This window comes from Thalassobium sp. R2A62 (assembly GCF_000161835.1).
Lineage (GTDB): Bacteria > Pseudomonadota > Alphaproteobacteria > Rhodobacterales > Rhodobacteraceae > Thalassobium.
Genome location: NZ_GG697169.2, coordinates 2,797,334 through 2,855,004, shown reverse-complemented (window position 1 = coordinate 2,855,004; position 57,671 = coordinate 2,797,334). Strand labels below are relative to the sequence as shown.

Here is a 57,671-nt window from a genome sequence, read left to right as displayed (position 1 = left end):
AAAAGACCAACGAGGGCGTGATCGTCCACCGTTGGATGATGGATCATGAACCTGCGCCGTTCTACAAAAAGGTCGTCGAGTTCGAAGGCAACTGTGACCGCTTGCAGCACTACGAGGTGCGCTATCCGTCTCATGCGTTCGTCAAAGCGGTGTTCACCCCCGCAGGCACCGGTGGCGACGATGGCCCGTTGCACGAAAACACCTTCATCATGGACAGCTACAACTTTATGACCCCCACAACCGAGAGCCAGACACGCTATTACTGGTTCCAGTTGCGCAACATCCGTCCGGATGACAAAGCCTTGTCCAAAATGATGACCGAAGACGTCCAGCGCGCTTTTGAAGAAGACCGCGACGTCCTCAACGAAGTCCAGATTGGTATGACCAACAAAACATCCCCGCACATTGATTTGCCAATTGATGGCGGACAGCTGCGGTTCCGTCGCCAACTACAGGCGATGATCAATGAAGAACGTCAGGTCGACAGCCAAATGGCTGAATGACCCTGCGCTGAACGATAGCCCCCCCCGAAAGGCCGCCTACCATGACACACCCTCTTTTGACCCAAGATCACATTGACGCCTACGCCCGTGATGGTGTGGTACTGGTCAAAGGTCTGTTCAAGGATCAGGTTGATCAGCTTCGTGACGGAGTGGCGCGCAATATGGCCGAACCCGGCCCTTACGCCGCTGAGAACCTGAACGAGGGCGAAGGCGGCCGCTTCTTTGACGACTATTGCAACTGGACACGGATTTCCGAATTCCAAGAGGCGATCAAAGCGTCGCCGGCCGCGGCCGTGGCAGCCGAGCTGATGGGCTCAAAGACCGTTCAGATGTTTCACGATCACGTCTTGGTCAAAGAACCCGGCACGTCCAAACCGACCCCATGGCACCAAGACAGCCCCTACTACTTTGTAGAAGGCGACCAGACCGTGAGTTTTTGGTCCCCCCTTGATCCCGTTCGTTCCGCATCTTTGCGCTGTGTTGCTGGCTCACATCTGTGGGAAAAACCAGTACTCCCAACCCGCTGGTTGGCCGAGACTAGCTTCTATCCAAACGACGAAGACTACATGCAGGTCCCTGATCCTGATGCCGAAGGGATGGACATTCGAGAGTACGACATGGAACCGGGTGATGCCGTGGCGTTCAACTACAAGACACTGCATGGCGCGCGCGGCAACGATGCTGGCACCCGTCGTCGTGCGTTTTCACTGCGGTTGCTGGGCGACGATGCGCGCTATGTCGAACGCCCCGGCCCGACGTCCCCGCCCTTCCCCGGACATGACATGAAACCCGGACAACGGTTTCGCGAGGACTGGTTCCCGATGCTGTTGGAGCCCACAGATCAAGAGCGATGACGTGAGCACCAGCAAAGGCACGGACCCAAATCGACCGGACCTCGTCCCTGCGGGTGCGTTCAGCTATCCGGTCAAAGACCCAAAAGACACCCGCTGGTTTGGGTTTCTGTTGTTGCCTCAGTTTACATTGCTCGCCTTTAGCGCCGCGCTAGACCCACTGCGGATCGCCAACCAACTTGCACAAAAACCGCTCTACGGGTGGCTGGCAGTCTCCCCAGACAGCCGCGCTGTTTCATCGTCTTCTGGCATTGATATTGATGTGCATTTGGGTCTCGATGATCTCAAGCCTGACACATATCTTTTCGTCTGCTCTGGCAACAACGGTACCAACGCCGCGACAGATACCGTTCTTGGCCGCGTCAGACGTCACGTCCGGTTTGGCGGAAAGGTCGGTGGCGTTTGCACCGGCGCGGCCACCCTCGCCCGGGCCGGTCTACTGGAAGGTAAAACATTCACGCTGCATTGGGAAAACCAGCCCGGGTTTATTGAGGCATTTCCAGATCTAACGCCATCCCCCCAGAGGTTTGAAAAAGACGGCGATCTCATGACCAGTGGTGGCGGAGTTGCAGCGACCGAAATGATGATTTCTGTCATTGCCAAGGACTACGGCGAAGATTTTGCGATCGCCGTGTCTGACATGTGTCTGAACGGGCCAGATGTGACCACACGGACAGAACAGCGATCTTCTATTGCCAAGGCGATCAGTTCTCGAAATCCACGTGTTTTGTCCGTGCTGCGCGCGATGTACGACAATGTCGAAACTCCGCTTACTCTGTCCGAACTCGCAGCAAGTGCTGGAATTTCCCGTCGACAAATCGAACGCCAGTTCCGTCAACTCTTGGACGAAGCACCGGCCCAAACCTACCGCAACATCAGACTGGACCGCGCGCGCACTTTGCTGATGGAGACGAACCTCAGCGTGATAGAAATTGCGATGGCAACAGGGTTCAATTCAAACGCGGTGTTTTCTCGTCACTACAAAGAACGCTATGGTGAAACACCCCGCGGGCATCGCAGGCCGAAGTAGATCTCGCCAACATTTCCCGACAAAAAAGGCCGCCCCGGTTGGGGGCGGCCTTCTTTAAGAGTTCGCTTTGCCAGTGGCAAATTAGGCGAGGATTTTGGAAACCACGCCAGCGCCGACTGTGCGGCCGCCTTCGCGGATCGCAAAGCGCAGACCTTCTTCCATCGCAATCGGTGCGATCAGTTCAACTTCGAACTTCAGGTTGTCGCCAGGCATAACCATCTCAGTACCCGAAGGCAGCTCAACTGTGCCAGTCACGTCAGTTGTACGGAAGTAGAACTGTGGACGGTAGTTCGCGAAGAACGGCGTGTGACGGCCGCCCTCGTCTTTGGTGAGGATATAGGCCTCAGCTTCGAACTTGGTGTGTGGTGTCACGGATCCTGGCTTGACCAGAACCTGACCACGCTCAACGCCTTCACGGTCAACACCGCGAAGAAGTGCGCCGATGTTGTCGCCAGCTTCACCGGAATCCAGCAGCTTGCGGAACATTTCAACACCAGTACATGTGGTCTTGGATGTGTCACGGATACCAACGATTTCGATTTCTTCGCCGACGTTGATCACGCCACGCTCGATGCGGCCTGTTACAACTGTACCACGGCCAGAGATCGAGAATACGTCCTCGATTGGCATCAGGAACGGCTGGTCAACAGCACGCTCTGGTGTCGGGATGTACTCGTCAACAGCAGCCATCAGCTTCTTGATCGACTCTTCACCAATCTCTGGTGTGTTGCCTTCCATCGCAGCCAAAGCCGAACCTGGGATCACAGGAATGTCGTCGCCTGGGTAGTCATACGAAGACAGCAGCTCGCGGATTTCCATCTCAACGAGTTCCAGCAGCTCTTCGTCGTCAACCTGGTCAACTTTGTTCATGTAAACGACCATCTTCGGGATACCAACCTGGCGGCCCAACAGGATGTGCTCGCGCGTCTGTGGCATCGGGCCATCAGCAGCGTTCACAACCAAGATCGCGCCGTCCATCTGAGCAGCACCAGTGATCATGTTCTTGACGTAGTCAGCGTGGCCCGGGCAGTCGACGTGCGCGTAGTGACGGGACTCTGTCTCGTACTCAACGTGTGCAGTCGAAATCGTGATACCACGTGCTTTTTCTTCTGGCGCGCCGTCAATCTGGTCATACGCCTGGAAGTCACCAAAATACTTGGTGATCGCAGCTGTCAAAGTCGTTTTGCCGTGGTCAACGTGGCCAATCGTGCCGATGTTGACGTGCGGCTTATTACGTTCAAACTTTTCCTTACCCATGACGGGACGCCTCGCTATTTGGGGGGCGCTGTCATCGCGATCAGGGCCCGAATTGATACGCGGGCGAAATAGTCGGATCGAACAAGAAAATCAAGAGATCAGTTTTCGGCACCGTCTGCTGTCGGTCCGGCGGCTTGCATCAGAGCATCACCATCAATGATCGTAGCGTCGTCTTCCAAGACTTCGGCTTGGGTTCCGAACCACTGACCGTTGGTGCGCATATAACGCTCAATCGCACGCGCGGCGTTCTGGCTCAGGTTCTCGATCTGCTCTTCTTTGGTTTTCGTGTAGCCGGTACCAATCAACGTGTCGGCGCCGAACGTTTCCAAAACCGTCACCTGATGCGGCTCTTCGTTCAGTTTGGTTTGGGTAGAATCGTCCCATACCGTGACATTCAAAATCAGCGCTGATTTCGGCGACAACACGACGGGAATACCTGGAGGCGCGAGGATGTAGGCCTCAACCGAGACGCCCAAGTGATAGAACTTGGTGCCTTCGTAGCGATCAAACCGTTCATTCAGCGCCGCCTCAACAGCACCAGTCCATTCGTCCGCTGTTGCGTCGCGCGACACCGGCCCCTTTTGCAGATTGGGTGCGACCACGGCGACAAAGCCTTTGCGGTAATCGCCCAAAGGCTCGACCGGTCCAGCGAGGTCTTCGACACCACCCTGACAGGCTGCGACCAAAAATGCGGCGGCCAATGTGCCAAATGCTTGAAGTCTCATCGCAGCAATCCTTTGTTTGTTGACACAAGCGTTAACCTAGGCCCGCCCAAGGTGCAAATCATGACCCAAACGTCAGCGGGCAAATGCCCTGCAAGGCGCGCCATTCTTCAACCGTCAAAAGCGGCTTGGCAGCAAACGCATTGGGTGTTGCCGCCCGTGCTGCCGCAATCCGGTCGCCCATTTCGGGGTGAGAAATGAAATGCTGAATAATGCTGTCGTCCGCATCTGCGCCGTCCACGACCATCCGTTCAAAGAAATCCCCGATGGCGCTAGGGGGCACACCCGCGTCAGCCAAAACCGCATGCGCATAGGTGTCGGCCTTCGCCTCGGCCGCTTGAGTATAATCAGCTTGGATCAAGCGTTCTGCCAAAAAGAGAACCAAGGCACCGCCAGCGAAATCGCCGAACAACAACCCCAGCACCCCGATAGATCCCGCGGACCGCATTGCAATGCGTGTCGGATCTCGCGCTTCGACGTGACCCATTTCATGGGCAAAGACCGCTGCGACCTCTTCGTGGGTTTCTGCCGCGTCGATCAACCCGCGAAAGAACACGACATACCCACCTGGCAAGGCGAACGCATTTACCATCGGGTGATCCAGCACATGCACAGTCAGCTCGACAGGCAAATCTGCCTCGGCTTCTAGCGCGACACGCATTTTGTCCAACGCCGCCAACCCGTCAGGATCTTCGCAAATCGCAAGTGGTTGAAAACCCGTCTCGTCCAACGCGCCACGGATTTGGGCAAAGGTAGTGTCACCCAACGCTTTTTCCCCTTCGGGCGGCAAAAACTCAGCCAACTGATCTGCCATGACGGGGACCAAAACGCCGATAATCAAAGCCACTGATGCCACCGCAGCCAGTGACCAAGTGACCAGTCGTTTCTTGTTCTCGACAGGGGGCCGTTTGTGCAGATGTTTAGCGCGTGACCGGATGATCGCCATGTCGGCTGCATCGGTCAAAATCAAACGCGGGGTGCCGTCGTTGCGCAGCCGCAGCACCATCAGATCATTAGATGCCTGATCACGCACACTGCGCATTTCGTCATAGGGCCAGCGGGTAATTTCATCGTCATCCACAGTCAGGATCAACTGTCGCTTGGTATCATCGACAGCCAGCGTGACGTCTTGGGGATGTGCCATGTCGCCATCAAAAAACTGGCCTGTTCCAGAAAACACCGACGCCTCGGCGCCGACACGGATCACTGTGCGTTCGGTCATAGTGCGGCTCCTACGTCTAATGCTTCTGCGAACCCTTCAGCCTCGGCAAACTCATCGCGCGCCCGTTGGCTGATGTCATACAATTTGTCCGCGTCTGTCACGGCCAAGGTTTGTGCATAGTGACGCAAAATCGGCATCGTCAGAAATACTTGGGTCAACACGTTCCAGAACAAGAAGACCGAGAAATACAACAATACCCCAACAATCGTCAGCAAAGTCCGCGGCAGCGTCCCGAGCCAGACAAAGAAAGGATTGTCGCCCCTCAACCCCACTTCTTGGGCTTCAAGCAGAACAATCAGAACGCTCACCGGCACCAGGGGGATCATCAGCATAAAAAAGACAGCCACATAGCCAAAGCCATAAATCCGCGCGATGCGCCTTGGCCGCGCTTGCGACCACAAGCCGACGCCACCGGCCGTCTTTTCGTTCGCCAACAATCGCCGGCTTTCGACAGAGTAATGCACCAGACCATAGAGGAGCCAAGGCATCGACCCCACCAACATCCAAGCCATCGCAGGGTTCTGCATGATGGACAAAGCCGCACCCCCAGTAAACACAACACCGATCACAGCATGCGTGATCGCTGGCATCAGCATCTTCCAATCGCCACCTTGGTTCATCCGTGCCGACCCGTAGAATGTGCGGTCGGTCACGTATTTCTCTAACCAGAACGTCATGCGCGGCCACATCAGACCGGCGGTCAAGACTGTTAGGGTCCAATGGCCCAGCGCCCGAAATGCATAGCCCCATGCGCCCGGCTCTAATCCGAACCGCACCCCGCGCCACCGGGTTCGTGCCAGCACATAACGTCGCGCTCTGTAACGGGCATAAAACCACAGGGGGATGACCCCTATAAAGCTGACAGCATAGGCCGCAAAATTATTGGATAGCAGTGAAAAGCTGACAAACATCAGTATCAGGTTCACGATGCCAATGTAGAAGGCGAGGATCACAACCGCGATCAAAAAGCCTAACAGCTTTTCCCAAGGGTTCCCGACATATTCAAATGGATGACCCGCAGGCCGGATCGCTGACCAATACCAGCGGCGCATCCGCGTTTTCATCCAAAATCGGTACAGTCCCAGTGTCAGGATCGTCCACAAACCGGTCTTGAAGGCCAGCCAGAACAACCCCTTGCGGTTGCCTACAAATCGGATCGGCTCAGCCTTGTCAGGTGAATCGGTTATCGCGGGGGAATCCGCGAGGGGCCATACGCCCTGCGCTTGCGCGTTTTCCTGCCCATTCGGCAAGCTCAGTTTCTGTGCGGGTTCGTCCTGCGGGGTCCTGCCACGAGAGCCCCCCGGCCATGGTGAAGGTCGCGACATCACTTAGGCCCCCGTCTTTGTACTTTTGCAGTCTGACACCTTTGCCGCGCCCCATCTCTGGCAGTTCCTCAATCGGGAACACCAGAACCTTACGGTTTTCGCCAACACACGCAACATGATCGCCAGTTACAGTGATGCAAACCTTGGCCATGACGCCGTCTTTGACGTTCAGAACCTGTTTTCCGGTGCGGGTTTGCGCAATGACATCCGCCTCTGGCACGATGAAACCATCACCTGCCGAGGACGCGACCAACAGCTTGCGCTCTGGCTGGTGAATAAAGAAATCTACGATGTCGGCTTCGTTTGGCAGATCGACCATCAGGCGCAATGGTTCACCCATCCCGCGCCCACCGGGCAGGTTCGACGCGCTGACGGTATAGAACCGTCCGTTCGTACCAAACACCAGCAAACGGTCGGTCGTTTCGGCGTGGAACATAAACCGCGCCTCGTCACCGTCCTTGAATTTCAGCTCACGGGCCAAATCGACATGGCCCGACAACGCCCGGACCCAACCCATTTTCGAACAAACAATAGTGATCGGTTCGCGCTCGATCATGGCCTCGATTGGCACATCTTCAACTTCAGCGGCTTCGGCAAACAACGTGCGTCGCGCCCCACCTTTGTAGTTCTTGCCAAACTGTTTGCGGGTCTCGCGCAGCTGCTCGGAAATCCGCGACCACTGCAAATCATCGCTATCCAGCAGGTCTTCCAATTCGGCCCGCTCTTCCATCAACGCGCTTTGCTCGCGCAACAGCTCGAGCTCTTCGAGACGACGCAACGACCGTAGACGCATGTTCAAAATGGCCTCGGCCTGAACCTCGGACAGGCCTTCTTCATCCCGCAATGCTGGCGACAAATAGTCAGTCTCGTCCATCGCGCGTTTATGCGTCAGGGACCAATCCTCACGGATCAGTGCCGCCTTGGGATCGTCGTCATAGCGAATGATGTCGATCACACGATCGAGGTTCAAAAACGCGACAATGAAACCTTCGAGCACCTCGAGGCGGTGATCGATCTTGGCCATCCGGTGCTGTGACCGGCGGATCAGAACTTCGCGGCGGTGATCCAAGAACGCGCGCAACACTTCTTTGAGCGAGCAGACCTTGGGCGTCAGCCCGTCGATCAGCACGTTCATGTTCATCGAGAACCGCACTTCGAGGTCCGAATTGCGGTAAAGCATGTTCATCAACACCTCTGGGTCCACATTCTTGGACTTAGGTTCGATCACCATGCGCACGTCATCGGCGCTCTCATCCCGCACATCGGCAAGGATTGGAATTTTCTTGAGCTGGATCACCTCAGCGATCTTTTCGATCAGCTTGGATTTTTGCACCTGATAGGGGATCTCGGTCACGACAATTTGCCACTGACCACGGTCCAGTTTTTCGATCTCCCACTTGCACCGTAGGCGGAACGATCCGCGCCCCGTCGCATACGCGTTCAGGATGTTTTCCTTCGGCTCAACGATCACGCCGCCGGTCGGAAAATCAGGTCCGGGGACCATCTCGATCAATGTTTCGTCACGTGCATTGGGCGCCTTGATCAAATGCAAACAGGCGTCGACCAGCTCGGGGATATTATGAGGTGGGATATTGGTCGCCATCCCCACCGCGATCCCGCTTGATCCATTGGCCAACAGGTTGGGAAAGGTTGCGGGCAACACAACCGGTTCGGTCAGCGTGCCATCATAGTTTTCGCGGTAATCTACCGCGTTTTCGTTCAGGCCTTCCAACAACGCCTCGGCGGCGGCCGTCATCCGCGCCTCTGTGTATCGGCTTGCCGCAGGGTTATCGCCGTCGATGTTGCCAAAGTTACCCTGACCATCGACCAACGGGTAACGCACCGCAAAGTCCTGCGCCAAACGGGCCATAGCGTCATAGATCGCAGCATCACCGTGCGGGTGGTAGTTGCCCATCACGTCACCGGAAATTTTGGCCGACTTACGAAAGCCTCCGGTCGCAGACAACCTCAACTCGCGCATCGCATATAGAATGCGGCGATGGACCGGTTTTAGACCATCACGAGCGTCTGGCAACGCGCGGTGCATGATCGTCGACAACGCGTAGGTTAGATACCGTTCGCCAATGGCGCGGCGTAAGGGTTCTAAAACCTCACCTGTCTCAGGGGGGTCCATATTGTTGTCGTCAGTCAAATCGCTCATAGATCGTGTGTAGCCCCGCCCCCCTGTGGGGTAAAGACAGCTTAGGGGGAAGAAATCGGAATCTTTTACCTCTCAGAATCGTTAGCGGTCTGATAGCTCTACCCTACTAAATGTTCAGAGTTGGTCGGGGGACGACGCGATGTTGCGTTACGTATTTTTGTGCTTTTTGTTTATGGGCTGGGGCTTTTACGAACTCAGCGGCGGGTCAGATTTCAAACCCATGTCGGAAATGAACACTGAAGAGCTCGCTGCTTTGGGCCGTTCTCATTTTCCGCCACGCGTGGAGGTCACAGATCTTGAACCCGTACGCGTTGCAGAAACGATTGTTCAAGAACCTGTTGAAGAAACCGAAACGGTTGTCGCCACACGTGCCGTTCAGACGCCTGCGACTGTGACACTCGCCACTGCATCCTCTGATGACGTCGCAATTGTTGAAACGGTCGCTCTGTCTCAGGTCGAAGAGATCGAAGAAGTTGTCAAAGACATCCGTTCCGTCGACGCCAACCGCGTCAATATGCGTGCCGGACCTGGCACAAATTTTGGCGTGCTTGCAAAACTGACACGCGGTACCGAGGCCGAGATCCTAGAAGAAAACGACGACGGTTGGGTGCGCCTGCGCGTGACTGATTCTGGTCAAGTCGGCTGGATGGCCGCACGTCTGCTCAGCGAAAAAATAAGCTGACCAGTTGCTCAAACCGCGCTGAAGCGCCATATGAGACCCCTGATATCTTCGGGGGTCTTTTCGTATGTCAAACCGCTCTGTTCTTATCACCGGATCGTCGTCTGGCATTGGCTATGACGCGGCTCATGGCCTGCGCGACGCGGGGTGGCGTGTCTTCGCGTCTTGCCGGCAGCAGGCCGATTGTGACCGCCTGATCGCCGAAGGGTTCGAAAGCCCGTTGATCGACTACTCAAATGCGGACACCCTGACATCCGGTCTGGCCGAAGTCCTCGAGGCGACAGGCGGCACGCTGGATGCGCTCTATAACAATGGCGCTTACGCCTGCCCCGGCTTGGTCGAGGATCTGCCCGTCGGCGCCCTTCGCGACATTTTCGAGACGAACTTCTTTGGCCTCCACGACCTGACCCGACGCGTCATCCCCGTCATGCGCGCCCAAGGGCACGGGCGCATCCTGAACTGCTCATCCGTCTTGGGCTTTGCAGTGCTGCCCTATCGCGGCGCGTATAACTCGACGAAATTTGCGATGGAGGGGCTGACCGACACCCTGCGCATCGAAATGCGCGGCACCGGCATCCATGTGGTGCTGATCGAACCTGGACCGATCACATCCGACATCCGCAAAAACGCGATCCCGCATTTTGAGAAATGGATTGATTGGGAAAACTCTGCGCGTGCCAAAGAATATCGTCGGGGCCTGTCTAAACGTCTCTACGAGGACAATGGTCCAGACACATTCGAGCTGCCAGCATCCGCCGTGACCAAGAAAATTCTGCATGCGTTGACATCCAAGCAGCCGAAACCACGTTACTATGTGACCTTCCCGACCTATCTAATGGGGACGCTGAAACGAATTCTGCCAACGCGCGCAATGGATTGGATTCAATCCAAGGCTTAGGTCTTCCCTTTGCCCCCGCCCATTCTATGTCCCTAAGGACACGATCAAAGGACACCCTATGCTACGCGACCCACTCTTTTTGTTGATTATCCTCGCGGTGATCATTGTCGGCGGAATTCTCGCCACCGGCGTTGGCGGTTTTGCCAAGGGCGGCGATTTCAATCGCAAACACGCAAACCGCCTGATGCGGTGGCGCATCATCGCACAGTTCGTTGCGGTCTGCCTGATCCTTCTCTTTGTCTATCTGCGCCGCATTGGAGCCAGCTGAACATGGTTGTTCTAAACAAAATCTACACGAAAACCGGCGACGCCGGCGAAACCGCACTGGGCAACGGCGCACGCGTCGCCAAACACTCAATGCGCGTCACCGCCTACGGCACCGTTGACGAGGCAAACGCGACCTTTGGTCTAGCGCGCCTGTATGCCGAGGGTGACCTCGACACAAAACTGGCAATGATCCAAAACGATCTCTTTGATCTGGGCGCGGACCTGTGCCGCCCCGATATGGAAAAAGACGCCGACGCAGAATACCCGCCCCTGCGGATGTCAGATGCCCAAGTCTCGCGGCTCGAAACCGAAATCGACGCGATGACAGATGTGCTTGAACCTCTGCGGTCGTTTATCCTGCCCGGTGGCTCTGCCTTGGCAGCGCACCTGCATTTGTGCCGCACGGTTTCGCGTCGCGCAGAACGCCTGACTGTTGAACTTGCTACAATGGAATCTGTGAACCCTTCGGCGGTCAGATATCTCAATCGCTTGTCAGATTGGTGCTTTGCTGCGTCGCGGATGGCTAATGACGCAGGCCACGATGACGTGCTATGGGTGCCTGGCGCCAATCGCTAAATCGATCAGCGGCGACCCAAAACCATCGGTCGCCGCTCGTGACGAATCAAATACATTGGCGCTATTAGCGCCCAACACACGAAACCCGTGCATTCTTTCGTGAAAAAAATTTGCAAAATTTCATTTGGTTTTGTTGAACAAAATTAGAAACGCGGCGTCCACGGCCCGTTCCGCGTCGATTTTACACTATTTTCCTGCCGCGCGAGAGGCTAACAAATCCCTGAGTATTTCTTGGGGGGCGATCCGTCCCCTGCAATTTTCAGGAGACTGCGCCAATGAAGGTCCTCGTACCCGTCAAACGCGTCATCGACTATAACGTAAAAGTTCGCGTCAAAGCGGACGGCAGCGGTGTCGATCTCGCCAACGTCAAAATGTCCATGAACCCGTTCGACGAAATTGCTGTCGAACAGGCGATCCGCCTCAAAGAGGCCGGTCAGGCCGACGAGGTCATCGCAGTATCTATCGGCGTCAAGCAGAGCCAGGAAACCTTGCGCACAGCCTTGGCTATGGGCGCTGATCGCGCGATCCTAATCAATGCAGCCGATGACGTGCACACAGACATCGAGCCGCTCGCTGTTGCTAAGTTGCTAAAAGCTGTCGTCGACGAAGAGCAGCCCAGCATCGTACTGTGTGGCAAGCAGGCCATCGACAACGACATGAACGCGACAGGTCAAATGCTGTCGGCGCTCTTGGGTTGGTCACAGGCCACATTTGCATCCGAAGTTGCGATCGACGGCGACAGCGCCACAGTCACTCGCGAAGTCGACGGCGGCCTACAGACCATCAAGGTCAAAATGCCGACGATCGTTACCGTTGACCTGCGTCTGAACGAGCCTCGCTATGCGTCGCTGCCAAACATCATGAAGGCCAAGAAAAAGCCTTTGGACGAGAAAACACCCGCCGACTACGGCGTGGACGTCGCACCTCGTCTCGCGATTGTTGGAACCACTGAACCAGAGACACGCAAAGCGGGTGAAATGGTCGGATCAGTCGATGAGCTGGTCGAGAAACTTAAAGAAGCGGGGACTGTATAATGGCTGTTCTTCTCATTGCAGAAGTCGCGGGCGGCGAATTGAACGCTGACGCAACTGGCAAAGCGCTGACTGCGGTTAAATCGCTCGGCGACGTAACAATCCTATGTGCAGGCGCTGGTTGTTCGGGTGCGGCTGACACCGCAGCCAAGCTCGACGGTGCTGCCAAAGTCCTGTGTGCTGACGATGCCGCCTATGGCAACGATCTCGCCGAACCGATGGCGGACCTCTTGGTCTCGCTGGCCGGTGACTACGATCACATCGCAGCACCTTCGACCGCCGCATCCAAAAACATCCTGCCCCGTGCGGCAGCGATGCTCGACGCGATGATCATTTCCGAAGTCACAGCAGTGGTCGACGCCGATACATTCGAGCGTCCGATCTATGCGGGCAACGCGATCCAGACCGTTAAATCTGGTGACGCGAAAAAGGTCATGACCATCCGGACTGCGAACTTTGACGCCGCTGGCGAAGGTGGCTCTGCTTCGGTAGAAAACGTCACTTCTGCTGGTAACTCGGGCTTGTCCGAGTGGGTCGAAGATAAAGTCGCCGAAAGCGATCGCCCAGAACTGACATCTGCAGGCATCGTTGTCTCTGGTGGTCGTGGCGTCGGATCAGAAGACGACTTCAACTTGATCGAAGGTCTTGCTGACAAACTCAACGCAGCTGTTGGCGCCTCGCGCGCTGCGGTCGATTCCGGCTATGCGCCGAACGACTGGCAGGTTGGTCAGACAGGCAAGGTGGTTGCTCCGGATCTCTACATCGCTGTGGGTATCTCGGGAGCAATTCAGCACCTCGCCGGTATGAAAGATTCGAAAATCATCGTCGCGATCAACAAAGACGAAGAAGCTCCGATCTTCCAAGTCGCCGACTATGGTTTGGTCGCTGACCTCTTTGATGCTGTGCCAGAGCTGACATCCAAGCTCTGATCACCGTGACATAGTACGACCAAGAGGCCCGCCAGTTTGGTGGGCCTCTTGCGTTAGAGCATGCCTTGCAATCTGTGCGCGGTCAGCTCGGCCACTTCGGTATGAGATGCGACATTCAGGTTCAGGCGTGCAGCCGCTTCTTCGTGCCGCTCAAAAACCATATCAGTCAATCCTGTCGCGCGGGCATGTGCCGAGAGCGGCACCTCGATCACGTCCTCAACATGGGGCCGTATTTTTTCGATCATATCGCGCGTCACGAACAGTGGCTCGCGGGCCAGCTCGTTGGCGAGCTCACTGCTATTCGTCCCGGGGGCCTCGGCACCGACCCACAGCAAAACGACCCGTGACCCCAGCCCACGCACCAAGAGGCGCATGCGGGCCACCCACGCTTCTTGCAGTTCGTCCCTCAAGACGCGGAACCGTTCCGGCGCGCGTTGTTGGACCGAGGTCAACATGTGTCGGGTAAAATTGAAATCTGTAAAGTCTATGCCATTAAAGATCGCCTGCATCAGCACGCTCGCTTTGACAAAGCGGTCATTGCGGCGCGGATGGACGGAATAAAATCGATTGGACATGTTCTGTGCGCCCATCACCTGAACCACGGTCATCTTGGCCCGCTGACAGACCGCCCCAAGGTCCTCATCATGCAGGAACACATCGATACCCGCATTCACACAGCCAAGATTGACACAGGTTGTCCCAATCCGGTCTTCAATCCGCTCTACATACGGGCGTTCGACAAACTTACCGTAGGTTTCGCTACTGCCTAGAAACGCAACATACTCGCCCACCAACGGCTTTTTCGGGCCACGAAAGAAGGTGCGCGATCCTTCATAGCGACAAGGCAAATAGTCAAGCGCGGGAGGCGCGAGGGTTTCGTATTTCATGTTGGTGCACCAATTGGTTTCGACACCAGATTCGCCGATTTCTCTTACCAAGAAGCTAAAGCGCGCATTTGCCTCAGGTTTTAACGATTTATCGCCGCTTGCTCGCCCATCCCTGCCCGCGCTATGCTGCACCGCAACATCATTCAGAGGATGCACATCATGGCGATCGAAACTGTTGGAATCGTGGGCGCAGGGCAGATGGGCAATGGCATTGCTCACGTGTTTGCATTGGCCGGCTATGATGTGCTCTTGAACGATGTGCAGCAGGACAATTTGACTGCCGCTCGCAGCATTATCGAGGGCAACCTCGACCGTCAGGTCAGCCGCGACAAAATCACCACCCAAGAAAAGGCTGACGCCATGGCGCGGATCAGCACAACGCTCACGCTACCTGATCTGGGGCAAACTGATCTGATTATTGAGGCCGCGACCGAACGCGAAACTGTCAAGCAGGCGATCTTTGAAGACCTCGTGCCGCACCTCAAACCCAACACAATCCTTACGTCGAATACGTCGTCGATCTCGATCACCCGCCTTGCATCTCGCACGGACCGGCCCGAAAAATTCATGGGCTTTCACTTTATGAACCCAGTGCCAATCATGCAGCTGGTCGAGCTGATCCGCGGGATCGCCACGGACAAAGAAACCTTTGATGCCTGCCTCGCCGTTGTCGAACGCTTGGGGAAAACCGCAGCGACAGCCGAAGATTTCCCAGCCTTTATCGTGAACCGCATTCTGATGCCGATGATCAACGAAGCGATCTATACCCTGTACGAAGGTGTCGGGTCCGTTCGTTCAATCGACACCTCTCTCAAGCTGGGCGCGAACCACCCTATGGGGCCGCTTGAGCTGGCCGACTTTATTGGGCTTGATACCTGTTTGGCGATTATGAACGTGCTGCACGACGGATTGGCCGACACCAAATATCGCCCCTGTCCGCTGCTCACAAAATATGTCGAAGCTGGCTGGCTTGGGCGTAAAACAGGTCGCGGATTTTATGACTATCGTGGCGACGGTGACCCCGTCCCAACCCGCTAAGGATCAGTCTCGCAGGCTCAGCGTATGCTCGCGTAGCCATGCCATGAACGCACGTGGGTCGGTCTCTTTTTCCGCCACGACGTCCGCTGAAATCGGATGGCCAACAACGGGCGCTTGTGGGCGGTTACATGCCTTGACGATTTCATGCAGCAACAACCCCTGCCGCAACAGCGCCGACACACGGTTTGCCATTTGATAGAGCCGAGAATTCGATCCAGGGAAAAAGATCGGTACAACCGTAGCCCCTGACCGCCGGATCATTTTGGCCGTAAACACATTCCATTCACGTTCGATTGCAGGGCCCATCAGCGTGTCTGATGATGCGACAACGCCCGATGGAAACAGCGCCACAACGCCACCATCCTTGAGTTCGGCCATAGCCGCCGCGCGCATCTCCATCATCTTGGCCTGCGCGTCATCCTCGTGCGGAAACGGCACAGGGATCAGGTAGCTGCTCGCAACCTCGTCGATGCCCGTCAGAACCGACCGCGTCAGCACTTTATAATCAGGACGAACGCGCCCGATCAGATCGGCAAAGATCATTCCATCAATCAGCCCGTGAGGGTGGTTCGCGACAATCACGACTGGCCCGGTCTTTGGGATACGGTCCATTTGCGATTGCGGCGTTGCCAGTTCGATCCCCATCGCATCAAGTGCCGCGCGCCAAAATGCCTGACCCTGCGGATTGTCCTGCTTCTCGAACTTGCGGATCATCCCGAGGATGCTCAGCTTGCCCGTCATCCACTCCATCGTGCTGATGAACCGGCGGCTCCAAAAATTGTCAAACGTGTTGGCGTAGGTCAGCGTGCGCCGATCATAGGTCTGCGGCCCAGTGCTCCCGTTCTGATTGTTAGAACCATTATCGACCACGTCGGTGTTTTCCTGTCCGCGCTTGGCGTTCAGCCCCCCTCGCCGAACTTGTCAGCAATCAAAGCCCCGAGCGCATCCGCCAGTGTTTCAGCGTCATTTCCGCTGGTTTCAACTTCAATAAAGGTTCCCTTAGAAGCTGCCAACATCAAAAGCCCCATGATGCTATCACCCGAGGTGCTCATCCCGTCGTGGCTGATTTCGGCGCGTGCGTCATGGGCCTCGACGACTTCTACCAGCTTGGCAGAGGCGCGGGCGTGTAAACCTTTGACGTTTACGATCTCATGGGTGCGCGTCTTACTCATGACGGTGTAGCCTCTGGTTTAACAATTTGGCTGTCGATGTATTTGCGGCCCGCCTCTAGCGAACAGCTCACGGCGTCGCTCACTGACTTTTCACGCGACTTCGCAAGCTTGATGAGCATTGGCAGGTTGGCCCCATAGACCATACGGCGATTGTCACACTGACAGGCCATCAGCGACAAATTCGACGGCGAGCCGCCAAACATATCCGTCACCACGACAACTCCGTTGCCGGTATCGACGCTATCTGCGGCAGCACAAATCTCGGATTGTTTGTCAGTGCGGTTATGTTCGGCCTGAATAGAGATCGCACGAATCCCGTCTTGGCTGCCGACAACATGTTCGACCGCGGCCAAATATTCTTTGGCCAATCCACCATGTGCAACGATCACGATTCCGATCACGCTGATCCACCTTGTTTTTCGGGCGTCGATTGATTTCGTCGCTCCAGTTCCCGATGTCGCTTAGACACCTGCCAGCCCACATCTGCAAGGGTCGCAGCCAGCATTTCCGTCATCGCAACCGATCTGTGTTGCCCGCCAGTACACCCAAATCCAATGGATAGATGTGATTTTCCTTCGGCTTGGTAGGCTGGCAGCAACAGCACTGCCAACCCGCTGAGCCGCTCCATCACCTCTTCAAACCTTGGATCCCCGCGGATATAGTCGGCAACAGCAGCATTTCGGCCATCCAATCTGCGCAGCTCTGCCTCCCAGTGAGGATTGCGCAAAAACCGACAATCAAACGCCAGATCCAAACCGCGCGGCAAACCGCGTTTATAGGAAAACGATTGCACGGTAACAGACAATGACGTGCTGTCCTGTGCCCCCATCAGACGTTCAATATCTGCTCTTAGATCATGCGGGCTCATCTCGGTGGTATCGATCAGGATATCTGCCGTTCCGCGGATCGGGATCAGCAACTGGCGTTCGATCTCAATTCCGTCTCGAGGGGTCGCACTGGGGGCCAGTGGATGCCGTCTGCGCGTTTCAGAAAATCTGCGCAACAACACATCGTCGCTGCAATCCAGAAACAAGACGTCCAATGCCACGAGCGGGTTGCTGCGCAGCCGTTCGATCATCGCCATCAACCCATCGGTGCTAAAATCACGGTTGCGCGCATCGATGCCCAGCGCCAGCGGTTTTGCAGGTGGGTCGCCCTCCAGCAATCGCGGCAGCAAATGCATCGGCAAATTATCGATCACCTCATAACCGCTATCTTCGAGCGCGTTGACCGCGGTTGAGCGGCCCGCGCCCGATGGCCCAGTGATCAAAACCACATGCGGTGAATCGTCAATCGTCGCCTCGTCAGTCATCCAGATCCCCTTGTTCTGCTTTTAGATATTGCAGAACACTCTCAACAAAATGCCCACTCTCGGGGTTGTGAAGCAAGGGGACCGGTACGTCATGGACGAAATATTCTTGACGCTGCGGCAATCGTTGGTCAGTTTTTTGGTCCAAATCCACGGCGACGGCGACCTGTGCTGGGCCCACTGGTTCAGCCGCTAAAATGCCTATGCCTCGCGCCTCGATCCGGCCACGGATCGTGTCAGGTGCATCCGCCCAGACCACTTGGTCTGCGACGCTCAGGTGAACACGGTCATCTGCAACCAATCCTGCGCCATAAGCCATCAATCGCAGCGCCATAGCAGATTTACCAGCGCCAGACGCCCCTAGGATCAGGACAGCGCGGCCGTTCAGTGCGACACAACTTGCATGAATTGGATTGGGGTTTGTGACGTCGCCCATCCGTCTGCCGTCCGCCTACAGCGGCAGGCCGACAACAAAGCGCGCACCCAGAGGCTCGGACGTGAGGTCGGCTTCTGTTGGGCGAATATTTTCAGCCCAAATCACACCACCATGCGCCTCGACGATTTGTTTGGAAATCGCGAGCCCGAGACCCGAATTGTTACCAAACTGCTGCTCAGGACGTTCGGAATAAAAGCGTTGAAAGATTTTGGTCAAAGCCCCGTCGGGGATGCCTGGACCGGTGTCCTCGACGACCACAAGGATACGATTTTTACGACGCCGCGCCCAAACGCGGATCGCGTCACCATCTTCGCAAAACGAAATCGCGTTGGTGATCAGATTGACAAAGACCTGCGCCAAACGCGCCTCAAGCCCCATAACCTCGACAGGGTGGTCCGGCAGATCCGCGATAAAGTCGATGCCGCGTTTGCCCGCGTCCTCACCAAGGAACTGCGTCAGGTTCGTCACCATCTTGATCAGGTCAAAGGCTTCTTCTTCTTCCTTGACCAATTCACTGTCGAGCCGTGACGCGCTCGAAATATCGCTGACCAGACGGTCCAACCGCATGGTGTCGTGCTCGATCAAATCCAGCAATTTCTGACGTTGGTCATCCCGCTTGGCAACACGCATTGTGCCAACCGCCGAACGCAACGACGCGAGCGGGTTCTTGATTTCATGTACGACGTCCGCGGCAAATTGTTCGTTGCCTTCGATCCGTTCGTAGAGGGCCGAGACCATTCCGCGCAAGGCACCAGACAACCGTCCTATCTCGTCAGGGCGGGCCGTCAGGTCAGGAATGCGAATTTTGTTCGGGCTCATCTTACGGGCGTTTTTATCACGTCCCAACTCGGCTGCCGCCGCCAGATCCGCAAGTGGATTCGCAATGGTCGAGGCCAAGAGCAAGCTCAGGCCAATTGATACCAAAATACCAATCACGAACATCTGCAGCACCTGCTCGCGCTCGTGGCGGACAAGCCGGTCCAGTTCACCCGCCGCACTCGTCAATGCGACCGCACCGACAGCTGTGCCGTTCTGTAGAATTGGCGTCACAACTGTAAATACAGTCTGCCCATTCGCCGTTGTGCCGCTATCAACTAGGGTCGCGCCGGCGACCGCGTCAGCGACCAGCATGTTGGCAAGCGCTTCGTGATCAGCAGCAGCTGTTTCAGGCTCTTTGGGCGAGAACAGCCCGGACATGCCGTCCCAAACTCGGTTCAAAAAGTCGGTGATGATCGTCCCGCTGATCTCGTCCTCGAGCCCAGTGATTGGCAACGCATTAACACGCGCCATGCCCTCAGACGAACTGACCAGATTGCCGGCTGTGTCATAGACGTACACCTCGACCCCGCCACGCAGATTGAGCCCCGCCAAAGTCTCGACCGGATCAATCCCGTCGCCCGTGACCAAATTCACAGGTGCACCGACAGGCAACTTGGCCTCAAAGACGTCAGCAATCAAAACCGCCTCGCTGACCAATCCGTTTGCGCGTTGAAACGCCAGATTGTCCCGCGACGAGTTCATATACAAAACACCCGCGACCAGAATAATCATGGCCAGCAGGTTGAAGGTGATGATTTTGCGTGCAAGCGGCGAGCGGTTAAGCCGCAACATGCCGCGCCTACTGCGCTGCGCCTGCAAATCTCGATCAGATGCCACCTCGGGCGAGATATAGTCTTCGCCCAAGGCAATATCCCCCGAATGCCGCGTGCCTACATCCTCGCCCCGTGCAACCGCAGCGCGGCGCACAGACTTTAGATCACGAACATCAACCTCGGGGGCCATTGTCATTAGTGTTTACTCTTCGTTGTAGCGGTAACCGATACCATAGAGCGTCTCGATCGCCGAGAACTCATCATCAGCCATGCGCATCTTCTTGCGCAGACGTTTGATGTGACTGTCGATGGTCCGATCGTCTACGTAAACCTGATCGTCGTACGCGACGTCCATCAGCTGATCGCGCGACTTCACGAAACCAGGACGCTGCGCCAAGGCCTGCAACAACAAGAATTCGGTCACTGTCAGAGACACATCGCGTCCCTTCCACTTCACCGCGTGACGCAGAGGGTCCATAACCAGATCACCGCGGTTCATCACCTTGGTGTCTTCGCATTCTTCAACAACTTCGCCGCTGATCGCATCCTGACGGCGCAACAGCGCACGAATACGTTCAACCAGCAAACGCTGCGAAAACGGCTTCTTTACATAGTCATCCGCACCCATCCGCAGACCGAGAACTTCGTCGATCTCGTCATCTTTGGACGTGAGTAAAATAACTGGCATCGTCGTCTTTTGACGCAACCGCTGTAGCAAATCCATGCCATCCATACGGGGCATCTTGATGTCCAGAACTGCCATATCAGGCATGTTCTTGTTAAAACTGTCCAATGCGGACTGACCGTCATTAAATGTCGATACTTCAAAACCCTCTGCCTCGAGGGTCATGGACACGGACGTCAAAATATTCCGATCGTCGTCCACCAACGCAATCTTATTCATGGGGTGTTTCCCTTTACTGCTCAATACGGCGTTTTGCCTGATTTTTTCTTTTGTTTTGCACGACAAAGGCCATGCGAATCAATGATAAAAAACGAATCAGGCATGTCTCATCGCCCAATTTGCGCCACAATTTGATAACCAATGGCTAAAATGCCTCACCTTTTGGCACTCGGGACCGTTGCTCAATCACTGGTGGCGTTAACATGGAAATGGTTGCGCTAACGTTCCGGCCCCCATCTATCGCGCCTGAGAAACCGCATGCTATGGGATTGAAACACGCCCTTTGGCGGGGCCGCAATCAGGAGCAAAACCATGGACCATGGACGGGTCAACCCAGCAATGAAACTCGACGATCAAGGGATCAAGGGGCTGGGTCAGGTCTATTATAACCTGATGGAACCTGCGCTGATCCAAGAGGCCCTGATGGCCGGCGAGGGCACATTGGGCAACGGTGGCGCATTTCTTGTGACGACTGGTAAATTCACTGGTCGCTCGCCGAAAGACAAACACATCGTGCGGACCGACAACGTCGCCGATCACATCTGGTGGGAAAACAACGCTGAAATGTCTGTCCAAGGGTTCGACGCTCTTTACGACGAAATGATCGCTCACATGTCTGGTGGCACCTACCATGTCCAAGACCTCTTTGGGGGCGCCGACCCAGAACACCGTTTGGACGTCCGCGTTGTCACCGAACTTGCGTGGCATGGCCTGTTTATCCGCACGATGCTGCGCCGCCCCGAGCGCGCCGAACTCGACACGTTTGCGCCCGAGTGGACGATCATCAACTGCCCGACATTCAAAGCTGACCCAGAGCGCCACAACTGCCGCTCTGAAACGGTCATCACAATGAACTTTGAGCGCAAGATGATCCTGATCGGCGGCACCGAATACGCGGGCGAGAACAAAAAATCAGTCTTTACCCTGCTGAATTACCTGCTCGTCGACAAAGGTATCATGCCGATGCACTGCTCGGCGAACCATGCCAACGGGAACCCTGTTGATACGGCCGTTTTCTTTGGCCTGTCAGGCACCGGTAAAACGACGCTGTCGGCGGACCCGAACCGCACCTTGATTGGCGACGATGAACACGGCTGGTCCGAACGCGGCACGTTCAACTTTGAGGGAGGCTGTTACGCCAAGACCATCAACCTGAGCGCCGAGGCCGAGCCAGAGATTTTCGCCACGACCGAGAAATTCGGCACTGTGATCGAAAACATGGTCTTTGACGCCGAGACCAAGGAATTGGATTTCGAAGACGACAGCCTGACCGCAAACATGCGCTGCGCCTACCCGCTGCACTACATCTCGAACGCCTCTGACAGCGCGCTTGGCGGCCACCCCAAGAACATCATCATGCTGACCTGCGATGCGTTTGGTGTGCTGCCCCCCATTGCGCGCCTGACACCGGCCCAAGCGATGTACCACTTCCTCTCGGGTTTCACCTCCAAGGTTGCAGGCACCGAGCGCGGCGTGACCGAACCCGAGCCCACATTCTCGACCTGCTTCGGTGCGCCCTTCATGCCCCGCCGCCCCGAAGAATACGGCAACCTGCTGCGCGGCAAGATTGCCAAGCATGGCGCGACCTGCTGGCTGGTCAACACCGGCTGGACCGGCGGCGCTTATGGCACGGGCAACCGGATGCCGATCAAAGCGACACGCGCACTGCTCACTGCGGCGCTCGACGGCTCGCTCTCGGAATCGACCTTCCGCAAGGATCCAAACTTTGGGTTCGACGTGCCAGTGACCGTTGCAAACGTCGACGCTGGTCTCTTGGATCCACGCAGCACATGGGACGACAAAGCCGCCTATGATGCCCAAGCGTCAAAACTGGTTGAAATGTTCGCAGGCAACTTTGCCCAATACGTCCCGCACATCGACGACGACGTCCGCGCCTGCGCCATCAGCTAAGCCGCGCAACTGATATCGCGACACACCGCCTCTTGTCTCGCAAGGGGCGTTTGTGTTTCTCAACGTGATTTGTTTAACGCAGACGGTTCACGTACAGAAAATTCGATCCACGCAACTGGGTCTCAAACCTCGACGACAGGGGTCAACCGAAACTCTGTGACATCAACAAGCCCAAGATCACTGATCCGCAATTCAGGAATGAGAACAAGCGCCAGCAGAGAATGCTGCATATAAGCATTGTTCATTGTGCAACCGCAGGCCGCCATGGCTTCGATCATCTTTTTTGCATGGCCTGCGACCTCGGCGGCGGGTTTGTCCGACATCAGTCCCGCAATCAGAAGTTCGATCTGTTCTCGCGCGGCCCTTAGCCCGATATGGACAAGATCCGCTGCTTCAGCCGCCAGGGTTTCTGCAGAAACACCACGCGGTCGACGTGAGAGGGCTAAAGATGTGGGGTAATATGCGGGGATTCCTGTTTCTTCTACAACGGTGGCAAAACGCTCTCCATTGCGACGCACATATCTTTTGACTCGAGAAAAATATCTCAAGGGGTCTGAAATTTGCTCTGACAAATACCAATCCTCTCCACAAGTGAGACACCGCCGAGGGGCCTTCATAAATGGACATTGGCTAAATTTTCAAATCAGGAAGATCAAAGTGGGAACTTTTTCCTAATCTGTGAAACTACCGGTTTCTTGTACAGAGAAGATAAGTTGTTTTGTTTTTTGCAAGAATAACGGGAAGGACCCTCTGCAAGTAGTTGAAATCATATACTTAAATAGATGCAATTACCGATTCTGGAGGTTTGTGTGACATAATCAATATTATGTTAATACTAGAACGAAGCCAAATGAGACATATGCGATTTGTTCCTGACCGGATTGCAGTGTTTATGCGTTGATCCGCTTGGACTTTGGATCATAGGGCGTGCGCAGATGTGCGGTTGCCTCATGATGTTCACCTGCCAGATCAATGACGAAACTGTGGCTGTCAATAAAGGCTTGGTCGATCTTGCTGCCAGCCTTCACATCACAAAGTGCAACCGCGGCCCCTAGGGTATGCCCGTAGGCCGCTGAGCGAACTTCGCCCACTTCAACACCGTTGCACAGAACGGCCTCACCACCCCAAATCTGCGCTTTTGCGTCCTTCAAAACCAGTTGGATGATCCGGCGGTCCAGGTGGTCGGGATCAGCCTTCGCCGCAAGCAATGCGTCTTTTCCGACAAACCCGCCCGGCTTGTTAAAATCCACCGCGAAGCCCAAACCAGCCTGCAGTGGCGTTATGTCGGGGGTCAATTCACGGCTCCAGGCGCGAAACCCTTTTTCGATCCGCAGACCGTCAAGCGCGTAGTAACCGGCATCACGGATGCCATGATCCGCACCGATCTGCATCAGATCGTCGTAGACCCCAGCGGTGAATTCAGTTGGAACAATAAGCTCCCAACCCAGTTCACCCACATAAGACATGCGGTTGGCCATCACGGTGGCATATCCAAGGTCGATGCTTTTGCAGGTGCCGAACGGGAAACCGTCGTTTGTCAGGTCCGTTTTGGTTAACGCCCCAAGCACGTTGCGGGATTTTGGCCCCATAATGGCCAAGAAAGACCACGCCGATGTGACATCGGTCATGTAGACATGGGCGTTCGGTGCGAAACTGCGCGAAATCCAGTTGGCATCGCGCACTGCTTGCGCCGATCCGGTGATGATGAAAAATCTGTCTTCGTTCAGGCGAATGACCGTCACGTCGCTTTCAAATCCGCCACGTTTGTTCAACATTCCTGTGTAGACAGTCTTGCCGATTGGCACGTCGATATTGGCGGCGCACATCCGGTTCAGCTCGGCGCAGGCATCGCGCCCCTGCACGAGCAGTTTGGCAAAAGATGTCTGATCAAACACGGCGACTCCATCGCGCACGGCCTTGTGTTCTGCGCCAACGGCATCATGCCAGTTCTGGCGGCCAAAGCTGTAAACCGTTTCGGCGGTAGTGCCATTGGATGCGAACCAATTGGCGCGTTCCCACCCCATTTTAGATCCGAATACAGCGTTTTTCGCGGCCAAGCGATCATAAAGCGGGGATCGACGGAACGGCCGAGCGGTGTCCAATTCCCGGTTCGGCCAAGGCATTGCATAATGAAGACCCAAGGTTTCTTTGACCCTGTCATGCAACCACGTCGGGTTGTTATTGAAGTCGGCAAAACGGCGGATATCAACGGCAAACAAGTCTGACGTTGCCTCGCCTTCGACGATCCATTCTGCCAACGCCCGCCCTGCCCCGCCAGCACTGGCGATGCCCATCGAGTTAAAGCCAGCACCCACAAAGAAATTCACAAGCTCTGGTGCTTCGCCCAGAAGATAGTTGTTGTCAGGTGTGAAACTTTCGGGGCCATTGTAAAATTTGCGCACACCCACCGTTTCCATATCCGGCACACGCATCAAGGCGTTTTGCAGAAGAATTTCAAACTGGTCCCAATCATCGGGCAGCAACGAGAATTCGAACTTGTCGGGGATACCATCCATGCCCCAGGGTTTCGCCTCTGGTTCAAATCCGCCCATGACAAGCCCGCCAGTTTCTTCCTTGAAGTAAATGTAGCCGTCCGGATCGCGCAGAACTGGCAAATCAGGGGTCACGCCGTTCATGGTTTCGGTTACGATATACATGTGTTCTGCGGAATGCAGCGGGACGTTCACACCGCACATTTTGCCAATTTCCCGCGCCCACTGACCTGCACAGTTTACGACCACCTGCGCGTCAATCGTGCCGTGATCCGTGACCACGCCGGTGACGGCACCGTCTTTCGTGGTGATGTCTGTGACCTTCACGCCCTCGATGATCCGTGCGCCGCCATTGCGGGCGCCTTTGGCCAGCGATTGTGTCAAGTCAGTCGGGTTCGCCTTGCCGTCGCCGGACATCCAGATCCCGCCCTTCAGATCATCGGTTTGCATCACGGGCCATTTGTCACCTGCCTCTTGCGGGGTCAGAACGTCGACCTCGACACCTTGGGCGCGGGCTGCGGCGGCGGTGCGCATCAACATCGTCATTCGATCATCGGTGCGCGCCACAGTGACTGAGCCACATTGCATCCACCCCGTTGCAAGTCCTGTTTCAGCCTCAAGATGGGCATAGAGCTGGGTCGAATAGCGGATCAAATTGGTCATCGCAGGCTGGCTGCGCAATTGCCCCACAAGCCCTGCCGCATGCCATGTCGTGCCGCAGCTCAGCTGCCCCTGCTCCAGCAGAACAACATCCGTGTGGCCCATCTTTGTCAGGTGATACGCCACCGAACAGCCGGCAATCCCGCCCCCGATGATGACGTACTGCGCATTTTTGGGAAAAGGCTTGGACATTGCAGGGCTCCACAAGAAACTGAGTTGTCAGATTCTTGCATTAATTTGCAAACCTTTGCAATGCTTGAGGTGTTAGCCCGCGATCTGGTAGGTCAGGTCGTTCTGGGTGATCGCGTTCAAAACCTCTGGATCCGGGCGTTGATCCATCACGATACAGGTGCCTTTGGGCGGCGTTGGCATGGCCACCTGCCCGACCACGCCAAACTTCGCATGATCTGCAATCACGAACCGCGTGGTGCCGTTCAATAGCATCTGCTGGCGAAAACTAACTGCCTCTTTGCTAAAGTCCGTCAACATCGTTCTAGCGGACAACCCGCCCGCGCTTATTACCGTGAAATCAACATGGTACTGGCTGATTTGTTCCGTTGTCTCGATCCCGATCGTTGCCATTTCCTGTGCGTCGACCTTACCGCCCAACATCACCAATTCACGGCAGCTGCGGGCGATCTTTTGGGCGACGGCAAAGTCATTGGTGTAGACGATCAGGTCACTGTGCTGATGCAATGCTTGCGCTACAGCGAATGTAGACGAGCCGTTATCGAGAAACAGCGATGATCCGTCCGGAATTTGCGCGGCCAAGGCACGTGCAATCCGGTTTTTCCCGTCCGCATTGATCTGGGCCCGGCTCTCCATCGGGATTTCTTGGGTTCTGATACGGGTCGCGCCACCACGAACCTGTTGGAGTTTGACCTGTTCCGCCAGATATTCGATGTCCTTTCGAACGGTTTCCCGTGACACGCCAAGGCGCGCTGTCAAAGACCGTGTCGAAACAGTGTTGTCGCGCTGGATTTGTTCCAGAATGATCGCGTGCCGTTCAGATGCCAGCATTATGTGTCCCCGGTCCTGTGTTCACCTACCTCTCGCACGGATCGCATGAACGCGCGGATCATTGGAACATCGCGGCGCATTTTCAGGATCACAAGGGTTTCGACCATCTCCAGTTCAAGTCCGGTAATCGTGATCGGCTGCAAGCGTTCATCGTGATTGTGTTCAGCCTTTGAAACAAACCCGATACCAGCGCCCGACGCCACGATTTCGCGCATCGCTTCGCGGCCATCCACCTCGATCACCGGCTTGATCAAGACATTAATTTTCTGCGCTGCGTCTTCAAGATTTGCACGGGTACGAGACCCTTTTTCCCGAAACACCAAGGGCCATTTGGGCAGGTCCTTGAATGATATCTCGGTGCGCCCGTTTGGCAGATAGTTCTTGGCAGAAATGGCGATGATCGGCGCGCGCCCGATATCAAGCCCAGCGACGTCGGATGCCGGCTGCATATTGCCAACGACACCGATTTCGGCGTCATAATTGCGCAATCTGCTTAGCACCTCTTTGGTATTGCCCGTCTTGATGGACACAAAAACCTTGGGGTTGTTCATGCGAAAGTGGCTGATTGCGTCAGTCACATGCAGCGCTGAGTCTGCAAAGATGCGCAGCAGCCCCTTCATGGCGGGGTTCGAATGATCAAGGTATTCGCCGATGCTGTCTTCAATTTCGAAGAATTGCTTGGTCATCCGAAACAGGCCTTCGCCCGCTTCTGTCAGATAGACATTGCGTTTTTCACGCCGGAACAGAAGCGTGTCATGGGCTTGTTCCAACCGTTTGACCTGATCAGACAGTGCGGGCTGCGTTTGGTTCAAACGATCCGCTGCACGCGAAAACCCACCGTGAAGGGCAACATTATGAAACGCGCGAAGTTGGGTGTATCTCATCTCAAGATGCCATCAGAAAAATCTATGGTGATCAGATAACTATAATTTCCAGCCGGAGTCTATTGTTCGACGTGCAAGAGGTCCACAAGCTGCGCGTGCAGCTGCGGCGTAGCTGCGCTGATGATCGGACCTTCGTATGTGAGGTCGGGCTTTTGTCCTGCCCATGTTGTCATGATCCCCCCTGCCCCTTCGACGACCGGACCAAGCGCCAGAAAATCATAAGGTTTCAGATCATAGTCGACCACAGCGTCCACATGCCCCGCCGCAAGCAGCGCGTGTGGATAGCAATCGTATGCAAATCGTCGCGTTTGTCCGCTTCGCATCAGTTTCGCAAAGACCGCTGGGTGGGCGTCGTAGATTTTTTCACCCTCATTCACGTAAAGGACGGCTTCCTCCAGATTGGTTTGGCTGGAGACATGAATTTCAGCGCCATTGCATGTGGCCGCAGCCCCCTTAACCCCGCAGTAGGTTTCGCCCAATGCTGGCATGCCAATAATGCCAAGTTGCGGATCGCGTGCCTCAAGATAGCTAAGAAGAAACCCGAAAAGCGGGTTGCCGGACAAAAAAGACCGCGTTCCGTCAATCGGGTCGATGACCCACAAGTGATCCTGCGTGGCCCCTTCCGTTCCGAATTCCTCACCCAGAATGCTGTGATCAGGGTGCTTTTCCAAGATGGCCGCCCGGATCTGTTTTTCGATGCTTTGATCTGCGAACGTCACGGGGCTTTGGTCTTGTTTGAACGAAATTTCGACAGGTTTGCGAAAGAACGTTCTGGCCAATTCTGCCGCTAGGCCCGCGAAATGGTGCCCGTCTTCAAGCAGTGTCGCAGAGTCCATGAGAGTCCCCTCTTTTCGGTCCACCCCTGACGAACCGCGTGTGTGTCTTCTTTTGTTTATATGTCTTTTTGTGGGATTCAAAGCCATGCAGTTGCTTTTGTGCCTTTATTGTCCGCAACGCGTACTTGTAGGGGGTACCAATTTTGCTCAGTGAGGGCTGAATGTCGGAGGGCGCTAAATTTATCAGAAAAACCTATCGAAAGATAAATATTGTGGATTTTACATATGACACGCGCTGGTTCAAATTTGGAGGTAATTGTCCGAAGCGGCGGAGCGCTCAGATGAAAAATTTTCTTATTCCGAAGCCAAAGCTAGGCGAGCCCTACCTTTTGACGCCAGGACCGCTGACTACATCTTATGAGGTGAAAGAGGCAATGCTGCGCGATTGGGGCAGCTGGGACGATGATTTTCGCGCCATGACGCGCGACATGCGCACCCGATTGCTTGCCCTGATCGGACCGGGGTCTGACGCCTATGACTGTGTGCCAATCCAAGGATCGGGGTCCTATTGCGTTGAAGCCATGTTGGGGTCGTTTGTGCCCAAAGACGGCAAGGTCTTGGTGCTGGCAAATGGCGCCTACGGCCTGCGTGCGGCCGCGACTTTGAAATGTATCGGACGGGATTATCACCTACTGGACAAGGGAGACTACCTGCCGCCGCGCGGGGATGAGGTCCGTGAAATCTTTGCTCAGGACGCGGCAATTACCCATGTCCTAATCATCCACTGCGAAACGAGTTCAGGCATTTTGAACCCCGTGCAGGAATTGGCCGATGCCGCACATGCAGCGGGTCGGAAGGTGCTGGTCGACAGCATGTCGGCTTTTGGTGCCGTCCCGCTTGAGGCTGAAACGGTGCGCTACGCGGCCATGGTGTCCTCGGCAAACAAATGCATTGAGGGCGTGCCCGGCTTTGGCTTTGTGATTGCCCGCAAAGACGAACTTGTTGCCGCCAAGGGCAACAGTCATTCCCTATCTCTAGATGTCGAGGCCCAGTGGTCCGCCATGGAGAAAACCGGACAATGGCGCTTTACCCCACCGACCCACGTGGTCGCGGCCTTTATCGAAGCGCTAAAGGCGCATGAGATAGAAGGCGGCGTTGCGGGGCGCGGTGCACGTTACCACGCCAACCGTGACACTATGGTGGGCGGAATGCGGGACCTCGGGTTTGAAACCCTGCTTGATGACCGCTGGCTGTCGCCGATTATCGTCACATTCTTTTGCCCCGCCGATCCAAAGTTTTCTTTCGATGGCTTTTATGAAGCGATGAAAGAAAAGGGCTTTATCATTTACCCTGGCAAACTCACTGTCGTCGATAGTTTCCGGATTGGATGTATCGGCCAGATGGATGAAACCGTCATGCACGCAGTGGTCAAAGCGGCCAGCGAAGCATTGACCGCTATGGGTGTCGACACCGCAGCGCCCCCCGCTGCCGCACTTGAAGAACGCAAGAAACTAGCTGCTTAAGCTTTGAAGGAACGAACATGACCATTACGACTCCCGTTGTCGCCAACGATCGCACCTATCCAGCGCCAAAAACCTGCGCCATTGCCATCTGTTTGGACGGCTGTGAACCGGAATACCTGACAAAGGCCATCGCGGATGGCCTGATGCCGACGCTCAAGCGGATGCGCGAAACAGGCACAGATCGGCTGGCACATTCTGTCATCCCGTCTTTCACCAACCCCAACAACCTTTCCATCGCGACGGGTCGCCCACCAAGCGTGCACGGCATCTGCGGCAACTTCCTGTACGAACCCGAAACAGGCGAAGAAGTGATGATGAACGATGTGCGCTTTTTGCGCGCACCAACGGTGTTCTCGAAGTTCTACGAAGCAGGTGCCCGCGTCGCCGTGGTGACAGCCAAGGACAAACTGCGCGCACTCTTGGGCGCAGGTCTGAAATTCGACGAAGACCGCGCCAAATGTTTCTCGGCTGAGCGTTCTGACACCTCAACCACCGAAGAGCATGGTCAGGCCGAGGCGAGCAAATGGCTCGGCATGGCGCAACCAGAGGTCTATTCAGCCGAACTGTCCGAATTTGTGTTCGCAGCGGGTGTAAAGCTGCTGAAAGAGTGGTCCCCCGATGTCATGTATCTGACGACCACCGACTACGTGCAGCACAAATACAGCCCCGATCAGCCAGAGGCCAAAGCGTTCTATGAAATGTTCGACAAATACCTGACCGAGCTTGATGCCATGGGCGCCGCGATTGTCGTCACCGCTGATCACGGCATGAAGCCAAAGCACGACGCAAGTGGTGATCCACAGGTGATCTATGTGCAAGATTTGCTGGACGAATGGCTTGGCGAAGCGGCGGCGCGTGTGATCCTTCCGATCACCGACCCTTACGTTGTGCACCACGGCGCCCTTGGCGGGTTTGGCACGGCGTATTTGCCCGACGGTGCGAATCGTGCCGACATCATCGCCCGCCTCGCCTCTCGTGAGGAAATTCTTGAGGTCCTGACCAAAGAAGAGGCTGTTGAACGGTTCGAGCTGCCCGCAGACCGGATTGGCGACATTGTCATGATCTCGACTGAAAACCTAACAATCGGAACGTCAGAGCACCTTCACGATCTGGCCGCTCTGAACGAGCCCCTGCGCAGCCACGGCGGCCTGACGGAACAAGAAGTGCCCTTTATCGTCAACCGCATAATCGACTTGCCAAGCAAACCTGTCTTGCGCAACTTTGATGCCTTCTTCTATGCAGCCGCAGCAGCCGCACTCTAATTCAGGGAAATAACAGTATGACAAAAACCGATATTCGGAACGAAGGAATGCGCATCGGCGGCGAGGTTGTCTTTACCGACAACGTCGTCGAAGTGCTTTACCCCTATACGGATGAGGTCGTCGGCACCGTGCCCGCCGGCACAGCCGAACATGCCCACAAAGCGTTTGAAATTGCGGCAAACTACAAATCCAAGCTGACACGCTACGAACGTAGCGAAATCCTGAAAAAAGCAGGCGTGCTGATCGGTGAAAAGCGTGAATATCTGGCCAAATGGCTGACGCTTGAGTTGGGCATCTGCCATCAGCACGCGATCTATGAAACCAAACGCGCACAGGACGTTTATGACTTTGCCGCCGCGCAGGTTCTGAACGACGACGGTGAGATTTTCTCCTGCGATCTGACCCACAACGGCAAAGCCCGCAAGATTTTCACCAAGCGCGAGCCGGTGAATGCCATTTCTGCGATCACGCCATTCAACCACCCGCTGAACATGGTCAGCCACAAAATTGCACCGTCCATCGCAACGAACAATTGCATGGTGTGCAAACCGACCGAGCTGACCCCCCTGACCTGCCTTGCCTTGGCCGATATCCTGTATGAAGCAGGCCTGCCACCGGAGATGTTTCAGGTTGTCACAGGTATGCCGCAAGACATCGGCGACGAGATGATCACCAACGAAAACATCGACATCATCACCTTTACCGGTGGCGTTCCTGTCGGCAAAATCATTGCGGCCAAAGCGGGCTACAAACGCCAAGCGCTTGAATTGGGCGGCAACGATCCGTTGATCATCTGTGACGATCTGTCTGACGCCGATCTTGAAAAGGCAGCGACCATTGCTGTGGCGGGTGCGACCGGAAACTCCGGTCAGCGCTGCACGGCGATCAAACGGATTCTGGTGCAAGAAAGCGTCGCGGACAAATTCGTGCCGCTGGTGCTGGAAAAGGCCAAGAAGATCAAGTTTGGTGATCCACAAGACCCCGCAACCGAACTGGGCTGCGTAATCCATTCACAGGCCGCCAAGGTGTTTGAAAACCGTGTGTTCGACGCTGAAAAGCATGGTGCGAAAATCCTGTATCATCCCGAACGTCGCGGCGCGCTTTTGCCGCCGATTGTTGTCGATCATGTGCCCCATGAGTGCGAATTGGTGATGGAAGAGACCTTTGGCCCGATCATCCCCATCGTGCGTGTGCCTGATGATGATGTGGCGGTTATGGAAATCTCGAACTCGACCGACTTCGGCCTGTCATCCGGTGTGTGCACCAACGATCTGAACCGCGCGATTTCTTATATCAATGGTCTGGATGTGGGCACCTGCAACATCTGGGAACAACCCGGATATCGCATCGAAACCTCGCCGTTTGGTGGCATCAAAGACAGCGGCAATGGCGTTAAGGAAGGCGTAACAGAGGCGATGAAATTCTTCACGAACGTCAAAACCTATTCGCTTCCTTGGGTCGAATAGTAACAGTACCCATGACTAATAGGCGGGGCAACTTGGCTCCGCCTTTTTTTATCGTTCAATCTAATGGCCCGATTTCATGAACAGGTAGCAGCTCAATGAGCACCGGAATCATTTCCATCGTCCTGTTCGCAGCCCTTCTTCATGCGACGTGGAATGCACTGGTTAAAGGCTCGCGGGACCGTGCGGCCTCACTGGCTTATATCTCTATGGGGCACGTCATCCCCGGAGCGATCCTGGTTGCGTTTTTGCCGATGATCGCGCCAGAGGCCTGGCCTTATATAGTTGCATCAACCGTCATTCACTGGGGTTACTACTACGCCCTGAACGTGTCCTACCGTCTGGGTGATCTTTCGTTGATCTACCCGATTGCACGTGGCCTTGCGCCGGTTCTTATTGCTTTTGGCGCCCAGTATTGGGCCTCGGAAATGTTGTCGGTTCAGGTGTGGGTCGGCATTATTGTGGTCTCGTTCGGCATTTTGATCTTAGCGTTCAAGCCAACCAACACATCCTCGCGCCCGATTGTCGCGGCGGTCATCACCTCGTTGTTCATCGCGGCCTATTCTATCGTGGACGGCATCGGAATTCGCGTATCGGGTAGCCCGGTTTCCTATATCGGCTGGCTGTTCGTCGCCGAGATTTTCGTGCCGGCCTTTGTTCTGCTTCGCTTTCCCAAACGCTTGGTCAATTTCGGGACGCGCACATCTTTGCTGGCGCTTGCGGGCGGCATCATGTCAGGGCTGGCCTATGGGCTGGTTCTTTATGCTAAAACACTGGCACCACTGGGCGTTGTGTCGGCGTTGCGCGAAACCTCTGTCATTTTTGCTGCTTTGCTCGGCGTTTTGGTGATGGGGGAACGCCCAATCAAAAAGCGGATCTTCGCGGCTGTGGTTGTTGCAATCGGCATTGTCATCCTACTGCAATAGCGCCTTAACCCACAAAAACACATATTTTCACATGATGACTCTGGACAATTCGGCCTGAAACCAGTCAAGTGTGGATAGAGGATTGTTTATGCCCCACGCCGAAAATCACGCGACACATCGGGAGGTCGAGCTTCTTGAAACGCTTAGGGCCCAAGGTGGATCAGCACGCACATCCCACCTCGCAGAGGTCCTGAACGTCAGCGAAGAAACCATCCGCAGAACCGTTAAGGCACTGGCGAAAACCGGAATGGTCCAACGTGTGCATGGTGGCGTCTATCTGTCCAACACCGAGGCGCTTGATCCAGTCGGGTCGCGGCTAAAGAAACGGACAAGGGCCAAAGGGCAAATTGCAGCGGCGGCGGCCAGCATGATCCCGAGCGGGGCGTGTGTGTTTTTGGACGTTGGAAGCACGACGGCCCATGTTGCGACTGGCCTAAAATCCCATCGCGACCTCACGGTTGTCACAAACGGGATTCACGCAGCGCAAGCCTTGGTGGACAACAACGACAATCAGGTCTTTTTGGCTGGCGGTGCGTTGCATCACGTCGAAGACGGGACCTTCGGGTCCGATACCATAGCATTTGTTGAGAAGTTCAATATCGACGTGGCCGTCATCAGCATTGACGGCTTTGATTGCGGAACCGGATTCCTGTTGTCTAGCGCGGCAGAGGCGGCCTTGGCCCGTGTCGTCGCGCAACGCGCCAAACGAGTTCTGGTCGTCACCGATGTCACCAAGTTCGGTCAATCCGCACCGCTGATTGCTTGCAAGTCCACGGATGTCACAGCGGTTCTTATCGACAAGCTACCGGGCCGAATTTTCCACCAGAAACTCATTGATTGGGAAATCGAAGTCGTTGTCGTTCCAGACTCGAAAATCGAAAAGGCCCAATGATCATTGTCTCGTTTTTGTTAGAGCTTTTCGGTGCAACGATGTTGCTTTTGTTTGCTGTTCGCATGGTTCGTACAGGTATTGAACGCGCTTTTGGTGCGGGTTTTCAACGGCAGGTGACTGCGCGCAAACATCCTATCGGCTTGGCGATCGTTGGCGTGTTTCTTGCGATTCTTCTGCAAAGTTCGGCTGCGGTGACGCTTCTTGTGTCCGGCTTCGCGGGGTCTGGCGCACTTGCGTTCACGCAATCTATGGCTGTTGTTCTTGGTGGTGATTTGGGGTCCGCGTTTCTGATTCAGATCCTGTCTTTGAAACTCAGCTGGCTTGCGCCCGCGCTTTTGACAGTCGGGGGTATCCTGTTCTTGAAGACCGAACAGAAACGACTGAAACAGGCAGGGCGGATCATCTTGGGAATTGCGCTTATCCTGATCTCATTAGGCTTTCTGCGTGACGCCATCGAACCGATCCGCGAAAGCGCATTGTTGCCCGCGATCTCTGGCTATCTAGAACGCGATTTTCTAACCGCCTTCATTGTTGGGGCTGGATTGGCGTTCATAATGCATTCTTCGGTGGCGACTATCCTGATGGTGGTCGCAATCGTCAGTGTCGGCGCCCTGCCCTTTTCGGTTGGCGTGTCGATCTTGCTTGGCGCGAACATGGGGTCCGCCTTGATCCCTGTCTGGCTGTCACGGGGGATGGACCCGCTTGCGCAACGCGTCCCGCTTGCGAACTTGATTGTTCGTGGGCTTGCCGGGGTGATGGCTTTGATGGTCATCAACCTGACATCTCTTACCGTCATTCCAACGGGCTGGAACGATGGTCAAAGCCTGATCTTGCTCCACATTGGGTTCAACTGCATGTTGCTGTTGTTCCTTCCGTTTTTGTCGACCTTGGAACGGCCCGTGTCAGTGATGCTCCCTATTCCCAAAGACATTTCCATAAGCGTTCCCACACAAAACCAGACCGTTCTAAATGACGTCGGCGAAACCAATCCGACGCTTGCCTTGGCATCGTTGCGCCACGAAGTGCTGCGCATGGCCGGTCTTTTGCGTGACATGCTGACTCCGGTTATGGGGCTTTACAAATCGTTCGACGGGGCGCTGCTGTCACACATTCAGTCGCAAGACCTTGTCGTGAACGAAGCCTTGGACATGGTGCGCAAATACGCCTCCAATATGCCCCATGATGACATGAGCAAGGACCAGCTTAAGGAAATGCGCGAGTTGATGGATTACGCCATCGCGCTTGAGGCGGCAGGTGACATCATCGTGAAACGGCTGCTGCCGTTGGCACGCGAAAAGTCCCACAAAGGTATCAAGCTTAGCAAAGTCGGATTTGCTGAGCTGCTTGCCATCAATGATCAGGTCGAAGTGAACCTAAAGACCGCGACCAATGTGCTGATCTCGTCTGATGTGATGGCCGCCCGTTTGCTGCTGGAAGAGAAAGCCGAAATGGCGAGGATGGAACGCTCTAGCCGCAAAAAGCACCTGCGCCGCTTGTCCGACGGGGACGCCGACAGTGCAAGTTCCAGCGACATCCACTTGGAAACGGCCTATACGCTCAAGGAGTTCAATTCTTGGATCATCAGCGTCGCCCACCCGATCTTGGTGCGTGAAGGGCAGCTGCTGACGACCCGTTTGGTTGAATAGGCGTCAGGCCTAGCTTGGATCAAAGATCAAAGCGCTGCAGTTTCCAACAGTTCTTTCCAGCGGTGGCACGACACGGCATGTCCCTCATCACAGGTTTCCAGCGTCGGGACGTCACTTTTGCAGATGTCGGCCGCGTGTGGGCAGCGCGTATGGAATGTGCACCCCGACGGCTGGTTGGTCGGTGATGGAATTTCACCTTTCAAACGCTGGGCGGAATCCTCTGCATCCGGGTCCAGCGACGGGATCGCGGAAAACAACGCTTTGGTATAGGGGTGGCGGGTATTATTGAACAAATCCTTGGTCGGGGCGCTTTCGACAATGCGCCCCAGATACATCACCGCAACGTGGTCGCAGGTATGGGCGACGACAGACAGGTCATGGCTGATGAACAGGAACGTTAGCCCCATGTCGACCTGAATGGATTTGAGCAGGTTCAAAACATCGGCTTGAATAGACACGTCCAACGCGGCGACGCTTTCGTCAGCGACAATAAACTGCGGCTTTGACACCAACGCCCGCGCGATGGAAATACGCTGCCGTTGACCGCCAGAAAACGCATGGGGAAAGCGGCGCAGGTGTTCCAAGTTCAAACGACACTTCGCTGCGATCTCACGCACGATCTTATCGGTTTCTTCGCGCCCGGACGTCAGGCCCATGACCTCAAGCGGTTCTGCAATGATATCACGCACCGTCATGCGCGGCGACAAGGCGGCGTATGGATCCTGAAAGATAAGCTGTGCCCGTTTGCGGTAATCCTTAAGCTCCGCAGGCGTCATTTCTTCGAGATTATAGCGGACTTCGCCGTCGTCATAGACCGCGCCGCCTCTGGCGATTTTCGTGGCATTCAGCAAGGCACGCCCCAAAGTGGTCTTGCCTGACCCGCTTTCACCGACGACGCCAAAAAACGACCCCTTGGGGATATCAATGGATATTCCATCGACAGCCTTTAGAATTTTGGGTTTAAAAAACCCGCCACTGATATTGAATTCGACGGCCAGGTTTTTTGTGGAAATAAGACTGTCAGTCATCCCTAGGCCTCCGTTGCATAAAGATGGCAGGCCACATCGTGATCTGGATTTGTTTCGCGCCACTCAGGGACATCTGTATTGCAGGTTTCACCGAAAACCTTTCCGCATCGGGTGTTGAACACACACCCTGAAGGCCGCTCAAGCGGTGATGGAATATCTCCGGGGATGGGGACCAATGGGGATTCAAGGTCATCCATTTTAGGCAAAGCGTCCAGCAACCCTTGGGTATAGGGGTGTGCGGGGTTGCGAATGACATCACGCACCGGACCTTTTTCAATCATCCGGCCCAGATACATAACCGCAACTTTATCTGCAGTCTGCGCAATCACGCCAAGATCATGGGTGATAAAGATGATCCCCATCATGAATTCGGTCACCAGTTCGCGCATCAAATCAATGACCTGCGCTTGAATTGTAACATCCAGCGCGGTTGTAGGCTCATCCGCGATCAGAAGTTTCGGCTTGGTCGACAGCGCCATCGCAATCATCGCGCGCTGTCGCATACCGCCTGACAGTTCAAACGCGTATTGGTCGAACCGGGCGGAGGCATCCGAAATGCCGACACGGTCCAGCATTTCAATCGACAATTCCTTGCACTGCTTTTTTGACATGTCAGTGTGCAGCAACAGTTGCTCGACCATCTGTTTCCCGATAGAAATCGCCGGAGCGAAACTTGCCATCGGTTCCTGAAAAATCATCGAAATCGCGCCGCCACGGACAACATTGCGCTGCCTCTGGGTCGTGAGTTTGAGCACGTCCAGCGACACATCTTCGGTGTTCAACAGGATCTTGCTTTCAGGCGCATAAACCGCGTTTCTGGCATTCAGATACATCAATGACTTTGCCGTCACTGATTTGCCTGATCCGCTTTCCCCGACCAGCCCCATGACTTCGCCGGGCATCACGGTGAAACTAACATCATCAACTGCGGTGATCCGACCCTCGTCAGTGTCAAATTGCAAGGTCAGATTCTGGACATCTATCAGTGGCTTCATTTCTTGGAATCCGAATAAGGGTCAGCAGCGTCTCGCAGGCCATCGCCGACGAACACAAAGGCCATGACAAGTGCGACAAAGAAAAGAACCGGTATAAAGTACCATTGGTAATTCAGCAGAACGTCCGCTTTGGTCACGTTTTGCAGCATGACGCCCAATGAATTTACAGGATCCTTGAGCCCCAACCCGATAAAACTAAGGCCGGTTTCTGTCAGCACCATGTAAGGGAACGAGATAACCAGATCGACGATGATGTAGCTGGTGAAGCTGGGCAAAAGGTGACGACGGATGATGTGGGGCGATGATGCGCCGCACAGTTGGGCCGCCAGCACATATTCCTGATTTCGTTCGGTTAACAGATGGGTCCGCACACGGCGCGCCAAGGTCGGCCAACCGATCAGCCCCAGAATAATCGCGATCATGAAAAACCTCTGTTCAGAGGTCCACTCCGTCGGCACAAAGGCCGCGACGGACATGACCAGCGGGATCGCAGGGATCGTGCGCACCGCATCCGTTACCATCTGGATGACGCTGTCTAATCTGCCCCCGTAATAGCCGGACACCCCTCCAATGATCAGGGCCAGCACAAAGGATATCAAAACCCCGAGCGACCCGATTTGAAGCGACGTAAAGATCGCATGTAATGTTCGCGAAAAGATATCCTTGCCGGCGCTGTCGGTGCCAAACAGGTGGATCATCTTTTCGTCTTCCTGCATGCCAAAAAGATGTGTGTCCATCGGGATGAAGCCGAACAGGTCATACTCTGACCCTTCAACAAAGAACGCGACATAGTGGCGGATGTCTTCGTTGGGTTCTTCGACCCAGCGGAAATTGGTCTCTGCGGACCTTGTGCGTTCAACCCCGTGGATGAAGGGGCGCAAGGAACAACCGTTCTTATCGCAGAATTCCGGGATTTGCGGCGCACCGTTCAGATAGTCCCGATCCCGCCCCGCAATCGTCGGATCATAGGGCGAGAGCGCAGGCGCGAGAATACCAATAACAATGATGAAGATAAGGACACCGGCCGCGATCATAGCCGCACGCTGTTTCTTGAACCGCGCCCAGATCAGCTGGCTTTGGGAAGCCGTGAAATAGGACTCTTTGTCCTGCTGTTGGCTTTTGATGGTTTTCGTATTCATCCCAGCTACCTCACGATGCTCTTGCGGATCCGTGGATCCATGATGGCAAGAAGAATGTCCGTCAGAAAGTTCAGCGTGACGATGGAGGCCGTCAGCAAGAAGATGATCGCGCCCGCAAGCTGCTGGTCATTGGATTTTGCCAATGCATCAATCAAAAGCGATCCTGCCTCGGACAACGTCAGGATAAGCGCGACGATTGGCAGCTCATTGAACACTCGGTTCAAATCAAAGCCCAGTGAATTCACGATCGGCGCCAACGCATGCCGCGCTGGATAGCGCCACAACAACTTGCGCCCGTACAACCCACGCGCTTTGGCGGCTGTGACGTAAAGCTTGCCGATTTCATCGGACATCAGCGCCCGCACCGTCTGCAAGGCAAATGCCGTCGCCGACCAGCCAAGGATCAAAATGGGCAGCCATGCGTGTTTGAGAAGATCAACGAACTTGGCCCATGACCAGTCTGCATCCCGATATTCTGGCGAAAACAGCCCCGTCAGGGTTTCGCCGAAATAGACGGTTGCGACCAACATGATCATAAGCGCCAGCAAGAAATTTGGCATCGCCAGACCCAAGTAGCTGACAATCCGAAGGCTGTTGTTCAACAGCGCATTGCGGGAAGACGCGGCAATAATGCCAACCGGAATCGCAATAGAGTAGGCAAGGAAAAGCGAAGAAATGGCAATCGCCAGGGAGATCCAGAATTTCGTGCCCAGAAGGTCCGCGATATTAACGCGAAGAATACAGCTGTCGCCAAAATCGCCCTGGAAGGCGCCCATGACCCAGGTGCTCCAGCGGGTAGTGAATGGGCGGTCTAGCCCGAGGCGAACTCGTTCGCTTTCAATATCCGCAGTCGAGATCGCGATCCCCTGCGTCTGTTTGTAAGAGAGATACCGCTCGGCACAATCACCTGGAACCAGTTCCATCAGTGAGAAGACGACGAATGAAACGATTAACAGCGTGACAAATGCCATTGCTGCGCGCATCAACGCAAATCGTCCAAATTGCAGCATGCCTTGACCCTTCAATCGTCGTTCTTAATTGGTAGAAATTCACAGGCGGACCATGGTCCGCCTGTGAAGATGTTAGATTACTCGGACAACCACCACTGTGTCGGGTTGTACGGGTAGGCCCGGTAGAAGTCATAGCTCGTGGTCTTGAACTGGATGACGTTCTGCAGGTCATTGGAATAGTAGGTCGGTGAGGATGATTTCACCGTGCCAATGAACAACAGATTGGATGTGATGGCTTCGATCAGGCCATTGGCCGCCGCTGCCTGTTCATCAGACCCCGGTGCAGAGACCTGCATCGCATTCACATCATCAATCATGCCCATGACATATGCGGGTGGCTCAACACCGTTTGCACCGTCACTGTCGATCCACTCGGCCCACAACATGCCGTTACGCGCGTTAAAGTAGGTCGAGAATGGTGGGACGTGCAGTTCGTTTGACCCCATCGCAACACCCAAAGGCGCACCTTGTGACCAAGACATCAGATCAAGCTGGTTTGCAGATTGTGCTGAACGGTACTCGTCCGGCGTCACTTCTTTGATCACCGAAGCAACACCAACGTCTGCCCAGTTCTGGCCCGCGATTTCGATCAGCTGCGCAGAAAGTTCCTGCGTCGAGAACTGAATGTTGAGCACGAACGGATCGCCATTTGGCAAATCGCGTTTGCCGTCACCGTCAGCATCGACCAGACCCATCTCATCCAAAAGCGCATTTGCACGATCTACGTCATATGCAATCTCATGGCTTTCCCAGGCTGGATCCGCAAACTCAGGATATGGTGAGAACGTTGTGTATTGGGTCGGTGTCCCGAGATCAAAGAACACAACTTCGTTGATTTCATCACGGTTCATCGCAACAGACATGGCGGTGCGGAAACGCAGATCGCCAAAGATCTCACGCTTGGCGAGGTCTTCTGATGTTACGTTAAACGCCAGCACCGGGAAGGAAATGCCCGGGTTTACGTCGACCGAGTAATTACCGCTTTCTGCGCTGTCCAACAGCACTGGCAGCATGTCCAGTGTGACAGACTGGGATTTGTAGGTTACGCCACCATTGATCAACGTCAGCGTGCGAACTTCTGTGTCTGGCACATAACGCTCGTCTTGCTCGTTGATATATGGCAACTGGTTACCCGCTGTGTCCACTTGGTGGAAATACGGGTTTGCGACCAGATGACGGCCTTCGGTGTTTTCGGCAACAATGATGTGGCTTTCCAACGTCGGCATGGTGTCAGCTGGCAGATTGCCAACTTCGTTTGGACGAATGAACATCATCGTCGGCGTATCTGTCCAGTCAGAGCTACCGAAATAGGCCTTGACGACTTCATAGCCATTTTCAAAACCAGCGGCCTGCGCAAGTGCGTCGGCATCCGGGTTGATTTCAGGGTGATACTGGCCAAGGAAATGAACCGGCTGGAATGGCTGGATAAAGCTGGACGTAAAGGTTTCAATCAAACCGGGCTTTGGCGCGGCAAGATCAAACACAACGGTCTGTGCATCCGGTGCCGTTACCGTCATCGGCTCACCACCGGCAAGCGCATAGTCTTTGGCGTTCTCGATGACATTGGAATCCATCATCAAGTTGTCATACCAGAATACGACGTCGGCGGATGTAAAGTCAGCACCATCAGACCATTTGTGGCCACGGCGCAGCGTCACGGTAAGTTGGGTGAAATCATCGTTCCAGGCCCAGTCTTTGGCGACATTGGGGACGATTGTTTCCAGGTCCGTTGAATAGCGGAACAATGTCGTATGGCGAACCGACAAGAAATCCGATGTGCCGGACTCTGTTGCGTTCGAAAGCGCGTTAAACGTGCCACCGTATTCGCCGATCGACGCGAACGGGACAATCACCAAAGGCTCATCAGGAAGGCGATCAGCAACAGGCGGCAAATCGGCGTTGCCGCGGATCTCGCTGTTCAACGCCGCGATCGATGGGTTCTCGGAAAAGCCCATTTCGCAGGACGCCGCATCTTGAAGCGCAACAAGCTCAAATTGGTTCGGATACGCACCGGCACCAATGCCTTGCATGTCTTCAGCCGTAATGGCGGGGCAATCGGCAAGCGCAAGGGTTGGTAAGACCGCGCTCATGACGCCGGTTAAAATTAACTTTTTCATGTGACCTCCTGTCAGTTTCTTTGTGTGTCAAAGGGAAGCTTTTAGATGGCACAACATGTCCCAAACTAGGTTGTCAAAATCCCCTGACCGGATTCTGTGCAAAGCCGAAGCGCCGCGAATCCGTCTTACATCTTGAATACTACACTCACATGACACTTTTTTTCCCTCCTATGACGCAAGAGAGGACATGGAATATAGCATTAACAGGTTCACGAAAGCACATAAGCGGTCAAATGCAAACAGAAATGAGGGGTTATTTGTGATTTTGTGTGAAATGAGTTTGCGAGGCCAATTTTTGTCGGGTAGGGGATTTTCAGACTCCCCCCGTTTTTGCCTAGAAAAAAGGAAAAATAAGGCGGGTCATGGCGCTCAAAGGTGCTATGAAATCGACTGGACTATCAAATCTCAGAAGGTGTCGCATGGCCCAGCAACGCAATATTTTGTTCATCACGATTGACCAGCTTCGCGCGGACTGTCTGATTGGCGGCCTCGCTGAGCATGTGGATATGCCCAACATGCGGGCCTTCATGGCCGAAGGCGTCGCATTCGAGCGCAATTTTTCCGTGGCGAACCCCTGTGGCCCGTCGCGGGCGTCCATGTTGACCGCCCAATACGGGATGAACCACAGATCCGTTCGAAATGGCACGCCCCTTCGCCATGATACACCCAGCATCGCAACCGAGATGCGCAAGGCAGGCTACGTGCCGATGTTGTTTGGCTACACGGACACGAGCCAAGACCCCCGTGTTTTTGACAAAAACGACCCCGCAGTGAAATCCTATGAATACCCGATGCCCGGCTTTCATGAGGTGACAGAGATGCGTCTGGAAACATCGTTTCCTTGGCGATCACACCTTAAGAAGAAGGGCTATGAGTTTGAGAGCTATTGGGATGTCTACAAACCGGTCGCAGCAAATGGCGGCGCGCCAAAGCTCAATGATCCGGCCCTATATGCAGCGCAAGATAGCGACACCGCATTCCTGACCGATAGCTTTCTCGACAACATGCGCGGCTATGCAGACCAAGACTGGTTCGCCCACCTGACCTACATCAGACCGCACCCACCACTGGTCGCCCCCGCGCCCTACAACGACATGTATGACCCAGCAAAGTTACCATTGCCCACACGTGATGAAAGTCTGGCAGATGAAATGGTCAAGCATCCGTTCTTGGATGCCGTCGATCCATCGCTTGCGATCGCGGGCACGGTTCTGGGCTTTGATTACGTCGCCCCGACGGATGAGAATATTCAAGCGCTGCGGTCTGTCTATCTTGGCCTCGCAACAGAGGTGGATCATCACATCGGGCGGGTTATTCAGTTTCTGAAAGACACGGATCAATACGACACCACCTTGGTCGTCATCACCGCAGATCACGGTGAGCTGTTGGGGGACAATTTCGGCTGGGGTAAACTGAGCGTCTATGACGCGGCTTTCCAAACGCCCCTGATGATCCGCATGCCGGGGCTGACAAACGCGGGCACGCGTATCGGCGATTTTACGGAATCCATTGACGTGACCCCGACGATTCTTGACTGGATCGGGGTGGATATTCCGAATTCCATGGATGGCCGATCCCTGCTGCCGATCCTGAACGGGGCAACGCCAGACGATTGGCGCAGCTATAGTTTTTCAGAACTGGATTTCGGCAACAGCGGTGCGCCGACGGCGAGACAGCAGGCGCTTGGCACGACGGCAAGCACATCATGTTTTTGCATCCTGCGCGATGAGCGTTTCAATCTTGTAGAATTCGCCGCCGACCTGCCGCCCCTTCTGTTTGACCGACAGGGCGACGGTGACACCGTAAACGTGGCCGACAAGCCTGAGTATGCCCAAGACATGATGCGGCTCACGCGGCAGATGCTCCGCCATCGGATGCGCAACGCAGATCACACGCTTTCGATGTACGAAATCACCGCCGATGGGCCAAAGCTGTCCAAACGACGCCGCTGAGCGCAACGCCCCAAGGGCCGGACCTTAGACGATCGCAAGCAAAAGCTCGGTGGTGTTCTCTTTCGTCATCTCAATTGGATTGCCGCCTGTGCTTGGATCATTAAGCGCGCCCGCAACGATGCGGCCAATGTCAGGGTCTGCGATGCCAAGCTCCGTTAGGGTCTTATGGATACCAAGCGATGCGTTCAGGTCATCAACATAGGCGCAAAACCCGTCAAACCCACCCGCAATACCTAGGTAGTTAGCCGCATCCGCGATCAGATGTTTGATGGCGGGCTTGTTGAATTGCAAAACGGCAGGCATGCAGACTGCGTTCGTTGTGCCGTGATGTGTGTGATAAATTGCGCCAATCGGATGGGACAGCGCGTGGATCGCCCCAAGCCCCTTTTGAAACCCGGTCGCGCCCATGATGGCCGCAGACATCATATGCGCGCGCGCTTCGATATCCGTGCCGTCCGCAAATGCGCGCGGCAAGTATTCTTTGACCAACCGCATACCCTCAAGCGACATGCCCTGCGACATCGGGTGATAGTGAGGTGAACAGAACGCCTCGACGCAATGCGCAAAAGCATCAAGGCCCGTGCCAGCCGTGATGAAGCCAGGCATTCCAACCGTCAATTCAGGATCACAAATCACCACAGCGGGTAGGAACTTGGGATGGAAAATGATCTTTTTCTGCTCGGTTTCAGAATTTGTAATGACCGAGGCACGACCCACTTCAGACCCGGTCCCAGCTGTTGTTGGCACTGCAACAATCGGTGCAATGGCATCCGCATCTGCACGGGTCCACCAATCACCGACATCCTCAAAGTCCCAAAGGGGGCGGGTTTGGCCCGCCAAAAACGCAACCAATTTGCCAAGATCAAGACCAGAGCCGCCGCCAAAGGCGACAACACCGTCGTGGCCGCCAGCATTATAGGCATTCACGCCTGCTTCTGCGTTCTTCTCGTTGGGGTTTGGATCGACGTCGGAAAACATCGCACGGCCAAGGCCCGCCGCCTCAAGTAGGTCCAGCGTCTTGGTCGTTATGTCCATACTGGCAAGACCGCGGTCCGTGATCAACAATGGCTTCGTGATGCCAGCAGCGGCGCAAGCATCTGCGATTTCAGAAATGCGACCAGCGCCGAAACGGATCGAGGTCGGATAGGACCAGTTGGCTGTTATGGACATGGTTTCAGGCTTTCTTCAGGTGGTAGGATTTGGGGCGTGTAAGGTTGTGATAACCGATGACCGACAGACCGCCGCCGCGTCCGGTGTCTTTGCAGCCGGTCCAACACAGGGCCGGATCAAGATAGTCGGCGCGGTTCATGAACACGGTGCCAGTTTCGATCTGGTCGGCAATGGCTTCTGCGCGCGCCGTGTCTTGTGTCCACAGCGATGCGGTAAGGCCAAAATCGCTGTCATTCATCAATGCAACCGCTTCGGCGTCGTTTTTGACAGGCATGATCCCAACCACAGGCCCGAAACTTTCTTCGCGCATGACCCGCATGTCATGGGTCACGTTTGTCAGGATTTGCGGCATCAGATACGCACCGTTGTCCTGCGGAAAACCCGAAGGGTCAATCTGCGCAGTTGCTCCATCTGCGATCGCCTTGGCGGTTTGCGCGCGTACTTCATCGGCAAACCGCACATGCGCCATGGGGCCAAGGGTCGTTTCAGGGTCCAACGGGTTGCCAAGCGTGTAGTCACTTACGATTGCCACAGCTTTTTCTACGAAGGCGTCAAAGAGGCTCTCATGGACGTAAATCCGTTCGATCCCACAACAACACTGTCCCGAATTAAACATCGCACCATCAATTAGCGTATCAACCGCTGCATCCAGATTTGCGTCTTCCATGACATAGCCCGGATCTTTTCCGCCCAGCTCCAGTCCGATGCCTGTGAACGTACCTGATGCGGCCGCCTCCATCGCTTTGCCGCCGCCTACTGATCCTGTGAAGTTCACAAAACCAAAGGCGCGCTCTGCGATCAGCGCCGATGTGGTCGCATGATCCAGAAAGACATTTTGGAACACGTCCTCTGGGATGCCGGCAGAATGGAACGCTGCGGCCATCCGCTCGCCTACCAAAGGTGTCTGCGACGCATGTTTCAACATCACTGCGTTGCCCGCGATTAGGGCTGGGGCGACAGTATTGATTGCGGTCATATAGGGGTAATTCCACGGGGCCACGACCAGCACGACACCATGTGGCACGCGTTTGATGACACGGCGAAACGCGTCGCTGTCTTCAACCACGATTGGGGCCAATGCCTCTTCGGCGATGTCGGCCATATAGCTCGCGCGCTCATTAAAGCCGCCGAATTCTCCGCCGTATCTAACAGGTCGGCCCATTTGCCATGCGATTTCGGTCACGATGTCATCGTTCATTGCACCAACAGCGGCAACGCCCGCTTGGACCAGTGCAATCCGCTCGGACAATGGACGCGCAGCCCAATCTGTCTGCGCAGTCTTTGCGCGCGCAACAGCGGCGTCAGCAGCTTCGCGCGCCAAGGTTTCGCGGACCGCGTAAACAGACCCGTCGATGGGTGAAATACAGGTGACAGTCATAGTGATTAAGCCCTTTCAAAACCGCGTGCGATTTCCCAATCGGTGACAACACGGTCAAATTCTTCGAGTTCCCATTCGGCGGCACGGGTGTAGTGATCAATCACATCGCCCCCCATCGCTGCGCGCAGCATGTCAGACCCGTGCAATGCCTCTTTTGCATCCCGCAGGTTTCTAGGGATATGCGCTGAAGATGTATCCTCGTAAGCATCACCAGCAAAAGCGGGCTGCAGTGGCAGCTTTTCTTCTATTCCCTTGATGCCTGCCGCCAGCATTGCGGCCTCTGCGAGATAGGGATTCATATCTGATCCCGGTATGCGGCATTCGACTCGGATGCCGCTGCTACCCTCACCGCACAGACGGTATGCTGCGGTCCGGTTATCGACTGACCAGATGATCCGTGTCGGCGCGAACGAGCCCTTGGCAAAACGTTTGTAGCTGTTGACGTAGGGCGCCATGAAATAGGTGTAATCAGCGGCGTATTTGATCAGACCCGCCATGTAGTGATCCATCAATTCGGATTTGCCATTAGGACGCTTGGGGTCAAAGAACGCAGGCTTGCCATCTTTCCAAAGCGATTGATGCACATGGCTCGAGGAGCCGACACGCTCATGGCTCCATTTAGGGAGAAACGTCGCTGCGTGGCCTTGTTGCCAAGCGATTTCTTTGACCGCGTGTTTGGAAATTGAATGGTGATCGGCACAGGCCAAGGCCTCTGCGTATTTGATGTTCAGTTCTTCCTGCCCTGCCTCTGCCTCGCCTTTAGTTCCCTCAACAGGGATGCCCATGGCGTAGAGGTGGTTGCGCAAGGGGCGCATCACCGCCTCTTCTTTGGTGGTTTGCAGGATGTGATAATCTTCGTTGTACGCACTGATCGGGGTCAGGTCGCGAAACCCACCTTTGGCAATCTCGTCAAAGCTTTTCTCGAACAAGAAGAATTCCAGTTCCGTCGCCATCGTGGCGCTAAAGCCCATCTCGGTCAGGCGTGCGATCTGCTTTTTCAGCATTGCGCGCGGGGAATGCGTAATCAGGTGACCGTGATGGTCAGCTACATCGCACAGCACCATCGCAGTGCCCTCAAGCCATGGCACAAGCCGCAATGTCGTCAGGTCTGGCGTCATGGTGTAGTCACCATAGCCCTGCTCCCAACTGGTCGAGGCATAGCCATCTGGCGTTGCCATCTCTAAATCAGTGGCCAGCAAATAGGTGCAGCAATGGGTTTCTTTATGCCCGCTGTCGACAAAGGCTGGCGCGTGAAAACGCTTGCCCATCAGGCGGCCCTGCATGTCGACAATGCAAACAAGGACGGTATCAATGATACCGTCGTCGACGCTGGTTTTCAGATCATCAAAGCTCAAAGTGCCGGGCATAGCATGTCCATTCGTGTGTAGGATTGGGGGCCACGTAATGCAGCCCCCAAATGTAAGTTAACCGTAGCGGTAAGGACGTCCAGCCTTGACCATATCCGCATTATATTTCTTGAAGATTTCAACGACGCGGCGCTTAACCTCAGACTCCGATGCGATCTCTTCCCAGAACTCTAGGGCAGCGGATTCAACTGTTGCCCATTCCTCATCCGGAATAGAGGTCAGCTCCATTTTTGGTCCATTGACGCGCAGGTTGGCTTCGCCGCCCCAGTACCACCACTGACGATAATAGTGCGACTGATCACAGCAGACGCGGAACAGCGTTTGCAGATCTTCTGGCAGCTCATTCCAACGGTCCATGTTGGCAAAGAACGACCCCGCCCAAGCACCCGAAATGTTGTTGGTCAGGAAGTAGTTGGTCACATCGGCCCAACCCACGGTGTAGTCCTCGGTAATGCCAGACCATGCGATGCCATCAAGCTCGCCAGTTTGAACCGCAACTTCGATGTCTTCCCAAGGCAGGTTCACAGGAACCACACCAAACTGGGACAAGAAACGACCCGCAGTTGGGAAGGTAAAGATGCGCTTGCCCTTCAGGTCTTCAAGCGACCGGATCGGATCTTTAGTCGCAAAGTGGCACGGATCCCAAGCACCGGCTGAGATATGCTTAACGCCTACTTTGGAATATTCTTCATCCCAAATTTCGTTCAAACCATATTGGTTGAACAGCACAGGTACATCGAGCGAGTAGCGCGAACCAAACGGGAAATACCCGCCAAATACCGTCACTTCTGTAGGGGATGCCATCGAGTCGTCATCCGATTGCACCGCATCAATTGTGCCGCGCTGCATCGCCTGAAACAACTCGCCCGTTGGGACCAGTTGATCCGCAAAGAACAATTCGATTTGCATGCGGTCGCCCGCGATCTTGTTGAACATTTCGATCGCCGGAACGATTACTTCTGCGGCCAGTGAGGCACCCGCATAGGTCTGCATGCGCCAACGGATTGTATTCTGGGCAACTGCAGGAGCTGCCAGTGCCGCGGCCGGGGCCGCAATTGCAGCACCTTGGATAAACTTACGTCTAGAAGTCATGTCGTCTCTCCTTAGTTGATGTTTCGGCCACTTCGGTGCGGCTCTTTTAGGGTTAGTTGTAAACGTAATCTGGAAGCCAGGTGGCGATGCCGGGGAAGACCATGACCAGGATCAAGGCCAGAACCATAATTAGAACGAAAGGCGTGATGGATGAATAAATGTCGCGCAGTGAAATTTCGGGCGGCGCCATCGCCCGCATCAGGAACAGGTTATAGCCAAAGGGCGGCGTCATATAGGCGATCTGTGTGGTGATCGTATAAAGGATGCCATACCAGATCAGATCAAAGCCAAGTTCTCCGACCAGCGGCACATAAAGCGGCGCAACGATAACCAGCATAGCCGTATCATCCAGAAACGTGCCCATCAGAATAAAGCTGAGCTGCATTAAGATCAGGATCATCCAAGGGGACAGGTTCAAGCGTTCAGTGAACACAGCCTCAATTGCCTTAACCGCGCCCAAACCATCAAACACCGCGCCAAATGCAAGTGCCGCAAGAATAATCCACATGAACATGCAGGTAATGCCTAGCGTGTTGCGTACGGAACTCTCGAACACTTCTCGGGTCATACGGCCCTTAAGAACTGCGGCCACAAAAGCAGCCATCGCACCGATCGCAGAGCTTTCCACCAACGAGGTCCATCCGTTCACAAACGGCACCATCATGACTGCGAAAATAGTAACTGGCAGCAGGCCCGCACGCAGCAAACGCAACTTTTCAGCGCGCGGGATATCACGCTCGCTTTCATCCAAAACCGGTCCCAACACCGGATTGATCCGGCAGCGGACAACGATGTAAATTACAAACAGGCTCGCCATCATCAGGCCCGGAATAACGCCAGCCAACCACAGCTGGCCCACCGGTTGACGCGCAATCATCGCATAGAGAACCAAGACAACAGAGGGCGGAACAAGGATGCCCAAACTGGACCCCGCTTGGATCACCCCCGTGACCATTCGTTTGTCGTAGCCGCGCTTCAATAGCTCCGGCAGCGCTATGGTTGAACCAATTGCCATCCCTGCAACGCTTAGCCCGTTCATCGCCGAAATCAGGACCATCAAGCCGATAGTACCAATGGCCAGTCCGCCCCTTAGGCCGCCCATCCAAACGTGGAACATCTTGTAAAGATCGTCGGCAATTTTGCTTTCCGACAACACATAGCCCATGAAAATAAACATCGGCAGCGTCAAAAGCGGATACCATTTCATCAGCTTCATCGCCGCTGAAAACCCAATGTCAAAGCCACCTTTGTCGCCCCACAACAACAAGGCTGCGACAACAGCAATAAATCCGATTGCCCCAAAAACACGTTGCCCGGTCAGCAGCATCAGCATCATCGAGGAGAACATCAAAGTGGCGATTAATTCGTATGACATCAGATTTTTTCGCCTTTGATCCGCAGAACATCTTTGAACAGTTCTGAAACGCATTGCAGCAGCATCAGGGTCATTCCCAAGATCATGATTGATTTGATCGGCCACATGTAAGGACGCCAAGCCGTTGACGAACGTTCCATTCGCCCGACCTCTTCCGCGCCGGTGACCAGCCCACCAAAGAATGAAAACGCTTCAGAGCCCCAATAACCCAGTGAATAGGCGGTCGAGCTGACGGCCCCGTAAATCAAAACGCAGAGGTAGAAGATCAAGAACAGCACGGTGATCAAATCAAACCATGCCTTTTTGCGAACCGACCACGCGCCATAAAGCAAATCCATACGCACGTTCGAGCCAAGCTGGATCGAATAGGGCCCACCTAGGATATAATATGCGACCATCACAAATTGCGCCATTTCCAACGTCCAAAGTGACGGCAGAAAGAACGTCTTACTGATGGACGACCAAAGCAAGATGCCCATCAAGACAAAAATGCCGTACATCACAATCCGGCCCAGACGATAATTGATCACATCGATTGAACGGATATAGCGCTGCATTATGCCTGACATTGCGCCACCCCGTCGTCCTGCAAGCGGGCGAGCGCATCTGCCAGCCAATTCGCAATGCTCTCTGCCATCTGCTCTTGCTGATCTGTCTCTCGAATAAGATCGTTGCGCACTTCCAACATGACATTCCAATGCCCGTTCACCAGCGCGTGCTCTTTTAGGGTGTGCGTGACGCCATGTGTCGGTCCGTAGGGTTCATTGCGCTGAACCAACCGATCCGTATGGTCGTGTGCGTTATCCAACATCACATCCGCGAGGCGTGTATCGCTGTCGTGCAAGATCCCGATCTCCACCGCTCTCATCTTGCCGTGATAAATTGGTGTGAAACTGTGGATTGTTACGATGACAGGCATCGCCGTACCGGCAATCGTGTCTGCAAGGGCTGCGCGAAACGGTTCATAATACTTCTCGACGCGCTCTTGCCGTTGCTCCGCTGTCAGATGCTGGTTTCCTGGAACAGTGATGGCTTCGCTCTGGTACGGCATCGCATCAGCGGCTGAAGGTGGGCGATTGCAATCATAGACAAGGCGAGACACGCCAGATGTGACGAGCTTTGCATCCAAACGCACCGCCAGCCCTTTGGCCAAGGCAAGCGCGCCGGGGTCCCAAGCCGCATGACTCTGCAACGCATCACCAGCTAGGCCGAGGTTGCTAAACTTGGCTGGAATAAAGGCGCTTGCATGCTCGCACACCACCACCACAGGGGATGTCCCCTTTGCGTTGAACATCCTTACAGAGTCCTCATGTGATGTGAGTTCGACAGGGTTCATTTAAGCTCCTTGATCTGAGGGTGCTTCTCAGACACCCTAAAAGTCAACTTTTTTGTAAAAAAAATTAACAGGACGGTATGTTCTGTTATAAAAATAACAGAACTGAGAGACCGATGAGCGAAGCCACACAAACAATATCTGACCGCATTCAGGAAAAACTGGACGATCTGACCCGTGCAGAACGGCAGTTGGCGCTTTCGATTCTCGAAAATTATCCGGCTTCTGGCCTTGGTCCGCTGACAGCTTTGGCGAAAGATGCGAATGTATCGGTCCCTACAGTCGCCCGAATGGTTCACAAACTCGGGTACCGAGGCTATCCCGATTTTCAGGCTGAACTGCGGGAAGAACTGCGCGCCAAAGTAAAAGACCCGATCGCAAAACACGACACATGGGCAGAGGCAGTCCCGTCAGAACACCTTTTGAATCGGTTCACCGACGCCGTCATCAACAACATTCGCCTTACTCTTGGCCAGATCGACCCTGTTGCCTTTGACAATGCCTGCAATCTGGTGGCCGACCCAAAGCACCATCTCTATATTGTTGGCGGTCGCATCACCCATACGCTGGCCGAGTATTTGTTTATGCACATGCAGGTCATTCGCGAGAATGTAACCCATGTCCAAACCACCTCGAACACTTGGCCGCACTATCTATTGAATGCCAAAGAGGGGGATATTTTTTGCATTTTTGACGTCCGCAGATACGAGAACAATACCCTCAAACTCGCGGAAATGGCCAATGCGCGCAGTGCAAAGATCGTATTGTTCACAGATCAATGGCGCTCGCCTGTGCATCACTTGGCAGAGGTTAGCCTGAGCTGCCGGATTATCGTGCCCTCAGCTTGGGATTCCTTAACAACGACGATGCTGTTGGTCGAAACCATGATTTCATCTGTCCAAAACCTAAATTGGGATGAGACAAAGGATCGAATGGAAACCTTGGAAGATATGTTTGATCAGACAAAGCTGTTTCGGAAGTTCACCTAGGCAAATTCTGATTTTTTGATCCACTTTGAATGACCAAGGCCTTCAAAGGCTCTCTTACGCAGGTTGTGGCCATCCGAACTTAGCGCAGGATCCGATTGAACGGGGTCGCAGCCGTTCGATGGACCCACGGCGTGATAGACACGCTAGATCGACTCAAACCTCCCTGATTGTTGAGGTTTGGCGAATGGCGGGGTGCGAAAGTTCGTTCTAGAAACTGCAGCCTGTTCTGGTAGCTTCACATCATGAGTGACTGGCCAGTATATTCCCGCAAGCAATGGATCAATGCCGTCAACCAATCAGCTTTGCTGGGATACTTTGCTGTGGTTGGCGTCCCCTCGATCCTCAATGGAAACCCCGGTGGTATCGTTGGTGCCGCACCTCTTGGTATTCCTTTCGCCCTTTTGTTTTGTTGGGCAATAGGTGCCCCGATTCTCAAACGCATCATGCAAAAAGAAATCAGTTGGACTTCAGCCACTTGTCGGGGTGCCGTGATTGCATCGATTTTAGCCACGCTCAGTATCGCGATGGGTCAGTTGTCTGGATATCGTCAGTCAATTAATCCCAACGTTAACTCTCACGTTGGTGGCGATGGGTACATCAGATCAATTGACGGAGTTCTCACTCCTTACGGTTGGCAGGTACTAGCACAAAACACGTTGCTCTTTATTGCCGCGGGGGCACTGATAGCAGTTGCAGTGAAATGGTTGGTCGGAGAACCGGCAGCAGAAAACGGCGACGAGTGAAGGCAGTTGGCGTTGGCGCAACAATTACAGCCACCGATTTTGCCCACCAAGCAATCCCTTCACCCGTGCCACTATTCGCAATTACAGCGAACAACCGCCAGCATGTTCCCCGACACTCTTGATCCCATCCCTCGCAAGCGCCACATTCGCTTCATGAGACTTGCAACAACCCTCGCCGCCCTCGCCCTGCCCGTCTGCGCGATCGCCATGACCACCGATGCGGCCTCAGAATATGACGAGACGTTGTTGCGGATCGAATACGGGGCATTTTGCGCGCGCGAAACGGTCGGCAGCACCGATGCCCCCGGCACCGCCGAAGGGCGCATCGACCTCTTTGATGGAATGCCGTCGATCACATGGCGCACTTCTACGGTGCCCGCAGCACCCAACGTATCATTTGGGGTCAAGACCAAGGGTGTTGGTGGCGCCGCGTATGCCCCCGTCACGATCACCCTGACCCATCCAGCGTTCACCAACGACGGCACAACAACTCAAACCTACGTCACAGACCTTGGCGGTGACGACGGGTCGATCAACGCCTATTCATTTGATTACCCCTACGAGATGGTCACTGGCGAATGGCAGTTTCATGCGACCATGGGGGATCAAACCCTGTACCGCGTGACGTTCAATGTTGTCCCACCCAATGCCTTGCCAGCAATCACCAACGGCTGCGGCGGCGCGTTTTTGTCTTAACCAAACGCCCCACGGCGGATCAGGTTCAGCCCTGCAATCACCAAGATCCACAGCGTCGCAGTGCGGAATTTTTCTTGGTCCATGCGGTCCCCCAATTTGAACCCCAGCATCATGCCCAACAGCGCTGGCGCCACCAGAGCCAGCGAAAACGGTGCCGTCTCGGCCCGCAGAACGCCTGACTGCAAATGTCCAAACAACAGCATCCAAGACCCCAGACCAAAGATCACGCCTTGGATGCTCATGGCGCGCGCTTTGGGCGTCTCAAGAGCCAAAAGGTACAGCACGGTTGGCGCACCCCACGTCCCCGACAATCCGCCCAAGACCCCAGCGATCACACCCGCAACAATTGAAAACGGCCGACGCATCCGCGCAGACAGATTGGGGCGCCACCCTGCCAACTGTACGAGGCACAGCACCATGACGGCGGCCCCCAGAACGACCAGCATTCGGTCGGTCGAAATGCGCGGCAATGCTTGGGCAGCAGCAAAGATCACCACCGACACGATCACGATAAACAGCCGATGCTCGCGCAGCGCCGACCACGCCTCGCTCCACCCGCCACGCACGACTTGCAACACATTTGTCAGAACGACTGGAATGACGATCCCTGCAACGACGATCTGCGGATCCAAAAAAATCCCCATCCCCGAGATCATCACCAGCGGCATGGCAAAACCGACCGCCCCTTTGACGAACCCGCCCATCATCGTCACGAGACACGCCAAGCCAAAGATGCCCAGCGGCATGATCTGTGTTATCCACTCCATACCGTGTCTGATATAACGCCAGCGCGGCGACGCACAGGCCTAGCGGCTTCAAAATTCCGGTGCGACATTTTCGGTCTTTTGCAGCGCAGAATATGAATAAAAGTTGCGCTGCGACTGCAAGGGGCTATATCTATACTGACGCCAGACAGAGGATTCGACCCATGCCACATGACGGACAAGACATGACATTGAACACGCCTATGCTATTGGACAATCTTCTGACCCTCACCGCAGACGCGCTGCACCCGGTCGAGGCTCTGTTGGACACCGCGAAAACAACAGTTCGCGCGCTTGTAGCTGACGGTGATCGTGTATCGGGTGCGCTGGTAGAACAGAACCAAGTCGCGGCGCATGGCTTTGCATGGCTCGCAACCTACGCCCAGTCCCTGCGCCAAATGCAGAATTGGGCTGAACGTCTCGCGGCTGATGGCAAGTTTGGCGAGACCGAACAATTGATCCAACAGATTGCGTTTGGCGAATACCTCTGGCAGATCTATGGCGGCATTCCGATGTCTCAGGGCGAAATTTTGCGGCTTCAGGACCTAGGCCTGACCCAAGACGATATGCGTGGCCTGATGTCGCCCGCTGTGATGACGCTCACCCAATCGGGCAACACCCAAGCCGCACGCACCCGTCTCGTTGAGTTGATGCAAGAGCAGGCCGCGAACATTACCGTCGGGGCATCCGGCCTCGATGACGAACTTGAGATGATCCGCGAACAGTTCCGTCGCTATGTGGTCGACAAGATCGAACCCCACGCCCACGACTGGCACCTCAAAGACGAATTGATCCCGATGGAGGTCATCAACGAACTGGCCGAAATGGGTGTCTTTGGCCTGACCATCCCAGAAGAGTTTGGCGGCTTTGGTCTGTCCAAAGCGTCGATGTGCGTCGTCTCCGAAGAACTCTCACGCGGCTATATCGGTGTTGGCTCTCTGGGCACGCGTTCGGAAATCGCAGCCGAACTGATCCTCTGCGGCGGCACGAACGAGCAGAAACAAAAATGGCTGCCCCAACTGGCCAGCGCCGAAACTCTGCCGACCGCTGTGTTCACCGAACCCAACACCGGATCGGATCTCGGCAGCTTGCGCACCCGCGCGGTACGGGACGGCGACGACTGGACGATCACTGGCAACAAAACGTGGATCACCCACGCGACGCGGACCCAAGTGATGACCGTTCTCGCGCGCACGGACCCCGACACGACCGACTACAACGGTCTGTCCATGTTCCTCGCCGAGAAAACCCCCGGAACCGATGACAACCCATTCCCCACCCCCGGCATGACCGGTGGCGAGATCGAAGTCCTCGGGTACCGCGGAATGAAAGAATACGAACTGGCCTTTGACGGGTTCGAAGTCAAAGGCGAGAACCTGCTCGGCGGTGTCACCGGCAAAGGCTTTAAACAGCTGATGGAGACATTCGAATCCGCTCGCATACAAACCGCCGCACGTGCGATTGGTGTGGCCGCCTCGGCACTGGATGTCTCGATGCAATACGCCATCGACCGCAAACAGTTCGGTCAGTCGTTGATCAACTTCCCACGCGTCTCGGGCAAGCTTGCGATGATGGCCGTGGAAACCATGATCGCCCGCCAGCTCACCTATTTCTCGGCCGAGCAAAAAGACAGCGGCGAGCGCTGCGATATCGAAGCCGGCATGGCGAAACTACTGGGCGCGCGTGTTGCGTGGGCCTGTGCGGACAACGGGCTGCAAATCCATGGTGGCAACGGCTTTGCTTTGGAATACAAAATCAGCCGCATTCTCTGCGACGCCCGTATTCTCAACATCTTCGAGGGCGCTGCTGAAATTCAGGCCCAAGTCATCGCACGCCGCTTGTTGGGCTAAATCCCACTAAGGACCGCCCTGTCTTGGGGCGGCCCGCTTTGCTTTGTACTAGGCGCCGCCGGTCAAATCCTGCGCCCAACATCATTGCATTGCCATCAAGGTCGTAGAATGTTGCCGTCTTGACCATGCCCTCGACCACACCAGTATCGCCATCGAACGCAACGCCGGCCTCTTCCAGCTTGCCCCGCCCCGCATCCAGATCCGCAATCCCAAAGACAGGTACGCAATTGCCCGGCGCGGGTTTCGTATGCTCGCCCAACCCCAGCGTGACACCCGCCGTGTTTGTCGCCAATTCGGACCACCCCGCCTCGTCTGCGAGATACATCACTTAGAACCCCAAAAGGCGTCCGTACCAGTCCGCACTTGCATGCCGGTCTGCCACCGAGAGCGAAATCGTGATCGTTTTATCTAGAGTAACAAGTGACACGG

The 57,671-nt window shown here is 55.1% G+C and carries 52 protein-coding genes and 2 pseudogenes (1 of these 54 cut by a window edge); 22 read left to right on the top strand and 32 right to left on the bottom strand.

Annotated features, from left to right (window positions below; translation table 11 throughout):
* The 3 genes in view from TR2A62_RS14240 to TR2A62_RS14230 are tightly spaced (at most 41 nt apart) and all read left to right on the top strand, a layout consistent with a single transcriptional unit that may run on beyond the window.
* Positions 1–503, top strand: the end of a protein-coding gene (locus TR2A62_RS14240; RefSeq protein WP_009157313.1) for an aromatic ring-hydroxylating dioxygenase subunit alpha. Its footprint begins 538 nt before the window's first position; the window shows 503 of its 1,041 coding nt (coding positions 539–1,041); its start codon lies beyond the left edge, outside the window; the stop codon is at positions 501–503.
* A gap of 41 nt (positions 504–544) precedes the next feature.
* Positions 545–1,357 carry a phytanoyl-CoA dioxygenase family protein gene (locus tag TR2A62_RS14235; RefSeq protein ID WP_009158119.1) on the top strand — a complete coding sequence of 271 codons (813 nt, stop codon included), beginning with the start codon at positions 545–547 and terminating at the stop codon, positions 1,355–1,357.
* 1 nt (position 1,358) lies between these two features.
* A complete protein-coding gene (locus tag TR2A62_RS14230) occupies positions 1,359–2,384 on the top strand; it encodes a GlxA family transcriptional regulator (protein ID WP_009158891.1) in 1,026 nt (341 codons plus the stop codon).
* 81 nt (positions 2,385–2,465) lie between these two features.
* Here TR2A62_RS14230 and tuf read toward each other — a convergent pair whose 3' ends face one another.
* The 5 genes from tuf to TR2A62_RS14205 form a co-directional block, all read right to left on the bottom strand.
* A complete protein-coding gene (gene tuf / locus TR2A62_RS14225) occupies positions 2,466–3,641 on the bottom strand; it encodes an elongation factor Tu (protein WP_009158100.1) in 1,176 nt (391 codons plus the stop codon).
* 98 nt (positions 3,642–3,739) lie between these two features.
* A complete protein-coding gene (locus tag TR2A62_RS14220) occupies positions 3,740–4,366 on the bottom strand; it encodes a hypothetical protein (protein WP_009160513.1) in 627 nt (208 codons plus the stop codon).
* 58 nt (positions 4,367–4,424) lie between these two features.
* The gene (locus tag TR2A62_RS14215) at positions 4,425–5,585 is read right to left on the bottom strand and encodes a M48 family metallopeptidase (protein WP_009160677.1); all 1,161 of its coding nucleotides are present in this window, start codon (positions 5,583–5,585) and stop codon (positions 4,425–4,427) included.
* Positions 5,582–6,835 (bottom strand): DUF898 domain-containing protein, encoded by a 1,254-nt coding sequence (locus tag TR2A62_RS14210; protein WP_223296124.1) that lies wholly within the window; start codon positions 6,833–6,835, stop codon positions 5,582–5,584. The genes TR2A62_RS14215 and TR2A62_RS14210 overlap by 4 nt, the downstream gene beginning before the upstream one ends.
* Positions 6,756–9,071, bottom strand: a complete 2,316-nt coding sequence (locus tag TR2A62_RS14205) for a DNA topoisomerase IV subunit A (protein ID WP_009159146.1) — start codon at positions 9,069–9,071, stop codon at positions 6,756–6,758. Before TR2A62_RS14205 ends, TR2A62_RS14210 begins: the two co-directional genes overlap by 80 nt.
* 139 nt (positions 9,072–9,210) lie before the next feature.
* Between TR2A62_RS14205 and TR2A62_RS14200 the strand changes: the two genes are divergently transcribed.
* From TR2A62_RS14200 to TR2A62_RS14175, 6 genes are all read left to right on the top strand, one after another.
* A complete protein-coding gene (locus TR2A62_RS14200) occupies positions 9,211–9,753 on the top strand; it encodes an SH3 domain-containing protein (protein ID WP_009159949.1) in 543 nt (180 codons plus the stop codon).
* Positions 9,754–9,817: 64 nt separating this feature from the next.
* Positions 9,818–10,648 carry an SDR family NAD(P)-dependent oxidoreductase gene (locus TR2A62_RS14195; protein ID WP_009157410.1) on the top strand — a complete coding sequence of 277 codons (831 nt, stop codon included), beginning with the start codon at positions 9,818–9,820 and terminating at the stop codon, positions 10,646–10,648.
* 58 nt (positions 10,649–10,706) lie between these two features.
* On the top strand, positions 10,707–10,916 hold the full coding sequence (locus TR2A62_RS14190; RefSeq protein WP_009159054.1) for a twin transmembrane helix small protein: 210 nt from the start codon (positions 10,707–10,709) through the stop codon (positions 10,914–10,916).
* A 2-nt stretch (positions 10,917–10,918) separates the two neighbouring features.
* Positions 10,919–11,491 (top strand): cob(I)yrinic acid a,c-diamide adenosyltransferase, encoded by a 573-nt coding sequence (locus TR2A62_RS14185; RefSeq protein WP_009157727.1) that lies wholly within the window; start codon positions 10,919–10,921, stop codon positions 11,489–11,491.
* Between the two features lie 275 nt (positions 11,492–11,766).
* Positions 11,767–12,525: an electron transfer flavoprotein subunit beta/FixA family protein gene (locus TR2A62_RS14180; RefSeq protein WP_009160655.1), complete on the top strand. Its 759-nt coding sequence runs from the start codon at positions 11,767–11,769 to the stop codon at positions 12,523–12,525.
* The gene (locus TR2A62_RS14175; RefSeq protein ID WP_009159157.1) at positions 12,525–13,451 is read left to right on the top strand and encodes an electron transfer flavoprotein subunit alpha/FixB family protein; all 927 of its coding nucleotides are present in this window, start codon (positions 12,525–12,527) and stop codon (positions 13,449–13,451) included. Before TR2A62_RS14180 ends, TR2A62_RS14175 begins: the two co-directional genes overlap by 1 nt.
* A 53-nt stretch (positions 13,452–13,504) precedes the next feature.
* Here the strand turns inward: TR2A62_RS14175 and TR2A62_RS14170 are convergent, their stop codons facing one another.
* A complete protein-coding gene (locus tag TR2A62_RS14170) occupies positions 13,505–14,338 on the bottom strand; it encodes a DUF6473 family protein (protein WP_009158331.1) in 834 nt (277 codons plus the stop codon).
* Between the two features lie 159 nt (positions 14,339–14,497).
* On the opposite strand from TR2A62_RS14170, the gene TR2A62_RS14165 reads away from it, so the two are divergent.
* Positions 14,498–15,376, top strand: a complete 879-nt coding sequence (locus tag TR2A62_RS14165) for a 3-hydroxybutyryl-CoA dehydrogenase (protein ID WP_009158986.1) — start codon at positions 14,498–14,500, stop codon at positions 15,374–15,376.
* Between the two features lie 3 nt (positions 15,377–15,379).
* On the opposite strand, the gene TR2A62_RS14160 is transcribed toward TR2A62_RS14165, so the two are convergent.
* From TR2A62_RS14160 to TR2A62_RS14130, 7 genes are read right to left on the bottom strand one after another with little or no spacing between them, the layout of a single operon-like run.
* The gene (locus tag TR2A62_RS14160; protein WP_009158154.1) at positions 15,380–16,246 is read right to left on the bottom strand and encodes a lysophospholipid acyltransferase family protein; all 867 of its coding nucleotides are present in this window, start codon (positions 16,244–16,246) and stop codon (positions 15,380–15,382) included.
* A gap of 29 nt (positions 16,247–16,275) precedes the next feature.
* Positions 16,276–16,548 (bottom strand): HPr family phosphocarrier protein, encoded by a 273-nt coding sequence (locus TR2A62_RS14155; RefSeq protein WP_009160450.1) that lies wholly within the window; start codon positions 16,546–16,548, stop codon positions 16,276–16,278.
* Entirely contained in the window at positions 16,545–16,949 is a 405-nt protein-coding gene (locus TR2A62_RS14150) for a PTS sugar transporter subunit IIA (RefSeq protein ID WP_009159741.1), read from the bottom strand. The genes TR2A62_RS14155 and TR2A62_RS14150 overlap by 4 nt, the downstream gene beginning before the upstream one ends.
* Positions 16,946–17,860 carry an RNase adapter RapZ gene (gene rapZ, locus TR2A62_RS14145; protein ID WP_009158456.1) on the bottom strand — a complete coding sequence of 305 codons (915 nt, stop codon included), beginning with the start codon at positions 17,858–17,860 and terminating at the stop codon, positions 16,946–16,948. The genes TR2A62_RS14150 and rapZ overlap by 4 nt, the downstream gene beginning before the upstream one ends.
* Positions 17,853–18,293, bottom strand: a complete 441-nt coding sequence (locus tag TR2A62_RS14140; RefSeq protein ID WP_009157971.1) for an HPr kinase/phosphorylase — start codon at positions 18,291–18,293, stop codon at positions 17,853–17,855. The genes rapZ and TR2A62_RS14140 overlap by 8 nt, the downstream gene beginning before the upstream one ends.
* A gap of 15 nt (positions 18,294–18,308) precedes the next feature.
* Positions 18,309–20,081, bottom strand: coding sequence for a sensor histidine kinase (locus TR2A62_RS14135; protein WP_040820801.1), 1,773 nt, complete (start codon positions 20,079–20,081; stop codon positions 18,309–18,311).
* Positions 20,082–20,087: 6 nt separating this feature from the next.
* On the bottom strand, positions 20,088–20,789 hold the full coding sequence (locus TR2A62_RS14130; RefSeq protein WP_009158246.1) for a response regulator transcription factor: 702 nt from the start codon (positions 20,787–20,789) through the stop codon (positions 20,088–20,090).
* Positions 20,790–21,101: 312 nt separating this feature from the next.
* Between TR2A62_RS14130 and TR2A62_RS14125 the strand changes: the two genes are divergently transcribed.
* The gene (locus TR2A62_RS14125) at positions 21,102–22,700 is read left to right on the top strand and encodes a phosphoenolpyruvate carboxykinase (protein ID WP_009160355.1); all 1,599 of its coding nucleotides are present in this window, start codon (positions 21,102–21,104) and stop codon (positions 22,698–22,700) included.
* Between the two features lie 122 nt (positions 22,701–22,822).
* Here the strand turns inward: TR2A62_RS14125 and TR2A62_RS18555 are convergent.
* The 5 genes and pseudogenes from TR2A62_RS18555 to TR2A62_RS14100 all read right to left on the bottom strand — a co-directional run.
* Positions 22,823–23,047 (bottom strand): annotated as a pseudogene (locus tag TR2A62_RS18555) (adenine deaminase C-terminal domain-containing protein); the annotation flags it as partial.
* 543 nt (positions 23,048–23,590) lie between these two features.
* Positions 23,591–26,044, bottom strand: coding sequence for an FAD-dependent oxidoreductase (locus tag TR2A62_RS14115; RefSeq protein WP_009160892.1), 2,454 nt, complete (start codon positions 26,042–26,044; stop codon positions 23,591–23,593).
* Between the two features lie 72 nt (positions 26,045–26,116).
* Complete coding sequence (locus TR2A62_RS14110) at positions 26,117–26,872, bottom strand: DeoR/GlpR family DNA-binding transcription regulator (RefSeq protein ID WP_009160412.1); 756 nt, start codon at positions 26,870–26,872, stop codon at positions 26,117–26,119.
* Positions 26,872–27,756, bottom strand: coding sequence for a LysR substrate-binding domain-containing protein (locus tag TR2A62_RS14105; protein WP_009159381.1), 885 nt, complete (start codon positions 27,754–27,756; stop codon positions 26,872–26,874). Before TR2A62_RS14105 ends, TR2A62_RS14110 begins: the two co-directional genes overlap by 1 nt.
* 59 nt (positions 27,757–27,815) lie before the next feature.
* Positions 27,816–28,592, bottom strand: coding sequence for an inositol monophosphatase family protein (locus TR2A62_RS14100; protein WP_009157761.1), 777 nt, complete (start codon positions 28,590–28,592; stop codon positions 27,816–27,818).
* A 281-nt stretch (positions 28,593–28,873) separates the two neighbouring features.
* Here TR2A62_RS14100 and TR2A62_RS14095 point away from each other — a divergent pair, with 281 nt between their 5' ends.
* The 6 genes from TR2A62_RS14095 to TR2A62_RS14070 all read left to right on the top strand — a co-directional run bounded on the left by TR2A62_RS14095 (position 28,874) and on the right by TR2A62_RS14070 (position 36,244).
* Positions 28,874–30,055, top strand: a complete 1,182-nt coding sequence (locus TR2A62_RS14095) for a 2-aminoethylphosphonate--pyruvate transaminase (RefSeq protein ID WP_009159850.1) — start codon at positions 28,874–28,876, stop codon at positions 30,053–30,055.
* Between the two features lie 17 nt (positions 30,056–30,072).
* Positions 30,073–31,317: a phosphonoacetate hydrolase gene (gene phnA / locus TR2A62_RS14090; RefSeq protein WP_009160145.1), complete on the top strand. Its 1,245-nt coding sequence runs from the start codon at positions 30,073–30,075 to the stop codon at positions 31,315–31,317.
* 17 nt (positions 31,318–31,334) lie between these two features.
* Positions 31,335–32,783 (top strand): phosphonoacetaldehyde dehydrogenase, encoded by a 1,449-nt coding sequence (gene phnY, locus TR2A62_RS14085; RefSeq protein WP_009157314.1) that lies wholly within the window; start codon positions 31,335–31,337, stop codon positions 32,781–32,783.
* Positions 32,784–32,878: 95 nt separating this feature from the next.
* Positions 32,879–33,706, top strand: a complete 828-nt coding sequence (locus tag TR2A62_RS14080; RefSeq protein ID WP_009158075.1) for a DMT family transporter — start codon at positions 32,879–32,881, stop codon at positions 33,704–33,706.
* A gap of 88 nt (positions 33,707–33,794) precedes the next feature.
* Positions 33,795–34,598: a DeoR/GlpR family DNA-binding transcription regulator gene (locus tag TR2A62_RS14075; RefSeq protein ID WP_009158888.1), complete on the top strand. Its 804-nt coding sequence runs from the start codon at positions 33,795–33,797 to the stop codon at positions 34,596–34,598.
* 38 nt (positions 34,599–34,636) lie between these two features.
* Positions 34,637–36,244 (top strand): Na/Pi cotransporter family protein, encoded by a 1,608-nt coding sequence (locus tag TR2A62_RS14070; protein ID WP_223296123.1) that lies wholly within the window; start codon positions 34,637–34,639, stop codon positions 36,242–36,244.
* A gap of 26 nt (positions 36,245–36,270) precedes the next feature.
* On the opposite strand, the gene TR2A62_RS14065 is transcribed toward TR2A62_RS14070, so the two are convergent.
* The 5 genes from TR2A62_RS14065 to TR2A62_RS14045 all read right to left on the bottom strand — a co-directional run bounded on the left by TR2A62_RS14065 (position 36,271) and on the right by TR2A62_RS14045 (position 42,533).
* Complete coding sequence (locus TR2A62_RS14065; protein ID WP_009160420.1) at positions 36,271–37,272, bottom strand: ABC transporter ATP-binding protein; 1,002 nt, start codon at positions 37,270–37,272, stop codon at positions 36,271–36,273.
* 2 nt (positions 37,273–37,274) lie between these two features.
* Positions 37,275–38,267: an ABC transporter ATP-binding protein gene (locus TR2A62_RS14060; protein ID WP_009158171.1), complete on the bottom strand. Its 993-nt coding sequence runs from the start codon at positions 38,265–38,267 to the stop codon at positions 37,275–37,277.
* Complete coding sequence (locus TR2A62_RS14055; RefSeq protein ID WP_009158777.1) at positions 38,264–39,406, bottom strand: ABC transporter permease; 1,143 nt, start codon at positions 39,404–39,406, stop codon at positions 38,264–38,266. Before TR2A62_RS14055 ends, TR2A62_RS14060 begins: the two co-directional genes overlap by 4 nt.
* Positions 39,407–39,411: 5 nt before the next feature.
* Positions 39,412–40,416 (bottom strand): ABC transporter permease, encoded by a 1,005-nt coding sequence (locus TR2A62_RS14050; protein WP_009159893.1) that lies wholly within the window; start codon positions 40,414–40,416, stop codon positions 39,412–39,414.
* Positions 40,417–40,493: 77 nt separating this feature from the next.
* Positions 40,494–42,533 carry an ABC transporter substrate-binding protein gene (locus TR2A62_RS14045; RefSeq protein ID WP_009160647.1) on the bottom strand — a complete coding sequence of 680 codons (2,040 nt, stop codon included), beginning with the start codon at positions 42,531–42,533 and terminating at the stop codon, positions 40,494–40,496.
* A 419-nt stretch (positions 42,534–42,952) separates the two neighbouring features.
* Between TR2A62_RS14045 and TR2A62_RS14040 the strand changes: the two genes are divergently transcribed.
* The gene (locus TR2A62_RS14040; protein WP_040820800.1) at positions 42,953–44,485 is read left to right on the top strand and encodes a sulfatase-like hydrolase/transferase; all 1,533 of its coding nucleotides are present in this window, start codon (positions 42,953–42,955) and stop codon (positions 44,483–44,485) included.
* A 24-nt stretch (positions 44,486–44,509) separates the two neighbouring features.
* Here the strand turns inward: TR2A62_RS14040 and TR2A62_RS14035 are convergent, their stop codons facing one another.
* From TR2A62_RS14035 to TR2A62_RS14005, 7 genes are read right to left on the bottom strand one after another with little or no spacing between them, the layout of a single operon-like run.
* Entirely contained in the window at positions 44,510–45,655 is a 1,146-nt protein-coding gene (locus TR2A62_RS14035) for an iron-containing alcohol dehydrogenase (protein ID WP_009158296.1), read from the bottom strand.
* Between the two features lie 4 nt (positions 45,656–45,659).
* On the bottom strand, positions 45,660–47,033 hold the full coding sequence (locus TR2A62_RS14030) for an aldehyde dehydrogenase family protein (RefSeq protein ID WP_009157403.1): 1,374 nt from the start codon (positions 47,031–47,033) through the stop codon (positions 45,660–45,662).
* Between the two features lie 5 nt (positions 47,034–47,038).
* On the bottom strand, positions 47,039–48,400 hold the full coding sequence (locus TR2A62_RS14025; RefSeq protein WP_009160749.1) for a glutamine synthetase family protein: 1,362 nt from the start codon (positions 48,398–48,400) through the stop codon (positions 47,039–47,041).
* Positions 48,401–48,457: 57 nt separating this feature from the next.
* The gene (locus tag TR2A62_RS14020; RefSeq protein WP_009158979.1) at positions 48,458–49,492 is read right to left on the bottom strand and encodes a TRAP transporter substrate-binding protein; all 1,035 of its coding nucleotides are present in this window, start codon (positions 49,490–49,492) and stop codon (positions 48,458–48,460) included.
* Between the two features lie 52 nt (positions 49,493–49,544).
* The gene (locus TR2A62_RS14015; protein WP_009157774.1) at positions 49,545–50,867 is read right to left on the bottom strand and encodes a TRAP transporter large permease subunit; all 1,323 of its coding nucleotides are present in this window, start codon (positions 50,865–50,867) and stop codon (positions 49,545–49,547) included.
* On the bottom strand, positions 50,867–51,436 hold the full coding sequence (locus TR2A62_RS14010) for a TRAP transporter small permease subunit (protein ID WP_040820798.1): 570 nt from the start codon (positions 51,434–51,436) through the stop codon (positions 50,867–50,869). The genes TR2A62_RS14015 and TR2A62_RS14010 overlap by 1 nt, the downstream gene beginning before the upstream one ends.
* A complete protein-coding gene (locus TR2A62_RS14005) occupies positions 51,424–52,203 on the bottom strand; it encodes an N-formylglutamate amidohydrolase (RefSeq protein WP_040820795.1) in 780 nt (259 codons plus the stop codon). The genes TR2A62_RS14010 and TR2A62_RS14005 overlap by 13 nt, the downstream gene beginning before the upstream one ends.
* A gap of 113 nt (positions 52,204–52,316) precedes the next feature.
* Between TR2A62_RS14005 and TR2A62_RS14000 the strand changes: the two genes are divergently transcribed.
* From TR2A62_RS14000 to TR2A62_RS17730, 3 genes are all read left to right on the top strand, one after another.
* Complete coding sequence (locus tag TR2A62_RS14000) at positions 52,317–53,189, top strand: MurR/RpiR family transcriptional regulator (RefSeq protein ID WP_009159987.1); 873 nt, start codon at positions 52,317–52,319, stop codon at positions 53,187–53,189.
* 242 nt (positions 53,190–53,431) lie between these two features.
* Positions 53,432–53,932 (top strand): hypothetical protein, encoded by a 501-nt coding sequence (locus tag TR2A62_RS13995; RefSeq protein ID WP_009158141.1) that lies wholly within the window; start codon positions 53,432–53,434, stop codon positions 53,930–53,932.
* 153 nt (positions 53,933–54,085) lie between these two features.
* Positions 54,086–54,628: a DUF3859 domain-containing protein gene (locus TR2A62_RS17730; RefSeq protein ID WP_050761095.1), complete on the top strand. Its 543-nt coding sequence runs from the start codon at positions 54,086–54,088 to the stop codon at positions 54,626–54,628.
* Here TR2A62_RS17730 and TR2A62_RS13985 read toward each other — a convergent pair.
* Positions 54,625–55,395 carry a sulfite exporter TauE/SafE family protein gene (locus tag TR2A62_RS13985; protein WP_040820793.1) on the bottom strand — a complete coding sequence of 257 codons (771 nt, stop codon included), beginning with the start codon at positions 55,393–55,395 and terminating at the stop codon, positions 54,625–54,627. The two genes, TR2A62_RS17730 and TR2A62_RS13985, sit on opposite strands and share 4 nt — an antisense overlap.
* Before the next feature lie 161 nt (positions 55,396–55,556).
* On the opposite strand from TR2A62_RS13985, the gene TR2A62_RS13980 reads away from it, so the two are divergent.
* Entirely contained in the window at positions 55,557–57,242 is a 1,686-nt protein-coding gene (locus TR2A62_RS13980; protein ID WP_009160082.1) for an acyl-CoA dehydrogenase family protein, read from the top strand.
* Positions 57,243–57,290: 48 nt separating this feature from the next.
* On the opposite strand, the pseudogene TR2A62_RS13975 reads toward TR2A62_RS13980, so the two are convergent.
* Positions 57,291–57,669 (bottom strand): annotated as a pseudogene (locus TR2A62_RS13975) (VOC family protein).
* Between the last annotated feature and the right edge of the window lie 2 nt (positions 57,670–57,671).

Bases quoted from the DNA above. Each gene is read 5' to 3' on its own strand.
- TR2A62_RS14235 (WP_009158119.1), top strand. From the start codon at position 545: ATGACACACCCTCTTTTGACCCAAGATCACATTGACGCCTACGCCCGT.
- tuf (WP_009158100.1), bottom strand. From the start codon at position 3,641: ATGGGTAAGGAAAAGTTTGAACGTAATAAGCCGCACGTCAACATCGGC.
- TR2A62_RS14220 (WP_009160513.1), bottom strand. From the start codon at position 4,366: ATGAGACTTCAAGCATTTGGCACATTGGCCGCCGCATTTTTGGTCGCA.
- TR2A62_RS14215 (WP_009160677.1), bottom strand. From the start codon at position 5,585: ATGACCGAACGCACAGTGATCCGTGTCGGCGCCGAGGCGTCGGTGTTT.
- TR2A62_RS14205 (WP_009159146.1), bottom strand. From the start codon at position 9,071: ATGAGCGATTTGACTGACGACAACAATATGGACCCCCCTGAGACAGGT.
- TR2A62_RS14200 (WP_009159949.1), top strand. From the start codon at position 9,211: ATGTTGCGTTACGTATTTTTGTGCTTTTTGTTTATGGGCTGGGGCTTT.
- TR2A62_RS14195 (WP_009157410.1), top strand. From the start codon at position 9,818: ATGTCAAACCGCTCTGTTCTTATCACCGGATCGTCGTCTGGCATTGGC.
- TR2A62_RS14190 (WP_009159054.1), top strand. From the start codon at position 10,707: ATGCTACGCGACCCACTCTTTTTGTTGATTATCCTCGCGGTGATCATT.
- TR2A62_RS14185 (WP_009157727.1), top strand. From the start codon at position 10,919: ATGGTTGTTCTAAACAAAATCTACACGAAAACCGGCGACGCCGGCGAA.
- TR2A62_RS14180 (WP_009160655.1), top strand. From the start codon at position 11,767: ATGAAGGTCCTCGTACCCGTCAAACGCGTCATCGACTATAACGTAAAA.
- TR2A62_RS14175 (WP_009159157.1), top strand. From the start codon at position 12,525: ATGGCTGTTCTTCTCATTGCAGAAGTCGCGGGCGGCGAATTGAACGCT.
- TR2A62_RS14170 (WP_009158331.1), bottom strand. From the start codon at position 14,338: ATGAAATACGAAACCCTCGCGCCTCCCGCGCTTGACTATTTGCCTTGT.
- TR2A62_RS14165 (WP_009158986.1), top strand. From the start codon at position 14,498: ATGGCGATCGAAACTGTTGGAATCGTGGGCGCAGGGCAGATGGGCAAT.
- TR2A62_RS14155 (WP_009160450.1), bottom strand. From the start codon at position 16,548: ATGAGTAAGACGCGCACCCATGAGATCGTAAACGTCAAAGGTTTACAC.
- rapZ (WP_009158456.1), bottom strand. From the start codon at position 17,860: ATGACTGACGAGGCGACGATTGACGATTCACCGCATGTGGTTTTGATC.
- TR2A62_RS14140 (WP_009157971.1), bottom strand. From the start codon at position 18,293: ATGGGCGACGTCACAAACCCCAATCCAATTCATGCAAGTTGTGTCGCA.
- TR2A62_RS14135 (WP_040820801.1), bottom strand. From the start codon at position 20,081: ATGACAATGGCCCCCGAGGTTGATGTTCGTGATCTAAAGTCTGTGCGC.
- TR2A62_RS14130 (WP_009158246.1), bottom strand. From the start codon at position 20,789: ATGAATAAGATTGCGTTGGTGGACGACGATCGGAATATTTTGACGTCC.
- TR2A62_RS14125 (WP_009160355.1), top strand. From the start codon at position 21,102: ATGGACCATGGACGGGTCAACCCAGCAATGAAACTCGACGATCAAGGG.
- TR2A62_RS14115 (WP_009160892.1), bottom strand. From the start codon at position 26,044: ATGTCCAAGCCTTTTCCCAAAAATGCGCAGTACGTCATCATCGGGGGC.
- TR2A62_RS14110 (WP_009160412.1), bottom strand. From the start codon at position 26,872: ATGCTGGCATCTGAACGGCACGCGATCATTCTGGAACAAATCCAGCGC.
- TR2A62_RS14105 (WP_009159381.1), bottom strand. From the start codon at position 27,756: ATGAGATACACCCAACTTCGCGCGTTTCATAATGTTGCCCTTCACGGT.
- TR2A62_RS14100 (WP_009157761.1), bottom strand. From the start codon at position 28,592: ATGGACTCTGCGACACTGCTTGAAGACGGGCACCATTTCGCGGGCCTA.
- TR2A62_RS14095 (WP_009159850.1), top strand. From the start codon at position 28,874: ATGAAAAATTTTCTTATTCCGAAGCCAAAGCTAGGCGAGCCCTACCTT.
- phnA (WP_009160145.1), top strand. From the start codon at position 30,073: ATGACCATTACGACTCCCGTTGTCGCCAACGATCGCACCTATCCAGCG.
- phnY (WP_009157314.1), top strand. From the start codon at position 31,335: ATGACAAAAACCGATATTCGGAACGAAGGAATGCGCATCGGCGGCGAG.
- TR2A62_RS14080 (WP_009158075.1), top strand. From the start codon at position 32,879: ATGAGCACCGGAATCATTTCCATCGTCCTGTTCGCAGCCCTTCTTCAT.
- TR2A62_RS14075 (WP_009158888.1), top strand. From the start codon at position 33,795: ATGCCCCACGCCGAAAATCACGCGACACATCGGGAGGTCGAGCTTCTT.
- TR2A62_RS14070 (WP_223296123.1), top strand. From the start codon at position 34,637: ATGTTGCTTTTGTTTGCTGTTCGCATGGTTCGTACAGGTATTGAACGC.
- TR2A62_RS14065 (WP_009160420.1), bottom strand. From the start codon at position 37,272: ATGACTGACAGTCTTATTTCCACAAAAAACCTGGCCGTCGAATTCAAT.
- TR2A62_RS14060 (WP_009158171.1), bottom strand. From the start codon at position 38,267: ATGAAGCCACTGATAGATGTCCAGAATCTGACCTTGCAATTTGACACT.
- TR2A62_RS14055 (WP_009158777.1), bottom strand. From the start codon at position 39,406: ATGAATACGAAAACCATCAAAAGCCAACAGCAGGACAAAGAGTCCTAT.
- TR2A62_RS14050 (WP_009159893.1), bottom strand. From the start codon at position 40,416: ATGCTGCAATTTGGACGATTTGCGTTGATGCGCGCAGCAATGGCATTT.
- TR2A62_RS14045 (WP_009160647.1), bottom strand. From the start codon at position 42,533: ATGAAAAAGTTAATTTTAACCGGCGTCATGAGCGCGGTCTTACCAACC.
- TR2A62_RS14040 (WP_040820800.1), top strand. From the start codon at position 42,953: ATGGCCCAGCAACGCAATATTTTGTTCATCACGATTGACCAGCTTCGC.
- TR2A62_RS14035 (WP_009158296.1), bottom strand. From the start codon at position 45,655: ATGTCCATAACAGCCAACTGGTCCTATCCGACCTCGATCCGTTTCGGC.
- TR2A62_RS14030 (WP_009157403.1), bottom strand. From the start codon at position 47,033: ATGACTGTCACCTGTATTTCACCCATCGACGGGTCTGTTTACGCGGTC.
- TR2A62_RS14025 (WP_009160749.1), bottom strand. From the start codon at position 48,400: ATGCCCGGCACTTTGAGCTTTGATGATCTGAAAACCAGCGTCGACGAC.
- TR2A62_RS14020 (WP_009158979.1), bottom strand. From the start codon at position 49,492: ATGACTTCTAGACGTAAGTTTATCCAAGGTGCTGCAATTGCGGCCCCG.
- TR2A62_RS14015 (WP_009157774.1), bottom strand. From the start codon at position 50,867: ATGTCATACGAATTAATCGCCACTTTGATGTTCTCCTCGATGATGCTG.
- TR2A62_RS14010 (WP_040820798.1), bottom strand. From the start codon at position 51,436: ATGTCAGGCATAATGCAGCGCTATATCCGTTCAATCGATGTGATCAAT.
- TR2A62_RS14005 (WP_040820795.1), bottom strand. From the start codon at position 52,203: ATGAACCCTGTCGAACTCACATCACATGAGGACTCTGTAAGGATGTTC.
- TR2A62_RS14000 (WP_009159987.1), top strand. From the start codon at position 52,317: ATGAGCGAAGCCACACAAACAATATCTGACCGCATTCAGGAAAAACTG.
- TR2A62_RS13995 (WP_009158141.1), top strand. From the start codon at position 53,432: ATGAGTGACTGGCCAGTATATTCCCGCAAGCAATGGATCAATGCCGTC.
- TR2A62_RS17730 (WP_050761095.1), top strand. From the start codon at position 54,086: ATGAGACTTGCAACAACCCTCGCCGCCCTCGCCCTGCCCGTCTGCGCG.
- TR2A62_RS13985 (WP_040820793.1), bottom strand. From the start codon at position 55,395: ATGGAGTGGATAACACAGATCATGCCGCTGGGCATCTTTGGCTTGGCG.
- TR2A62_RS13980 (WP_009160082.1), top strand. From the start codon at position 55,557: ATGCCACATGACGGACAAGACATGACATTGAACACGCCTATGCTATTG.